The sequence below is a fragment of the Cupriavidus sp. 05N40 genome, assembly GCF_056397305.1.
Genome location: NZ_JBFTND010000016.1, coordinates 1 through 56,941 on the forward strand (window position 1 = coordinate 1; position 56,941 = coordinate 56,941).

A 56,941-nucleotide genomic window follows, 5' to 3' on the forward strand; every position below is an offset into this window, starting at 1 on the left:
GTACAATATGCCGCATGCCGCCAGCGCTGAACAGCAGGGCGTCACCGGCATCGACAAGCCCCGCGCCGGCAACCTGCAGGCGCTCACGTGGCTCTTGCCGATTCTCCCCGCCCGACCCTTTCCATGCCAGCTTATTCCAGCGCTTCCAGCAATCCGGGCGCCCCGCTCTCCGAGTTCGACCTCATCCGCCGCTATTTCACCCGCCCCGCGCGCAAGGCGGTGCTCGGCGTCGGCGACGACTGCGCGCTCATCGAGGCACGCGCGGGCCACCACCTGGCGATCAGCACCGATATGCTGGTAAGCGGGCGTCACTTTTTTCCTGACGTAGCGCCCCGTGCGCTGGGCCACAAGGCGCTGGCGGTCAACCTGTCTGACCTGGCTGCGATGGGGGCCGAGCCGCGCGCCTTTACGCTGGCGCTGGCGTTGCCGGAAGCGCAGCCGGAATGGCTGGCCGAACTGGCCGCGGGCATGCTGGCGCTGGCCGACGCCCACGGTTGCGAGCTGATCGGCGGCGACACCACGCGCGGGCCGCTTACGCTGAGCCTGACGGTGTTCGGCGATGTGCCTGCCGGCATGGCGCTGCGACGTGATGCCGCACGCCCCGGCGACGATATCTGGATTTCCGGCACGCTCGGCGATGCGCGCCTCGCGCTTGGCGACTGCCGCGGCGAATGGCTGCTGCCGGAGCCGGACTTCACGCAGGTCCGCCCGCGCATGGACATGCCGACGCCGCGCATCGCACTGGGCATGGCGCTACGTGGCGTGGCGCATGCCGCACTCGACATATCCGACGGCCTGCTCGGCGATCTCGGCCACATCCTGGCGAGTTCGCAAGCCGGCGCCCTGCTCGACGTCGACGCGCTGCCGCGCTCGGCGGTGCTGGCCGACCAGCCGGAAGCGCTCCAGCGCGAATGCACGCTGGCCGGCGGCGACGACTACGAACTCTGCTTCACCGCGCCCGCGGGCGCCCGCGAGAAGATCGCCGCCATCGGCGCGCGGCTCGGGCTGCAGGTAACGCGCGCCGGCACCATCACGCCGGAGCCGGGCCTGCGCCTGGTCGACCGGGAGGGCAATCCCTGCGCATACAGCGGCAACAGCTTCGACCACTTCGCATCCCCCTGACAAGCGGCATGCGGCCGTGTCATGATGTTGCCATGCGGGGCGCCAGACCCCGCCCGGGCCAAGGCGCCCGGGACAATCCCATCCAAACCAGACGAGCCAACCCTTGATGTCCGCCTACCCGCCCGGGCCCGCCGCGCACGATCCCGCCCTGACCCTCGAAGCCGGCCAAGCCGCCAAGGTCTTGCGCCCCACCGCGCGCTTCATGTTGTCGCACCCGGCCCACCTGATCGCACTGGGCTTCGGCTCCGGGCTTTCGCCCGCCGGCCCCGGCACGGTCGGYACGCTCTACGCGTGGCTGTCCTACCTGGTGATCTCGATGTGGGTGCAGCCGGAAACCTGGCTGTGGATCATCGGCGGCGGCTTCCTGCTCGGGCTGTGGGCCTGCGCCCGCACCGCGCGCGACATGGGCGTGCACGATCATGGCAGCATGGTGTGGGACGAAATCGTGGCGTTCTGGCTGGTGCTGCTCTTCGTCATGCCGACCGGCTTCTGGGGCCAGCTCGCCGCTTTCCTGTGGTTCCGCCTGTTCGATATCGTCAAGCCGGCCCCGATCGGCCACCTGGACCGCACGCTCAAGGGTCCGGGCCTGCGCGGGGGCTTTGGCGTGATGTTCGACGACGTGATGGCCGCGTTCTACACGCTGCTGGTGTTCGCCCTGTGGCGTTCGCTCTGAGCGGGCCCGCCTCACACTGGTTTACGCCGGCCTACACGCCTCCCCTGCAACCATTTCTACCGAATCCGCCATCATGTCCGTCAGCCGCTTGCTCGATCAACTCGCCGTCCAGGCCGGCATCTCCCTGAACGAGAAATCGCTGCTGCTCGCCACGGCGGAATCCTGCACCGGCGGCCTGGTGGCCGCGGCGATCACCGATGTGTCGGGCTCTTCGGGCTGGTTCGAGCGCGGCTTCGTCACCTACTCGAACGAAGCCAAGACCACCATGCTGGGCGTGCCAGCCAAGCTGATCCGCGACCACGGCGCGGTCAGCGAGGAGGTTGCCCGCGCCATGGCCGAAGGCGCGCTGCTCAACAGCCGCGCCCAGGTGGCGCTGTCGATCACCGGCGTGGCCGGCCCCAACGGCGGCACGCCGGACAAGCCGGTCGGCATGGTCTGCTTCGGCTGGAGCAACCGCATTACCACCAAGGTGGAGACGCAGCGCCTGCGCGGCGACCGCCAGCAGATCCGGCGCCAGGCGGCCGAGCACGCCATTCGCGGCCTGCTCGAACTGGTCCGCAACGAAGCCTGAAGCGCCGCGCCGGCCCTCAGGCCGAACGGAAGCGGTTGATGGTCTCGCGCGTCTGCAGCGCGACATTGCGCGCGGCCGCGGCGAAGTCTTTCTCGCGGCTGGCGTAGAGGATGGCGCGCGACGAGTTGATCATCATGCCGACGCCGGCGCCCGTGCGCCCGGCACGGACGGTGGCCTCGATGTCGCCGCCCTGGGCGCCGATGCCCGGAATCAGCAGCGGCATGTCGCCCACGATCTCGCGTACCTTGGCGATCTCCGCCGGGAAGGTCGCTCCCACCACCAGCGCCATCTGCCCGTTGGTATTCCAGCGCGTGGCGGCCGCCTCGGCCACCACCTGGTAGACCGGCTTGCCGTCCACCGGCAGGAACTGCACGTCCGAGCCACCCGGGTTGGAAGTGCGACACAGCACGATCACGCCGCGGTCGCCGTAGGCCAGGTAAGGCTCCAGTGAATCCAGGCCCATGTACGGGTTCACCGTGACGGCGTCGGCCCGGTAGCGCTCGAAGGCTTCGATGGCGTACTGCTGCGCGGTCGAGCCGATATCGCCGCGCTTGGCGTCCAGGATCACGGGGATGCCCGGATGGGCATCGTGGATATAGGCCACCAGCTGTTCGAGTTGGTCTTCGGCGCGCTGCGCGGCGAAGTACGCGATCTGCGGCTTGAAGGCGCACACCAGGTCCGCGGTGGCGTCGACGATCTCGCGGCAAAAGGAGAAGATCGCGCCGCCGGTGCCCGTCATGGACAGGGGCAGCTTGGCGGGATCGGGATCGAGCCCGACGCACAGGAGGGAATCGTTGCGCTGCCAGGCTGAGGCCAGCTGCTCGGTGAAGGTCATGGGATGCTCGCTATTCTGGGTGTGCCGCGGCGGCTGGCTGGCGGCCCCGGAGGCCGGGCCGGCGCAGCGCGGCAACGATCGATGCCTGCGATTTTACCCGCTGCGTGCTATCTTCTGCCGTTCTTCCCGGATACAAAGAGCGGCATCGCACACAGCCGCCTGCCCGCCATGTCTCTCGACCGCCGCAGCATCATCCTGCTCGTCGTCCTCACCATCGCCTGGGGCGTCAACTGGCCCGTCATGAAAATCGGCGTGGCGCATTTCCCCGCCATGGGTTTTCGCCTGCTGTGCATGGCCGGCGGCGTGCTGGCGCTGGGCGTGGCGCTGCGCGTGCGCGGCGAGACGCTGCGGGTGCCGGCGGGCCAGTGGCCCACCATCTTCAAGCTCGCCCTGTTCAACATGGTGATCTGGCACCTGCTGGCGATCTGCGCGGTCAAGATGCTGTCATCCGGGCGCGCCGCCATCCTCGGCTACACCATGCCGATCTGGGCCGTGGTATGGGGCCTGGTGCTGTACCGCGAGCGCATCGGCCGCGCGGCCTGGGTGGGCATCGCCTGCGCGCTGGCCGGCACAGTATTGCTGCTGTCCGGCGAGATCGCCGCCCTGACCGGCAGCCCGGCCGGTACGCTGCTGATGCTTTGCGCCGCGGCCGGCTGGGGCCTGGGCACGCAACTGATGAAGCGCAGCCGGATCGAGATGTCGGTGGGCGTGCTGACCTTCTGGATGCTGGTGGTGACGCTGCCCTTCCTGCTGCTGGGCACGCTGCTGCTCGAGCAAGGCTGGCGCCTTCCCAACGCCGTGGAATGGGGCGCCATCGCCTACAACGCGGTGGTGGTGTTCGCCTACTGCCACCTGGTGTGGTTCGTGCTCGCGCGCAGCCTGCCGCCGGTGGTGTCGAGCCTGTCGGTGATGTTCATCCCGGTGGTCGGCGTGTTCTCGGGCATGTGGATGCTGGGCGAACAGCCGCACTGGCAGGACTATGCGGCCATCGTGCTGATGTTCGCCGCGCTGGCCTCCGTGCTGCTCGTGCCGTTGCTGCATCGCCGGCTCGTGCGCGCGCGCGCCGGATGATCCGGGGCGCTGGCGCGGACCCGTCGCACAACGTGCGGCGGCGGCGGCATTCACCCAGATTTCACTTAACAAGCCCCCCTCGTTGGGCTACACTCGCGGCCATCATAATCCCGGAGAAACTACGTGGGCAGTAGCATCGGGTGTTCGAGTTGCCGCAACCAGACTGCGACTGCACCGAATGCCATGTCACTGCGGGCTGCGTAACGACGACCGCCGGAGCCGGCCCACGCCGCTTCCACCGCCTCGTCGGACTTGCCCGCAGAAAATACTGCGGGTGAGCGTTTTTCCGTGTCCCAGCCGGCGCACCGCCTGTGCGCGCCGCCTCGTCCCGGACCTTCCCTCTCCCGGCTTGCCAGCCATGAACGGCAAACGCCATCGCCTTGCGCGCGCCTTTGCGACGCGCAGCGCGATCACGCTTGCCAGCGGCATTCCGCCTTCGTCGCCTCGCCGCGAAGGACTGGTTCGCCTCCGGGCCCGGCAAGCCACGCCTGCGCGTTTCTTCGCCAAACGCAACAAGGAAGCCCTGGGATGATCAACCTGTTCGTCCTGCAGAAAGGCCGGCTCGCACAGGAGCAGGTCGATGACCGCAATGAACTGCTGCAGCACAAGCCGATCTGGATCGACGTCATCAGCCCTGATGACGAGGAACTCGCCTGGATCAAGGAAGCGTACGGCGTAGCCCTGCCCGAACTCGAAGACCTGGGCGACCTGGAAGCCTCGGCCCGCTACTTCGAAGGCGAGGACGAGAACATCCATATCCGCACCGACTTCCTGCTCGACGAGGAAGACATCTCGCGCAACGTGCGCGTGGCCTTCGTGCTCACGCGCGACGTGCTGTTCTCCATCCACGACGAAGACCTGCCGGTGTTCCGGCTGGTGCGCCTGCGCGCGCGCATGCGTCCGGGCTCGGTGCGCAACGCCAAGGACGTGCTGATGGATCTGTACGCCACCGACGCGGAATATTCGGCCGACTCCATCGAGGAAGTCTACGAGCGGCTCGAGGAAGCCAGCAAGCGCGTGCTGGCCGAGAACGTGACCGACGCCGCCGCGGCCGACGTGCTGGAAACCATCGCCCGCGAGGAAGACCTGAACGGCCGCATCCGCCGCAACGTCATGGACACGCGCCGCGCGGTCTCCTTCCTGATGCGCAGCCAGCTGCTGTCGGCCGAGCAGCAGGACGAAGCGCGCCAGATCCTGCGCGATATCGACTCGATCGAGAACCACACCGCGTTCCTGTTCGACAAGATCAACTTCCTGATGGATGCCACGGTCGGTTTCATCAACATCAACCAGAACAAGATCATCAAGCTGTTCTCGGTGGTGTCGGTCGCGCTGATGCCGCCCACGCTGATCGCCAGCATCTACGGCATGAACTTCAAGCTGATGCCGGAGCTGGACTGGGTCGCCGGCTATCCGTGGGCGATCGCGCTGATGGCGGTGTCGGCGGCGGTGCCGCTGATCTACTTCCGCCGCAAGGGCTGGCTCAGCTGAACGGCGCAATCGAACAGATCCTGGCGTCGTTGCGCGGCCTTGCCGTGCCGGTTTGCACTGTGTGCGGCCGCGCGCCTGGCCAGGACCGCTTCGCTTCATTCCGATCACGCCTCTGAAAGACCGCGCCCGGCGTGAAGGGACGCTCAGTCCGGCAGCGTGGCCGCGCCCATGCGGCGCGCGATGATGTTGGCCTTGACCTTGAAGTTGACCCGCACATTGGCGCAGTACTGCTTCTTGTCGAAGCACTTCGGCGCCGGCAGCGCGGCGGCCAGGCGCGCCGCCTGGCCCACGTTGAGCTTCGCCGCGCTGGTCYTGAAGTAGTGCTGGGCGGCGGCCTCGGCGCCGAATACGCCCTCGCCCCACTCCACCGAGTTCAGGTAGATCTCGAAGATGCGCTGCTTGTCCAGCCAGAATTCCAGCATCCAGGTAATGGCCAGCTCCTGCCCCTTGCGCAGGTAGTGCTGCTCGGACGAGAGAAAGAGATTCTTGGCCAGCTGCTGGGTGATGGTGGACCCGCCCCGCACGATATGCCCGCGCTTCTTGTTGCGCTCCCAGGCATCGAGCATGGCGTCGAGTTCGTAGCCGGGATGGTTGACGAAGTCGGCGTCCTCGCTGGCGATCACCGCGCGCTTGAGGTTGCGCGAGATCTCGTCGTAGCCGACCCAGCGCCGGTCCACCTGGCAGCTCCAGAAGTTGAAGCCGCACAGGCGCCAGCGTTCGGCCCGCATGAACGAGGTGGCAGACGGATCGACGTACTGCCAGGCCGCGATCTGCAGGAAGAAATAGACCTGCATGGCCAGCACGCCGGCCACCAGGATACCGATCAGGTAGGCCAGCCAGCGCAGTGGATTGAAGCCACCGCTGCGCGGCGCGGCGCTGGAGCGGGCGGTGCGCCTGAGCTCTGCCATGGTGGTTGCGGGCGGCAGCCTGCTGCGCTCAGCGTGCCGCTTCGGCCTGCAGCTCCGCGCGCAGCTTCGCCAGCACGGGCGCAGTGGCGGGTCGCACGCCGCGCCAGTTGTAGAAGGCCTCGGCGGCCTGCTCGACCAGCATGCCCAGCCCGTCGCTGGTGCGCGCGCCGCTTTGCGCGGCGAACTTCAGGAATACGGTGGGCTCGGCGCCGTACATCATGTCGTAGGCCAGCACATCCTTGCCCAGCAGTTCCGCCGGCACCGGCGGCAATTCGCCCTGCAGGCTGCTGCTGGTGGCGTTGATGACCACGTCGCAGGCGTCGTCGCCCGTCAGCGCGGCCAGCGCGTCGAAGCCGCCGCCCCACAGTTCCACGCCGTATTCGTCGGCCTGCTGCGCCACGTCTTCGAGGATAAAGCTGGCGCGCTCCGGCGTGCGGTTGGCCACCACGATCCGGTCCGGCCGGCACATCACCAGCGGCAGCATGGCGCCCATGGCCGCGCCGCCGGCGCCCAGAAGCAGGATGCGGCGGCCTTCGAGCAGCGTGTCGAGATTGATCTCGATGTCACGCGTGAGGCCGACGCCGTCGGTGTTGTCGCCGTGGATCAGGCCATCCTCGATCCACATGGTGTTGACCGCGCCGGCGCTCTCCGCGCGCGGCGTGAGACGGTCGGCCAGGTCGTAGGCCTCGAGCTTGAACGGCACCGTCACGTTCAGGCCGTGGCCGCCGCCGGCGAAGAACGCGCGCACGGTGTCGGCAAAGCCGTCCAGCGGCGCCAGCAGGCGCTCGTAGGAGATGGCCTCGCCGGTCTGCTGCGCGAACGCGGCGTGGATGGCCGGCGAACGGCTGTGCGCGATGGGATTGCCAACCACCACATAGCGGTCGGTATCAGCGGGGATCTGCGTGTTTTCTGTAGACATCATCTTGCGTCATCTGGCCTGTAGGCGGATGTCCAGGCCGTTGCGCGAAAACTTGAAGGTAGAGATCACTTCGAGAATATCTTGCCGCGCCTGCATCTGCGGGGTGAAGGAGCCGAACGGCGCGGCCGCGCGCACGATGGCCACGGCCTGGCGGTCCAATGCCGGGTCGCCCGAGCTCTTGGCCACGTCGATCGATTCGATGTTGTAGCCATCGCGGTTGTAGCCGAGCCTGCCCTGGCGGTTGACGTTGATCACCAGGATCAGCTGGCCGTACAGCGGCTTGCCGTTGCGCTGGGGAAAATCGGTGGTGCCGCGCGCCTCGATCCTCTGGCGCAGGCGGTCGTAGTACTGCGCGTATTCCACCTCCTGCGCGCTGGTGGCGGTGAGCTGGTAACGCTTGGGCCGCTTGGCGTATTGTTCGAGGTTGCGCCCGATCTCGGCCTCGAGCTTGGCCATCTCGTCGAGCGAGGTACGCTCGTCCTGGCCGCGCAGCGGCGTCTCGGTGCGCTGCTGGCCGGGCTTGAGCGGCTGGCTGTGGACCGCGGGCGCGGCCTCGCGCGCCTGCGTCAGCAGGCGCTGCTGCTCCTGCTCGAGCTGGTCCACGCGGCGCTGCATCTGGCGCACCAGGTCACCGTCCTTGGTGTTGGTCTGGGCCGGCAGCGGCGTGGTGGCGCGCTGCTGGTCCTGCTCGCCGCCGCCGTCGAGATTGGCCTGGGCCAGCACGGTCGGGTTCTGCGGGCGCTGTGCGGATTTGGAGTTGACCAGCACCACGTCGAGCGCGGCATCGGTGCGCTTGATCTCGAAGGCCTCGGGAGCCACCACGCGCACGGTCAGCAGCAGGACATGGGCCAGCACCGAAACGGCCAGCGCCTTGCTCATCGTGCTGCTGGCGTTCCACCACTGGCGGGGAGAAAAGACGGCTTTCACGATGGCTGGCGTGGTTGGAATGGGGCGTCGGGAAGGCGGAACCGGGCCGGGGCAGGGGTCCTCTCGGACCAGCCCCGGTTCAGACTGCGATTGTAAGGGAGCGCCCCGTTTTTTCCGAGGGACTCAGCCGGCCTCGCCGGTGCCGGTGTCGCGCGCGCCCGACGAAGCGCCGTCGGCGGCGCTTGCCAGGTCTTCCGGACCATCCGGACCATCCGGGCCGGCCTGATCGGCAGACCGGGCGGCGGCGTCGCCGGCGCCCTCGGCCGCCGCTTCCGCGGCCTCCTCGGCAGCGGCTTCGGCGGCTGCCTCAGCGGACACCTCGGCAGCCTCGTCATCGCCTTCCAGCTCCTCCGAGGGCAGTTCGCCTTCGCCGGCGAACACCTCCAGCACGCGGCACGATACCTCGAGTGAGATCTCGTCGGTGGCGCCGATCTCCAGCAGCACCTGGGTGCCGCGCGAAGCCTGGACCAGCTCCGGCACCCGCGTAACCAGCGGGATCTCGGTAAAGCGCACCGCGCCTTCCTTGAGCACCGAGGCCATCAGGCGCTCGCGCTTTTCCTGGCCCAGCCAGCGCAGGCACCAGTAGCGTTCCATGGTGGACTGGTGGTCGGCATAGGCCGCATAAGTGCCTTCGAAGTCGGCCACGGCCGCCAGCAGGTCAGCGTCCTTGGGCTTGAACGGCGCCACCAGCTTGGCCGTGACGCCGTGCTGGGCCACCGCCAGGATCTGCCACTGGTTGACCAGGTCGACATAGCGGCGCAGCGGCGAGGTGCTCCAGGCATATTGCGCCACGCCCAGGCCTTCGTGCGGGGCCGGATACGTCTGCATGCGCGTGCGGTGCATGCCCCAGGCCTTCTGCGTGCGGTAGATGCCCGGCACGCCGTGGTCGGCAAGCAGCTTGCCCCAGGTGCTGTTGGCCAGGATCATCAGCTCGGCCACGATCTTGTCCAGCGGCGAGCCGCGCCGGCGCTGCTCGATGCGCACACGCTCGCCGCCGTCGGGCAGATCGTCGAGGTAGAAGTTGTAGTCCGCGCGATTGTGCGATTCCGGGCGCAGGCCGCTGGCCAGGCGCGCCTTCTGGCGCTCGTCGTGCAGCCAGCCGGAGAAATGCCAGAGCTGGGCCAGCTCGGCGCGGAACGCGTAGTCGCCGGTGCCGTCGGTCAGCGCGGCCTCGGTCACCACGTCTTCCAGCAGGTTGTGGCGCAGGTTGGCCGCGATCATGACCATCTCGGCGCGGGTCTGGCTGCCGAGGATCATCTGCAGGGCCGGGTCGTAGTCCACGTAAAGCGACAACGCCGGGCATTCGCGCCCTTCCTGCAGCGTGTAGCGCTCCACCACCGCGTCGGGCAGCATGGTGATCTTGTCGCCGGGGAAGTAGACCGTGGACAGGCGCTGGCGCGCCACCGCGTCAAGCGGCTCGCCACGGCGGATACCCAGGCCCGGCGCGGCGATGTGGATGCCGACGCGGATCTTGCCGCCGTCCAGCGGCGTGACCGACAGCGCATCGTCGATCTCGGTGGTGGTGACGTCGTCGATCGAGAACGCCTGCACGTCGGCGCGCGGCAGCTCGCCGGCGGGTTCCGGCACGACCACGTCGGGGAAGCCGGTGCCCTTGGGGAAGCATTCCGAGAGGAACTTGGCCTCGTGCAGCGCGCGCGGGCTGGCGATGCCGCCCACCGCCACCATCAGCCGCATCGGCGACATGCCGAGCGCCGTGCAGGCAGCGTCCATCGCCTTGTACTCGAGGCTGTTCTTGTCGGGCTTGAACAGCAGTTGCAGCGCTTTGCCGCGGAAGGCGTCGGGCAGGGTCAGGGCCTTGAGCTGGGTTTCGTACTCGGCCTGGACCAGGGCCTGCTGCTTCTTGCGCTCGAGCGCGGCCAGGGCCGCCTTGAGCTGGTCTTCCGGCGCGCGCTGGTAGCGCCCCCGTCCCTTGCGGCGGAAATAGACCGGATTGCCGTGCAGTGCCTGCGCCAGTGCGGCCTGCTGCACCACGCCGGCACCCGCGCCGAAATACTCGGCGGCCAGGTCGGCAAAGCCGAATTCTTCGTCCGACGCGCATTCCCAGAGGAAATCCAGGTCGATCTCGCCGACCAGCTCGGCGGTCTGGCGCACCAGCTCGATCGCCGAGGGCTGCGCAAACTGCAACAGCACATCGCGCGACTTCACCTTGGTGCGCTTGCCCGCGGGCAACTCCACCTGGTAAGCCTCGCCCTGCTGGGTCAGCACGGTGCCGGCGCGAATCTCGCCGCCTTCTTCGAACAGCAACTGCATGGATCGGTACTTTCAGAAATGCCGGGAGCCGCCCTGGCGAACCAGCGCGCCCTGGCGCTAAGTGACGCCTCTCGGGAACGGCCCGGGGAGAGAAATGATGCGAGGCCGCCTTCAGGCGAGGCGGCGACCGGACCTCAGATGATACCGCACCGCGCCGTGCACAAGCCCGGCGCGGGACAAAGCAACGCCCGGACCTTACAGCGACATGCCGCCGCTGGCCTCGATCGCCACACCGTTGACGTAGCTGGCGTCGTCGCTGGCCAGGAACGTGTAGATGCTGGCGATCTCGGCCGGCTCGGCCAGGCGGCGCAGCCAGCACGACGACTTCATGCCCTCCAGCACCTTCTCCGGCACCGTCTGCAGGATCTCGGTGGACACGAAGCCCGGGCACACCGCGTTCACGCGCACGCCCTTGGGACCCAGCTCGCGCGCCCAGGTCTTGGTAAAGCCGATCACGCCGAACTTGCTGGCGGCATAGTTGGTCTGGCCGAAGTTGCCATAGAGACCGACCACGCTGGATGCATTGAGAATCACACCGCGCCCTTGCTCGGTCATGATGTCCGCCACCGCCTGCGCGCAATTGAATACGCCCTTGAGGTTGACGTCGATGACCGAGTCGAACTGGGCTTCGCTCATCTTGGTCAGGCGCGCATCCTTGGTGATGCCCGCGTTGTTGACCAGGATGTCGATGCGGCCATGCCTGGCCAGCGTGGCGGCGACCGCGGCATCCACCTCGTCACGGCGCGTCACGTCCACCTTGCATGCCATCGCGYCGGCACCGGAAGCGGCCAGTGTCGCGGCCGCGGCGCGCACGCGCTCTTCCTGCACGTCGCACAGCACCACGATCGCGCCTTCGGCGGCGAAACGCTGCGCGGTGGCAAAGCCGATGCCGGCAGCCGCGCCGGTAATGATGGCAACTCGTCCCTGCAATTTCATGATGTCGGTCTCTTCTTCTTGTTTGCGTTCTTGTTTGCGTTTTTGTTGATGCTCTTGTTGATGTTCTTTTTGGCGTTCTTGCTGGCGTTCTTGCTACGATGACTGTTTCACCGCTTGCCGGCAAGCTCCGGCGCGCGGCGCGCCAGCAGGTCCGGCAGGAAGACCATGCGCCCGCAGGCGCGCGAAGGCGAACGGCTCGCGCCGCACGCGCGGGTCGACGAACAGCGCCCCGCCCAGCGGGCGTTCGCCCAGGCCGCGCAGGAAGGGCCAGTCGCGCCGGGCATGCTCGGCTTTCACCACGGTGTGGGCAAAGATGGCGGGCGTGCCGTCGCACAGCAGCAGCACCTCGCGCGCCAGCGCGCGGCGCTGCGCCGGCAGGCCCAGGGCCTGCCATTCATCGGGCAGGGCCAGCTCCATGTGCTGCGCCAGGCGGCGCACGCGGAAACGGTCCGAGGCGGCCACCAGCCTGGCCGTCAGYGAGCCCTCAGCGCATACCCAGCGCCGCAGATTGGCGTCGATGGCGGGATCTTCGGGCAAATGGGCATGCCACGCGCAGCGGCGCACTTGCGCCGCGTTCATGCTGCGCTCATGCCAGCGGCTCCGGTTCGATCAGGCCGGCCGGTCCATAGCCGCAGAAAGCCAGCACTTCATCGACGTAGTCGGCGWATTCGCTGATGCCATGGTCGCTGCCCTCGATCACGCGTGTGCGCGCGCCGGGAAAGGCGGCCAGCATCTCGCGGTAATCCAGCACTTCGTCGCCGGTGGCAGCCAGCAGGAAATAGCGTTCGGGCCGGGTGACCGGCTCCACCCGYAGCGCCAGCAGTTCGTCCAGGTGATGGCGCTCCACCCGCACCGAGCCGCCGCCGTGCCACAGCGGCTGGTCGCCCAGGTAATGCTCCAGGTCGGTCCACGGATGCGTGGCGGGATTGAGCAGCACCGCGCGGCAGCCGTGGCGCTCGGCCAGCCAGCGCGCGTAGAAGCCGCCGAGCGAGGAACCGATGATGGTGAGGGGCTGGGCGCCGCCCGCCTGCGAAGCCGCGATAGCGGCCTCGGCCTGGGCGATGGCCGCGGCCGGCGACACGTTCAGGACCGGACAGGCGTAGTAGCGCCCCACGCCCCATGCGCGCATGCGCTCCTGGACCATACGCGCCTTGAACGATTGCGGCGAGGAACGGAAACCGTGCAGGTACAGCAACATGCCGTGCCCCGCTCAGGCCGCTGCGCCGGCGGCGAAGGCGTCCAGCAGCTTCTGGTGCACGCCGCCGAAGCCGCCGTTGCTCATTACCAGCACGTGGTCGCCCGGGCGCGCGACGGCGCGCACCGCCTGCACCAGCGCAGGCAGGTCGCTGAAGGCAGCGGCGCGTTCGCCAAGCGGTGCCAGCGAATCGGCCAGGTCCCAGCCGAGCGCGTCCTTGCCGCTGGCCGCGCCGTAGCCGAACACCAGGTCGGCCGCCTCCAGGCTGGCGGGCAACTGGGCCTTCATCACGCCCAGCTTCATGGTGTTGGAACGCGGTTCGAGCACCGCCAGGATGCGCGCGTCGCCGACGCGCTTGCGCAGGCCCTCCAGCGTGGTCTGGATGGCGGTCGGGTGATGGGCGAAGTCGTCATAGACCRTGATGCCGCCGACCACGCCGCGCACTTCCATGCGGCGCTTCACATTGGCGAAGCGCGACAGCGAGTCAATGGCCTGCGCGGGGGGCACGCCCACGTGGCGCGCCGCGGCGATCGCGGCCAGCGCGTTCATGCGGTTGTGGATGCCCTGCAGCGCCCATTCGACCCGGCCCTGCAAGGCATCGCCGAACCACACGTCGAAGCGGTCCTGGCTCTGGGGCCCCAAGGCGGCTTCGGCCGGTTCGCCCGCGCGCCAGTCGCCCAGGCCGAACTGTTCTGTCTCGCTCCAGCAGCCGCGCTCGAGCACGCGCGCCAGGCTTTCCTCCAGGCCATTCACGATAAGCCGGCCCTGCTCGGGCACGGTGCGCACGAGATGATGGAACTGGGTCTCGATCGCTGCAAGATCCGGGAAGATGTCAGCGTGATCGTATTCGAGATTGTTCAGGATGGCCGTGCGCGGACGGTAGTGGACGAACTTGCTGCGCTTGTCGAAGAACGCCGTGTCATATTCATCGGCCTCGATCACGAAGAAGTCCGATTCCGTCACCCGGGCCGACACGCCGAAATTCTGCGGCACCCCGCCGACCAGGAAACCGGGCTGGTAGCCCGCGTCTTCCAGTATCCAGGCCAGCATCGAAGTGGTGGTGGTCTTGCCGTGCGTGCCCGCCACCGCCAGCGTCCACTTGCCACGCAGCACATGCTCGCCGAGCCACTGCGGGCCCGAGACATAGGGCAGGTTGCAGTTGAGGATGGCCTCCATCAACGGATTGCCGCGCGACACCACGTTGCCGATCACGAACAGGTCCGGCGCCAGCGACAGCTGCCCCGGATCGAACCCCTCGATCAGGTCGATGCCCTGCGCCTCGAGCTGGGTGCTCATCGGGGGATAGACATTGGCGTCGCAACCGGTCACGCGATGGCCAGCCTGCCTGGCCAGCACGGCCAGGCCGCCCATGAACGTGCCACAGATGCCGAGGATGTGAATATGCATGGGAATTTGGGTCTCGGGGCGGGCCTGGGCGGCCTGGCCCCTGTTGCTACGGGATGGAGACGAATTGTACCTGAGGGGTATGGCGGGCCACCCCCGCGCCTGGCCGCCGGGGCGACGGTCTTTGACTTTTGTCAGCCTGGACAGAACCCTTGCAGAGGCAAAAACTCTAAAAGTCCAGGCCACTCCCTCCGGTATGATCCCCCCATGTCCCGCCGCCCCAGCCTCGACCCCATCCGCCTGCGCGAGGAGATCGCCCAGGCCGCCGCCCGCATGATCGCGGAAGACGGCGCCGACTACGCCTCAGCCAAGCGCAAGGCTGCCCGCCAGTTGCTGGGTGACGTGCGCGTGGCGGGCGAGTGGCTGCCGGACAACGAGATGGTGGAGGCGGAAGTGCGCGCGTACCAGGCCTTGTTCCATGGCGAGAGCCAGCCGCGCATCCTGGCCTTGCTGCGGCGCCTGGCGCTGCTGGCCATGCGCGACCTGGCCGCCTTCCGGCCCTATCTGGCCGGCGCGGTGCTCAACGGCACCGCCACCGAGCACTCGGACGTGTACCTGCAGTGCTTTTGCGACAGCCCCAAGGACCTAACCCTGCACCTGCTGAACGCGGGTGTCGATTTCGATACCAGCGAAACGCGTCACTTTGCCGGCCGCGGCGAGGTCGAGACGCTCAGCTTCCTGTGGAAAGGCCAGTGGCCGGCGCAGCGCGAAGCGCGCGTGCTGGCCGGCGAGATCCGTGCGGAACTGGGCCAGCCGGTCGGCATTCATATCGCCCTGTATGATGCGGACGACGAACGCGGCGCGGTAAGGGCCGATGCCGGTGGCCGCGTGGCCCGAGCCGACCTGGCCGCGGTGCAGGCGCTGGCAGCCAGCGTGCCGGACATGCCGGACACGCCCGCCGCCGCCTGACGCCCTGGCCGGGCCGCCAGGCTGGTCCCGCTATCGTCACAGCCATCGTCCAGTCATATAGATAGAGAGAGGGCCGTCGCCTCGCTTCCGGCCCACACGACTTCACCGACCTCCGACGCCACCCGCCACCCATTGCCATGACCTCTTCCAGCCAACCCGTTCGCCGCAGCCGCCTCTGGATCTGGCTCGTCGCCGTCGCCGCGGCAGTGGCCGGTGCCCTTGCCAGCCACTACGTGTTCTCGCCCAAGCCTGCGTCCGATGCCGCGGTGGAGACGTTCCTGCGCACCGAACTACCCGACCCACAGGGGGGCAAGCTCAGCCTGGCCGATTTCCGCGGCAAGACGGTGGTGGTGAATTTCTGGGCACCCTGGTGCGGGCCCTGCGTGGAGGAAATGCCGGACCTGACCGCGCTCTATAAGGAGGTGTCGGGCCCCAAGGTGGAATTTGTCGGCATCGGCATCGATTCTGCCAGCAATATCCAGCAGTTCATCAAGAAAGTGCCGGTTGCGTACCCGCTCGCGGTCGCCGGCTTTGCTGGCACGGAGCTGTCGCGAAACTTCGGCAACGCGGCCGGCGGCCTGCCCTATACGGTCGTGATCGCGCCGGACGGCACTGTCACCTACCGAAAAATGGGTAGGGTTTCCACCGATGAGCTRCGCGCCGCCCTGCCGCGCGGATAGTGGCAAGATCCTTGATTTGCGGTGAATTTAAACTAACCTTCATCAATCGTCCCGCAATTTGAGTGAAATTCGCCCATCGCAGTGAAAAGTACCGGCTGYGTCGCCAGAATGCTCAGGGAGCGCGCCGCATGCGGGCTTTCCTATGTCTGCGCTGCTAGACAAATCACTCTAAGCTACGGTAATCTCCGCGCAATTTCGTTGAAATGGTCGAGCCGCCGTGATCGATACGCCTCCAGAACGCCGCTCCGCCCGCTACCGCAAGGTGCTGGTCCTGCACGGGCCCAACCTGAATCTGCTGGGTACGCGCGAGCCGGAAACCTATGGGCATACGAAGCTCGTCGACATCGACCTGGCCCTGGCGCAACGTGCACGGGAAACCGGCCTCGCCCTGGCAACGTTCCAGTCCAACCATGAGGGCGCGCTGGTGGATCGCATCCACGCGGCACGCGACGAGGGAGTCGACTTCATCATCATCAACCCGGCCGCCTATACGCATACCAGCGTAGCCTTGCGCGACGCGCTGGCCGGGGTGGCGATTCCGTTCGTGGAAGTCCATTTGTCGAACGTGCATCGCCGCGAGAACTTCCGTCATCACTCCTTCTTCTCCGATATCGCGGTGGGAGTGATCTGCGGACTTGGCTGGCAAGGCTACCTGCTGGCGCTGGACTATGTCCTCGGGCAGGAGCCTGAACAGGCGCCGCCCAAGGCCTGAGCCCGCCGGCTGATTTCGATTTCGTAGACGATGACCGCGCCCTGGCGCTGCCCGGCCCCGCTGACCGCGGTGCACGCAAGCAGGTTGCCGGACGCATGAAAGCATGAAATTTACCCGGATGCGGCCGCCACAGCGGCGCGCGCCGGACAACCCGATTCAGGAGGATAGAAGATGGACCTGCGCAAGCTGAAGACGCTGATCGACCTGGTGGCCGAGTCCGGCATCTCCGAGCTGGAAGTCACCGAAGGCGAAGGCAAGGTGCGCATCGTCAAGGCACCGCCCCAGGTGATCGCCGCGCCGATGGCCATGCAGCCGATGCAGGCACTGCCGCCCGCGGCCGCCGCGCCCGCCGCAGTCGCCAGCGCCGAGCCCGCTTCGCCACAACTGCCGTCCGGCCATGTCGTGACCTCGCCGATGGTCGGCACCTTCTACCGGGCGCCGTCGCCGGGCGCCGCCGCCTTCGTCAACGTGGGCGACACCGTCAAGGAAGGCCAGACGGTCTGCATCATCGAAGCGATGAAACTGCTCAACGAAATCGAATCGGACAAGGCCGGCGTGATCAAGGAAATCCTGGTCGAGAACGGCCAGGCGGTCGAATACGGCCAGCCGCTCTTCATCATCGGCTGATACTGATCGGCATGCCGCGCCGCCCGCAGCCTGCGCCGGAGATTCCGGAACGGCCGCGCCGGCGCAGGCGAACCGGACGCATCTCGTCCCGGTGCCAGTTCCCCCGCCCCCATACCGGCCGCGCCGCCGGGGGCGCCACGATCCGCAGCGGTGGGACTGCCCTTCTCCTCGCAGAGAGTGACTATGTTTGAAAAAATTCTGATCGCGAACCGCGGTGAAATCGCCCTTCGCATCCAGCGCGCCTGCCGCGAACTCGGCATCAAGACCGTCGTGGTGTATTCGGAAGCCGACAAGGAAGCCAAATACGTCAAGCTGGCCGACGAAGCCGTGTGCATCGGCCCGGCGCCTTCGCCGTTGTCCTACCTCAACATGCCGGCCATCATCTCGGCCGCCGAGGTGACTGACTCGCAAGCCATCCATCCGGGCTACGGCTTCCTGTCGGAAAACGCCGACTTCGCCGAGCGCGTGGAAAAATCCGGCTTCGTCTTCATCGGCCCGAGCTCCGAGAACATCCGCCTGATGGGCGACAAGGTCTCGGCCAAGCAAGCCATGATCAAGTCCGGCGTGCCCTGCGTGCCGGGCTCCGAAGGCGCGCTGCCGGAAGACCCGAAGGAAATCCTGGCGACTGCCCGCAGCGTCGGCTATCCGGTCATCATCAAGGCGGCTGGCGGTGGCGGCGGACGCGGCATGCGCGTGGTGCACACCGAGGCGGCCCTGGTCAACGCGGTCAACATGACGCGCGAGGAAGCCGGCCGTGCCTTCGGCAACCCGGAGGTCTACATGGAGAAATTCCTGGAGAACCCCCGCCACGTCGAGATCCAGATCCTGGCCGACCAGCACCGCCAGGCGATCTGGCTGGGCGAGCGCGACTGCTCCATGCAGCGCCGCCACCAGAAGGTCATCGAGGAGGCGCCGGCACCCCACATCCCGCGCCGCCTGATCGAGCGCATCGGCGACCGCTGCGCCGAGGCCTGCAAGAAAATCGGCTACCGCGGCGCCGGCACCTTCGAGTTCCTGTACGAGAACGGCGAGTTCTACTTCATCGAGATGAACACGCGCGTGCAGGTCGAGCACCCGGTCACGGAGATGATCACCGGCATCGACATCGTGCAGGAGCAGATCCGCATCGCCTTCGGCGAGAAGCTGCGCTGGCGCCAGAAGGACGTGCAACTGCGCGGCCACGCCATCGAATGCCGCATCAACGCCGAGGATCCGTTCAAGTTCACTCCGTCGCCGGGCCGCATCACCGCCTGGCACATGCCGGGCGGCCCCGGCGTGCGGGTGGACTCGCACGCGTATGATGGCTACTTCGTGCCGCCCAACTATGATTCGATGATCGGCAAGATCATCACCTACGGCGCCACCCGCGAGCAGGCCATCGCCCGCATGCGGATCGCGCTGTCGGAAATGGTGGTGGACGGCATCCAGACCAACGTACCGCTGCACCGCGAGCTGATGCTCGATGCCAACTTCGTCGAAGGCGGCACCAGCATCCACTATCTCGAGCACCGCCTGGCCCAGAAGAACGTGGCCAAGGGCGGCAAGATCTGAAGCCCGGCGCAGCCAAGCAACAACGGATCGACAAGGATCGCCTGTGGCATTTCAGGAATGTGTGATCGAAATCGCACAAGACCAGGCCGAAGCCTGGTCTGACGCGCTGTTCGACCTCGGCGCGCTGTCGGTCTCGGTGGAAGACGCCGATGCCGACACGCCCGACGAGCAGCCGCTGTTCGGCGAGCCCGGGCTGGAACCCACCCGCCTGGCATGGAACCGCTCGCGCGTGGTGGCGCTGTTCGACGACGTCACCGATCCCGCGCTGGTGGTGGCCGCCGCCGCCAACGCGCTAGGCGCCGGTGAGGTGCCCCCCTACGAGTTGCGCCCGGTCGAGGACCAGGACTGGGTGCGCCTGACGCAATCCCAGTTCACGCCCATCCGCATCGGCGAGCGCATCTGGGTGGTGCCATCCTGGCATGAAGCGCCGGAACCCGACGCAGTGGTGCTGGAGCTCGATCCGGGCCTGGCCTTCGGCACCGGCAGCCATCCCACCACGCGACTGTGCATGCAGTGGCTGGAACAGAACATCAAGTCCGGCGAGTCGGTGCTCGACTACGGCTGCGGCTCCGGCATCCTCGCCATCGTGGCGAAGAAGCTGGGCGCGGGCGACACGCTCGGCATCGATATCGACCCCAACGCGGTGGAAGCCTCGCGCCACAACGCGCAGCGCAACCGCGTGGAAGCCGCCTTCGCGCTGCCGGAGAGCGTCTCCGACGCCAGCTATGACCTGGTGGTGGCCAATATCCTGTCCAATCCGCTCAAGCTGATGGCCGCCATGCTGAGCGCGCGGGTCCGCCCGGGCGGACGCCTGGTGCTGTCCGGCGTGCTGGAGCGCCAGGCCGACGAAGTCGCCGCCGCCTATGCGCCCTGGCTCGCCATGTCGGTCTGGCGCAGCGAGGAGGGCTGGGTGTGCCTGCACGGCACCCGCGGCGAAGGCCCCGGCGTCAAGCACTGAGCGCCGCCGATGGCCGCAGCCAAGCTCGTCACGCGTTGTCCGGCTTGCCGCACCGCTTTCCGGCTGGTAGCAGACCAGCTGCGCCTGCGCCAGGGGCTGGTGCGCTGCGGCCAGTGCGACACTGTCTTCGATGCGCGCGAACACCTGATCGAGCTGCCGGCGCCTGAGGCGGTCCCCAGTCCCGAGCCAAGTCCCGAGCCAAGCCCCGTCGCCATCGCTCCGCAGGAACCCGCGCAGGAAGCCAGCCAGGAAGCAGTGGCGCCGGCATCTCCCCCTGCGCACGCCGGCGCGCGCCGCCGGGCCCCGCGCACACCGCACGAAAAGACGTTCGAGGATGCCCGCGACGGCGCCCACGACAGCACCCATGAGGATGGCCATCAGGACGGCCATCAGGACGATCACCAGGGCGCCCATGAAAGCCCGCACGAGGCCGCGCATGCGCATGCGCGTGCGCCGCGCGCCCCGCGCAAGCGGGCGCATGCTCCGGCGCATCCCGAAGCAGAGGCGAAAGCGGGCGACGCGCACGGCGAGCTTCCCGCCGCGCCCGCCCCCGCCTCGCCCTTCGTCCCGCCCTTCGACCCAGGCTATGACGTGCCGGCGCTCGATGCGCCCACCATCATGCTGTACCAGACACAGGCCGAAGCCGACCAGGCCGCGGAAGCCGCCGGGATGGCCAGGCGGCAGGCCGCAAGCGAAGCCAGCGCGGCCAGCGCCGAAGACGATGCGCCCTCCGCAGTCTTCGTTCCTGGCGTGATCGAGGACGAACCGGGCCAGCCTCTCGAACAGGCTGCCTACGACGATCACGCCATGCCCGCGGAGATCGCCGGGCAGGCCGAAGTGGCAGAAAGCGCTGAAAATGCCGAAAGCCTCGAGCGCGCCGGCACCGACAGCATGCCCGCGACCCCTGGCGAGGCTGACGCGGTCAAGGACGTCGCCGATACCGTCAATGCGGCCGGTGCCGCCGGTACAGCAGGTACCGCCGAGACCACTGAAACCACCGATACCACCGAGACCACCGAGACCGCCAGCAGCCAGTCCACCGCGGAGCCGCACGTCGACGAAGCCGCTGCCGAGGCAATCCTCGCCCAGGAGGCAGCGACGCCCTGGCCCGCACTGGATCCCCGCACGCTGTCGGACGATCTGCCTCCCGCGGCATCCGGAGCATGGGCAATGGCCCAGGCACCGGATGCCGCTGTCGCCCCCGGATCCCTGGCGTCGGCCGAAGACATCGCAAGCGAGGCGCAGGCTGCCGCGCACAGCGTTCTGGAAGCCACCCCCGAAGTCGGCCCCGAGGTCGCGCCCGAGGTCAGCCCTGACGTCGCCGCGCAATTGCCGCAGCTGCCGCCCCTGGAAGCCAGCATCGACGATGCCACGCACACCGCGGACATCACGGACAGCGCCGACACGCAGAGGCCCGCCGAGCCGGCTCTCGCACGGCAGGACGACGCCGGGCCAGCGCCTGCCAGGCAAGCCTCGCCCGCCGCGCACGAAGCACCTGCGCCCGTCCCGAGCGCGAGCGGCTACCTGCGCGCGGAGGCGCAGGACGACTTTCCCGAGATTCCCGCCGCCATCGCCCGTGAGCAGGCCGTGCGCCAGTGGACGCGCCAGGATGTACCCGACGTGCCGGTGTTCGCGCCCGACTTCCTGCGCCATGCGCGCGAGCGCGATCCCGGCCCCGCCAGGCGCAAGCGCACGCTGCAGAAGCTGGCGATCGGCGTGCTGGTGGCGGCAGCGCTGGCGCAGATCGCCTTCCTTGCCCGCAGCCAGTTGTCGGGGCAGTTCCCCGCGCTGCGTCCCGCCTTCGAGGCGCTGTGCGCGCCGCTCGGCTGCGAGGTGGCGCCATGGCGCGACATCGACGCCCTGCGCATCGAAAGCTCGCAGCTGCAGAAGCAGGACGAGGAATCCGACGTCTTCCTGCTCGCCGTCACCATGCGCAACCAGAGCCGCGCCACCGTGGCGCTGCCCGCCATCGAGCTGGTGATGACCGACCTGCAGGACCAGCTCCTGCTGCGCAAGGTCCTGCAACCGGCCGACTACCTCGAACCCGGGCAGAAGGCCTTCGCCACGCAAGGCTTGCGCGCGGGCACGGAGCTGCCGGTTCGGGTACGATTCCGAACGCAGCAGGCGGCCGCCAACTACCGCGTGCTGATCTTCTACCCCTGAATTCCGCCGGGGCCGCCGCCAGTGCCGGGCGCCCCGATTTGCCTCCCCGGCTCGCATCCCCGACATGCGGCCCCCTTCTGCTACAGGAGCACATATGAGCAACGTCACCCTCGGCGGCAACGCCATCGAAATCGGCGGCAAGTTTCCGCAAGCCGGCGACAAGGCCCCCGCATTCTCACTGGTCGGCAAGGACCTGAAGGACGTCGCGCTGGCCGATTTCGCCGGCAAGCGCAAGGTGCTCAACATCGTCCCCAGCCTGGACACCCCGGTGTGCCAGGCATCGGCGCGCAAGTTCAACGAGGCCGCCAGCAGCCTGGCCAACACGGTGGTGCTGACCATCTCGGCCGACCTGCCCTTCGCCATGGGCCGCTTCTGCACGGCCGAAGGCCTGGCCAATGTGGTGACGCTGTCGCTGATGCGCGGCGCCGGCTTCAAGGACAGCTATGGCGTCGACATCAAGACCGGCCCGCTGGCCGGCGCCACCGCGCGCGCGGTGGTGGTGCTGGACGAGAACGACACCGTCAAGTACAGCGAGCTGGTGTCCGAAATCAAGAACGAACCGAACTACGACGCCGCCCTGGCCGCGCTGAAGTAAGCGCCCCGCCAGCAGGCCCCGGCCACCCTGTATCATGGGTGGCCTTTTTTTCGGCGGCCGCCAGCGATCGTGACGGCGTACGCCATCACGCATTTTTGCCAGCATTTGGAGAGAGCATGTCCAGCCTGATCTGTGGCTCCGTCGCCTACGACACCATCATGACGTTCGAGGGACGCTTCCGCGAACACATCCTGCCCGACCAGATCCATATGCTGAACGTGTCGTTCCTGGTCCCGGCCATGCGCCGCGAGTACGGCGGCTGCGCAGGCAACATCGCCTACACGCTCAAGCTGCTGGGCGGCGATCCGGTGGTCATGGCCACCGTCGGCACCGATGCCGAGCCCTATCTGCAATACCTGCGCGCGCTCGGCATCAGCACCGAGCACATCCGCACCCTGCCCGACACCTTCACCGCGCAGGCGATGATCACCACCGACCTGGACAACAACCAGATCACGGCCTTCCACCCGGGCGCAATGAGCCAGTCGCAGCTCTCGCACGTGCAGGACGCGCTCAAGGGCGGCACCCCGCCGGGCCTGGGCATCGTCGCCCCCGACAGTCGCGAGGGGATGCTGCACCACGCGCGCCAGTTCGCCGATGCCGGCGTGCCGTTCATCTTCGACCTGGGTCAGGCCATGCCCCTGTTCAACGGCGACGACCTGCGCCAGTTCGTTGAACTCGCCAGCTACGTGACGGTCAATGACTACGAAGCCCAGGTTCTGCTGTCGCGCACCGGCTGGACCAGCGAGCAGGTTGCCGCGCAGGTCCGCGCCTACATCGTCACCCACGGCGAGAAGGGCGCCACCGTGCACGCCAACGGTCAGCAGTACAATATTCCGGCCGTGCAAGCGGATCGCGTCGTCGATCCGACCGGCTGCGGCGATGCCTTCCGCGGCGGACTGCTGTACGGCATCGAGCGGGGCTTCGACTGGGAGACCACCGGCCGCCTCGCCAGCCTGATGGGCTCCATCAAGATCGCGCACCAGGGTCCGCAGAACCACAAGCTGTCGCGCGACGAAATCGGCCAGCGCTTCGAGGCGGCTTTCGGCTATCGGTACGAGTAACACTTTTCCGGGATCGATCCTATGCACACCCTGATTCGCACCAGCGCCCTCGCGCTTGCCGTCGCCGCCACGCTGGTGGCCGGCTGCGCATCGCAATCGAACTCCGCCAGCATCTACACGCCTGGGCAGGCGCAGCGCGAGCAGACCCTGCGCTATGGCGTGGTCGAGAGCATACGTGAAGTGCTGATTCAGGGTGACCAGACCGGCGCCGGCACCATCGCGGGCGGCGCGATCGGCGGCATCGCCGCCGGCAGCACCATCGGCGGCGGCGGCGGCTCGGTCGCCGCCGGCGTACTGGGTGCCGTGCTTGGCGGCATCGCGGGCAGCATGGCCGAGAACAAGATCAGCCAGCGCCGTGGCCTGGAGATCACCGTCAGGCTGGACAACGGCGAGATGCGTGCGATCGTGCAGGATGCGGACGAAGGCTTCCATCCGGGCGAGCGGGTGCGCCTGCTGTCCTCGGGCGGTACCACCCGCGTGACCCACTAAGCGGGCTCCCCGGAACGTTTCCGGCGCCGTTGCGCGGCCTTGGCCGCGGTGGCCCCAGGATTGTCGTACCGGCCTTGCGAAGGCGCCGCTCCCGGCACGGAACGGCGCCTTTTTCTTTGCCCGCGCCGTCTCCCGCAGCGATGCTGCGCGACCATGAAAAAACCCGCCGGGCTTGCACCATCGGCGGGTTGGCAAGACTAGCGTCTTGCGGACCGGATACGCAGTATCCGGTCAGTGCGGCACGCCATGCGTGCCTTGGCGATTCCCAGCGAGAGCCGTCGACAACGGCACGCTTACGGACGGGTACCCGTCGGGAACGGCCATGCCGCGGCCGGGTTCAGCGCGGTCTTGGCAGCCGCAGCAGGTGCAACGGCAGGGGCCGCGGCAGGCTTGCCGGCAGGCGCAGCCTTCTTGGCAGCACCCTTCTTGGCCGGGGCCGTCTTGGCAGCAGCCTTCTTGGCCGGTGCAGCCTTCTTGGCCGGCGCGGCCTTCTTGGCAGCAGCAGCCTTCTTGGCCGGCGCAGCCTTCTTAGCAGCAACCTTCTTGGCCGGTGCGGCCTTCTTCGCTACGACCTTCTTGGCGGCAGCTTTCTTGGCCGGTGCGGCCTTCTTCGCTACGACCTTCTTGGCGGCGGCTTTCTTGGCCGGTGCGGCCTTCTTCGCCGGCGCTGCCTTCTTCGCTACGACCTTCTTGGCAGCAGCCTTCTTCGCCGGTGCAGCCTTCTTAGCAGCCGGCGCAGCCTTCTTCGCCACGACCTTCTTGGCGGCGACCTTCTTCACTGCGGCCTTCTTGGCCGGGGCTGCTGCCTTCTTGGCGGCAGGCTTGGCGGCCTTCTTGGCCGCCGGTTTCTTCTTTGCAGTCGTTGCCATGGATAACTCCTTCACTAGAGAGTGAATATCGAATGACCTAAGTTGGCGACCCGACCGACCCGAGGCGCGATACAGCGCTGCGACCCCAATCGAGCGAGCGATTCATCGGCGCGCGGCTACACGGCGTCCGCACGCTAATGAATTCGGTGGCAGGGGCACCGCGGCGCGCGGTGCGAAAGTGGCCAAGCGGAGCCCGCAGCCGGGCTTCTGACGCTTGCCGCGCCCTGGAATATTCGATCTGCCCGCGCCATCCGTCGGATCGGCGYGCAGCATGAATTGAAGAGTTATCGGCCGGCACTGCCGCGATGCGGGCTAAGCCACGCGCACCGCGGTCGGCATTCGTTTGGGGGTAGTTCGCCCATCCCGTTACTGGGCCAAAGGAGACTGCACGCGTTTTTGAAAACCAGTACGGCTTGGTCTGCGTCAAAGTTCTAGTGCTCCTGAGCTACCTGTTCCATTGCATCGAATCTGGTGGCGCTCATCGTTCTGCATCGCGTCCAACATCATCGTTCGATCAGCATCGATCTTGCCAACCACCATCACAACTACAACCACAGCCATGCAATGAAGTGAGACTCTTGTCAAGGCGAATCATAATTCGTTTGTTGGGCGATGTTAAGAAAAAAGTGCAAAAAAACTTGCGCACGCGCATGACAACTTCTTCATCGTCAGCGTTGCGCTTCGCCTTCCTCGACTTCGCACCTGCGCGACGCACTCTCGACGCGTTCCATCGCACATGAAAATCGCCTGGCACGAACTCGGCGCCGCGAAAAAAAACAGCGCCGCGCGAGCGCGCAGTCATCGTCGACGCGACTCGGAATTTTCCGTGCGCGCATCGTCGCGCTTGCGGGCAACACGCAGCGGCAACACCTTCGCCGTCTCTCGTCGCGATCACCGGAACCCGCATGAATAAAGGCTTTCCGGGAAGTCGGAAATTTCCTGGGAAAGCGCGACGCGTAACGTCGCGCGTTGGCGCGCGCGTGTTCCGCAGCATCGCCGGCGGACGCGTCGCGCATCGTCGCGACGTTGCGCGCGCCGTCTCGCCACGACGCTTCGGCGCTGCGCGCGCGCTGCTTGCTTCGACGCGCACCGCGCGTGCCCGCGAGCAGCGCGAACAGTGATGCGTCGACGCAACGGTCGGCGCATCGTCACCGCGATGCGAGCAGCACGAAGCGTGCGTCGCGCATCGTCGTACGCCATCGTCGCGAACACCGCGAAGAACGAATGCCCTCTCGAGACGGGCGCGGCGATGCACCGGTGCTGCCGCACGATCGCTCATCGCTTCCTCTGCTTGCCGGCCTTCGTCCGACTCGCGCCGACGCGCCACGCCGCGTTCGTTCCCGCGATGTCGTTGCGCTGCGCGCGAGCGCGCAAGTACCGCGCACTGATCGAAGTCCCGCGCTTCGACACGCGAGCCATGCCGGGCAGGAGTTCAACCGCAGCGGCGCGCACCAGGCGGCCCGGGCAGATGCGTGACGGCGCAACGCCCTGCCCTCACTTGAAACGAACGCCTAGAGGATTGCTTCGGGGGCGGTGAAGGGGTCGGTTTTGCTGCACGACAAAATATCCCCTCTTCCAGCAACGGCGCCGGTTTGCGGCCGGCTCCCAGGGTTGCTTTGGTGCGTACGCAAATGCGCCCCTCGGATTGCGGCTGACGCGCTTCGCCAGTAGATTGGCGTGAGCGCGCCACGCTGGCGCGTCCACCAACTTGAACAGAGGAGAACCCGATGCACTTTACTGCCCCCCGCCGCGCCGCACGCGGCGCCGTCATGGCGGCGCGCATTGCCGTGCTTGCCGGCGCGTTGCTGGGTAGCGCCGCGGCGCTGGCCCAGGCCTCGCCAGCCGGCTCGTGGAAGACCATCGACGATGCCACTGGCAAGCCGCGCGGCCTGGTGGAGATCACCGAGAGCAACGGCGTCTACACCGGCAAGCTGGTCAAGAGCTTCGTCGACATGGAGGGCAAGTCCAAGGTGTGCGACAAGTGCACCGACGCACGGCACGACCAGCCCATCATCGGCCTGACCATCATCACCGGCGTGCGCAAGACCGCCGACAACGAATGGGGCGGCGGCGAGATCCTCGACCCTGAGAATGGCAAGGTCTACAAGACCAAGCTGTCGCTGGCGAACGACGGCAACAAGCTCAACGTGCGCGGCTTCATCGGCATCAGCCTGCTTGGCCGCACCCAGACCTGGGAGCGCGAGCGCTAGTCTCGCCCGCGGTGGAGCCGGCGCCCGCGGCGGCGCCGGCTCCGCATCCTTCCGCCTCTTCCTTCCGTCTCTTCCTTCCGCGTCCTCCCGCCGCACGCCCTGGTCTCACCCCCACAGCATCTCCACAGCGTCCCCGCAGCGTCCCCGCAGCGTCCCCGCCTGCCATGCGCTGCCCGCATGGCGACATGCGCAGAATTCGTTTCCGGCACGGCCGCGCTGCTCCTAACATCGGCTCTACCTGCCGTGCGCCGATGTATCTCCCGACCGCGCCGGGCGGCGCTGCCACGCCGGCCCGGCATCCCGCGGTCCGCACAGCGCAGTCCGACAACCAGGAGGAAGTGATGCACGCAAGCGCCCGCCCAGAAGCGCCACCGATCGTCAGCGGCCAGCAACGCCGCCGCGCCATCGTCGCCACCGTGATCGGCAACGGTCTCGAGTGGTTCGATTTCACCGTCTACAGCTTCTTCGCCGTCATCATCGCGAAGCTCTTCTTCCCCACCGGCAACGACCTCTCGTCACTGCTGCTGGCGGTCGCCACCTTCGGCGTGGGCTTCTTCATGCGGCCGGTCGGCGGCATCATCCTCGGCGTCTACGCCGACCGCGTGGGCCGCAAGGCCGCGCTGTCGCTGACCATCCTGCTGATGGCGCTGGGCACCACACTGATCGGCCTGGCGCCCACCTACGAGCACATCGGCATCTTCGCGCCGCTGCTGATCGTGGTGGCGCGGCTGCTGCAGGGCTTCTCCGCCGGCGGTGAGATGGGCGGCGCCACCGCCTTCCTGACCGAGTACGCACCCGCCGAGCGGCGCGCCTACTACTCGAGCTGGATCCAGGCCAGCATCGGCGTCGCCGTATTGCTGGGCGCGGCAGTGGGCACCTTTGTGACCTCCGCGCTGAGCACCGAAGCGCTCAACAGCTGGGGCTGGCGCCTGCCCTTCCTGCTCGGCATCGTGATCGGGCCGGTCGGCTACTACATCCGCCATCATCTCGACGAGACCCCGACGTTCCGCGACAGCGACGACAAGTCCGACTCGCCGCTGGCAGAAGTGCTGCGCGACTACCCGCGCCAGACCGCGGCCAGCTTCTCGATGGTGATCCTGTGGACGGTCTGCACCTACGTGCTGCTGTTCTACATGCCGACGTACTCGGTCAAAGTGCTCCATGTGCCGCAGTCGACCGGCTTCGTCGCGGGCATGGTCGGCGGCCTCGCCATCATGGTGTGCTCGCCGCTGGTCGGCCTGCTGGCCGATCGCATCGGGCGGCGCGTGCTGCTGTCCGGCTCGGCCCTGCTGATCCTGCTGCTGGCCTACCCGATGTTCGTCTATATCAACCAGGCGCCGGGGCTGGCTTCGCTGCTGGTGTTCCAGCTCGTGTTCGGCGTGCTGATCGCCGCCTACACCGGTCCGATCCTCGCTGCGTTCTCCGAGCTGTTCCCCGCCAAGGTGCTGTCCACCGGCCTTTCGGTCGCCTACAACCTGGCGGTCACCATCTTCGGCGGCTTCGCGTCGTTCATCATCACCTGGCTGATCGCCAGCACCGGCAGCACCATGGCGCCGGCGTTCTACGTGATGTTCGCCGCCGCCATCAGCCTCGCCGGCACGCGCTTCGTGCGCGAGCCTGCCTACCTGCGCACGGCGCAGGCCAGCCGCGCCACCCAACCCGCATAGATCGAGCGTCATCGCATGAAACAGATTCTCCTCAGGGGCGGCAACGTCCTCGACCCCGCCCACGGCACGCTCCTGCAACGCCACGACGTGCTGATCGAAGGCGAGCGCATCGCCCAGGTGTCGGCCACGCCGGTCCACGCGCCCGGCGCGCAGGTGATCGACCTGGCCGGCAAGACCGTGATGCCCGGCCTGATCGACTGCCATGTGCACGTGCTGGCGTCGCTCGCCAACCTTGGCCTGAACGCGGTGCAGCCCAATGTGCTGGTGGCGTTCCGCGCCATGCCGATCATGAAGGCCATGCTCGAGCGCGGCTTCACCACCGTACGCGATGCCGGCGGCGCCGACTGGGGCCTGTCGCAAGCCATCGAGACCGGCCTGGTGCCCGGCCCGCGCATCTTCCCTTCGGGCAGGGCGCTCTCGCAGACCGGCGGGCATGGCGACTTCCGCCCGCGCGCCGACGTGCTCGAGCCATGTTCCTGCGCTTTCCGCGCCGGCGCCATCGCCCGTGTGGCCGATGGCGTGGATGCCGTGCGCCTGGCGGTGCGCGAGGAGATCCAGAAGGGCGCCACGCAGATCAAGATCATGGCGTCGGGCGGCGTGGCCTCGCCCACCGACCCGATCGGCAACACGCAATACAGCGAGGACGAGATCCGCGCCATCGTGGCCGAGGCCGAGGCCGCCCAGACCTACGTGATGGCGCACGCCTACACCGGCCGCGCCATCGCTCGCGCGGTGCGCTGCGGAGTCCGCACCATCGAGCACGGCAACCTGGTCGACCGCGAGGCCGCGCGCGTGATGCGCGAGCATGGCGCCTTCGTGGTGCCCACCCTTGTCACCTACGAGTCGCTTGCGCGCGACGGCGCGCGGCTCGGCCTGCCGGCCGAATCGGTCGCCAAGATCGAGACCGTGCGCCAGGCCGGGCGCGACTCGCTGGCCATCTACGCGGAGGCCGGCGTGCCGATGGGCTTCGGCTCCGACCTGCTGGGGGAAATGCACCGCGACCAGTCCGACGAGTTCCGCATCCGCGCCGAACTGCTCGGCAACCTCGAGGCGATCCGCAGCGCAACCTCTGTCGCCGCCGCGATCCTGCAGCGCGAGGGCGAGCTCGGCACCGTGCGTGCCGGCGCGCTGGCCGACCTGATCGCCGTGGACGGCAACCCGCTCGCCGACATCGGTCTGCTGTGCGGCCAGGGCGAGCATCTCGCGCTGGTGATGCAGGCCGGCCGGCTGCACCGCCAGCCCGCCTGACCGGTGTCCCGCCTGCGCCCGCGCAACGCGGGCGGCTGGCATCGCGGACTATCATGGCGGCTGGACCGTCTCGCCTGCCGCCATGCGCATCTCTCCGCTCCCTCCCCTGCCCTGCCTGGTCGCCTTCGAGTCCGCCATGCGGCATGGCAGCTTCACCCGTGCCGCCAGCGAACTGCATCTCACGCAAAGCGCGATCAGCCGGCAGGTCGCGCAGCTCGAGCGCTTCCTCGGCAAGAAGCTCTTCGTGCGCGAGCCGCGCGCGCTGCGCCTGACGGTCAGCGGCCAGGCCTATGCCGAGGAGGTGCAGCGCCTGCTGGCGGCATGCGCCGCGGCCACCGAGGACGTGATGAAGCGCAAGGGCCACGGCGAGCTGACGGTTGCATGCTCGTCCGGCGTGGCCGTGCTGTGGCTGACGCCGCGGCTGCCGAGATTCCGCGCCGCTCATCCGGACATCCACCTGCGCCTGCTGGTCAACGACAGCCTGGCCTCGCTCTCGCCCGCGGAGTTCGATGTCGGCATGTATTTCCTGCGCGAGGGCCCGCCGCCGGGTCTCGCTTCGCGCCGCCTGTATGACGAGGAGGTATTTCCCGTCTGCGCGCCGGGCTATCTTGGCGGCCGCCGGCTCGCGCCGGCCGACCTGCCCGGCGAGACCTTGCTGATGCTGGAGGATGGCCAGCGACAGTGGATGTCGTGGCAGGTCTGGCTGGCCCAAAACGGCGTGGCCGACGCGCGCGCGACGCACACGCTGGTGGCCAACCAGTATCCGATCCTGCTGCAGCTGGCGATGGAAGGCCAGGGGATCGCGCTGGGATGGYGCCACATGATCGACCGCTGCGTGGCGCAGGGGCTGCTGGTGCGCGCCTGCGACGCCAGCGCGAGCCTGGGCGGTGGCTACTATGCGGTGTGGCCCCAGGACCGCGCCGAGGGTGCGGCGGCGCGCGCCTTCCGCCACTGGCTGGCGCAACAGAGTTCGGAAGGCCAGTAGGGTCTGTCCTTGCGGCGGGTTCAGCAAATTGACAGCTTTGCTGTTTATCATCGCTCGCAAGCCGCAGTGCCGGCTCCGGACCAGGAGCACGGCGCGCGGCAACCAGAACTATCGATGCCGAAAGTGGCAATAGTGCCAATGGAGACAACCATGCGTATTTCCCCCACCAGCCGCGCGCTGGCGCTCGCCCTGCCCACCCTTTGCGCCCTGTTCGCCGCCGGCGCGCCCGCGCACGCCGCCGACGCCTGGCCCACCCACGTGATCAAGTTCGTGGTGCCGTTCACCGCCGGTGGCGCCAACGACCTGGTGGCGCGCGCCGCGGCCGATGCGGTCGGCAAGCGGCTCGGGCAGGCCGTGGTAATCGAGAACCGCCCCGGCGCCGGCGGCGTGGTGGGCGCGGACTATGTGGCCAAGGCCAAGCCGGACGGCTACACCTTCCTGGTTGGCGCCGTGGGCACCGTCACCAACGGCCTGATCCGCAGCAAGATGCCTTACGCGCAAGACGACCTGATCCCCGTGTCGCTGGTCGCGGTGAGCCCGTCGGTGATCGTCGCTTCGCCCTCGCTGCCGGTGAACAACCTGAAGGAACTGGTCGAGTACTCCAAGAAACAGGGCGCCGCGGGCGCCAACTTCGCCACTGCGGGCAGCGGCAGCACGCCGCACTTCGTCGAGGAGATGCTCAAGGAAAAAGGCGCGGTGCTGACGGTGGTACCGTACAAGAGCGGCTCGGAAAGCATCACCGCCGTGATCGGCGGGCAGGTGGCTGCCACCTCGGAAGCCAGCGTGGTGGTGCTGCCCAACATCAAGGCGGGCAAGCTCAAGGCGCTCGGCGCAACCTGGGACAAGCGCATGAGCGCGGCACCCAATATCCCGACCACCGCCGAGCAGGGCATGCCGGAAGTGCGCATCGGCCACTGGGCGGGCATCTTCGCACCCAAGGGCACCGACCCCGCCATCCTGAAGAAGCTGAACGCCGAGATGAGCATCGCCATGCAGACGCAGGAAACGCGCGACCGCCTGATTCCCAACGGCATCGAGCCCGCCGGCGGCTCCCAGGAGAGCTTYGTCGCCTTCATCAAGTCGGAGCGCGAACGCCTGGGCCGCATCGCCAAGGCCGCCAATATGACGGCAGATTAAGAAATATTTTCGGCCGCCCGGCTGGGCGGCGGCAATTGTCTGTATCAGGCCTGTTACACACAGGCCTTTTTTTATTTCCGGTTTGCGTCTTATGCGGCTCTTTGCGAAATAAATGTGAGGCCTTGTAACTATCTGTAATTGCTTTGTTTTGTACTTAGTACATTCAGCGTGTGCTTGTAATGTCTGTGATAAAAAAGCCAAGCTGAATTGCAACGCAAATCATTCGCATTTATATTCCGCCTCGCCCAACCAATTTGCCCCCGCCGTTGGCCGAACCGAAAGCATGCAACGTCTCTCCCGCAGCCGCCGGATCGCTCCCACGGCCGTACCCGGAATCGAGAAACGACATGAATCGCCGCACTCCGATCGCGACCGCACTGCTCGCGCTCTTCGCCACTCCCGTTGTGACCCTGGCCCAGACGGCCGCGACCGAGCCGGCCACGGCGCAGAGCCCCGCGACGCTGAAAGAGGTGGTGGTGCAAGGCGACCGGTCCACCGGCGACTACAACACGGGCAAGACGTCGCTGAGCAAGCTCCCCGCGGAACTGCGCGACGTCCCGCAGTCGGTGACGGTGGTCAACAAGGCACTGATCGACGCACAGGGCGCCACCTCGCTGGCGGATGCGCTGCGTAACGTCCCGGGCATCACCATCGGCGGCGCCGAGGGCGGGCAGATTGGCAACAACATCAACCTCAACGGTTTCTCCGCGCGCACCGACATCTACCTGGACGGCTTCCGCGACCGCGGCCAGTACTATCGCGACGTGTATGCGCTGGATTCCGTGGAAGTGCTGATGGGCCCGTCGTCGATGCTGTTCGGACGTGGATCGACCGGCGGCGTGATCAACCAGGTCACCAAGAAGCCGTCGCTGAAGGCGGCCACCGAAGTGACGGGCTCGGTCACCACCAATGGCCTGGTGCGCGCCACCGCCGACGTCAACACGCCGACCGGCGACACCTCCGCGTTCCGCATCTCCGCCATGGCGCAGGATGGCCCGCCGAGCACGCGCGACGCGATGACCGTGATGGACTTCGGCATTGCGCCGTCGTGGAAGTACGGCATCGGCACCTCCACCGAGATCACCCTGTCCGCGCTGCTGCAGCACAACGAGGACATGCCCGACTACGGCCTGCCGGCCATCAACGGTCATCCGGTGAATGTGGACCGCAAGACCTTCTACGGCTTCAACAACGATCACACGCGCCAGAACATCGCAACGCTGTCCGCCGGCATCGATCACAAGTTCTCGCCGAACCTGCGCCTGCGCAACCAGACCCAGTTCAACTATGTAGAGACCGATGCGCGCGAAACCGCGCCGAACGCGGTCGGCACGCTGGGCGGCGCCACCGGCTTCATCCCGCTGACCACCACCAACCTGCCGCTGTCCGCGCTGTACGTGCGCCAGCAAAGCCATGACCGCAGCATCCGCGACTACTCGGTGTTCAACCAGACCGAGCTGACCGCGAAGTTCGAAACCGGCTCCATCAAGCACACGCTGCTGACCGGCGTGGAGCTCGGGCACGACGGCTACAACAACCAGAACTTCTATCGCAACGGCACCTGCAATGGCGTGCCGTTGAACCCGCCGGCAACGGCCACGGCGGCGGCCGGCACTTCCGGCTATGTGGCCTGCGAGCCGGTGGTGAACCCGACGTATATGGATTCGCCCAGCAACGTGCCGAAGTCGACCGGCAACCTGCAGGGCGCCTCGGCCAACACCGTCGCCGTCTACGCCAACGACTCGATCGAGTTCACCAAGCAGTGGAAACTGGTGGCCGGCCTGCGCTATGACCGCTACATGGCCAGCATCACCAACTCGGTCAACTCGACCAACACGCTTGGCAACACCGCGCTGGCCAATGCGGACCAGACCGTCAACTTCACCAGCGTGCGCCTGGGCGGCATCTGGCAGCCGACCGAGGCACAGTCCTACTATGTGTCGTATGGCACCTCGTTCAATCCTTCGCTGGAGCAACTGGTCGGCACCGTCGGCCAGCAGAACCTGGACCCGGAAAAGAACAAGTCGTATGAAGCGGGCGGCAAGTGGGACCTGGCCGGCGGCGATCTGTCGCTGAGCTCGGCGATCTTCCGCATCACCAAGGACAACGCGCGCAGCCAGATCGACGCCACCACCTACGCGCTGACCGGCAAGATCCAGGTGGACGGCTTCCGCTTTGGCGCCACGGGTCGCATCACGCCGAAGTGGCAGGTCTTCGCGGGCTACACCTACCTCAATGCGGTGATCGAGAACGGCATCGCCGCCGGCACGCAGGGCAAGATCCCGGGCAATACGCCCAAGCACACCGCCACGGCCTGGACCAGCTATGCCGTCCTGCCGAACTGGGAAGTCGGCGGCGGCGCCTTCTATATGTCGCAGCGCTATGCCAACAATACCGACACCGTGCAGGTCGGCGGCTACGTGCGCTGGGACGGCATGATCGCCTACCACCAGCCCAAGTACGATGTGCGCCTGAACCTGTTCAACATCTTCGACAAGAAGTACTACGATGCGCTGATCCAGTCGGACGGTGGCCGTTCGGTGCCGGGTACGGGCCGCACCGCCATGCTGTCCTTCGTCTATCGCATGTAAGTTGGGCCAGTAAAGCCGAGGCAAGCAGCCAAGGCAATAAGCTGAGGTAAAGTGGCGTGACGCCAAGTCACGCCACCCGGCGCCGCATCCCCTGCCGGCGCCGGCGCAACACCCTGCCGAGATCGCCATGCTTGTCTGCATTCCCAAGGTCCTCAACGCCGAGCAGCTCGCCATGCTGCGCCAGCAGCTCGATTCGGCCGGCGAGGCCTGGGTCGATGGCCGCGTCACCGCCGGCTATTCCGGCGCCCCCGTCAAGTTCAACCAGCAGATCGACGAGCGTTCGGACGTGGCGCTGCAATGTCAGCAGCTGATCCTCGCCATGCTGGAGCGCAATCCGCTGTTCATCAGCGCGGCGCTGCCCAATATCGTCTACCCGCCGATGTTCAACCGCTACGGCGAGGGCATGACCTTCGGCGCCCACGTGGACGGCAGCGTGCGCATCCATCCGCACAACGGCCGCAAGCTGCGCACCGACATTTCCGCCACGCTGTTCCTCAGCGATCCCGCCAGCTATGACGGGGGCGAGCTGCAGGTGGAAGACACCTACGGCATCCACAGCGTCAAGCTCGAAGCGGGCGACATGGTGGTCTACCCGGCCACCAGCCTGCACCAGGTCACCCCCATCACGCGCGGCACGCGCGTGGCCAGCTTCTTCTGGATCCAGAGCCTGATCCGCGACGATGGCCAGCGTGCGCTGCTGTTCGACATGGACAATGCCATCCAGAAACTGAACCAGACCGGCGCCGACGAAGGCGCGCGGCGCTCGCTGGTCGGCTGCTACCACAACCTGCTGCGCCAGTGGTCGGAGACCTGAGAGGCACGGATGGATCCGCCGCACGGCGCGCGACCGGCCCTGCGATGCCCGCTACGATTTCCGCGCCCCTTGCTCCGGCACCGTCGATACGAAAAGGCCTCGCTTGCTGCGAGGCCTTTTCGCTTTCTTACATGCGATAGCGCAAGGTCGCCATCACGCTGCGCGGCGCGCCCGGCATGTTCAGGTTGGGGCTGGTGCCGTGGGCCGAGACGATATAGCCCTGGTTGAAGATGTTGTAGAGATTGAGCTGGGCTTCGAACGGGCCGCGGCGGTACCACGCCATCATGTCGGCGGTCACGTAGCCGGGCAGCGTGACGGTGTTGCCCGGATTGGCGAAGCGCGCCCCGACCAGGTTGAGGCCGCCGCCGACGCCGAAGCCGTTGCCGAGCGCCTTGGTCAGCCACACATTGCCGCTGTGCATCGGCGTAAGCGTGGCGCGCTTGCCTTGCACCTGCTGGCCGGCGTCGACCGCGACCGACTGCGTCACGCGCGCATCGAGGTAGGCATAGCCGGCCAGCACGCGCCAGCCTTGCGACAGGTCCGCCGAGGTGGACAGCTCCACGCCGTCGGTGCGCTGCTCGCCGATCGGCACCAGTTGCAGCGTGAGCGGGTTGGTGGCCTTGATGCCGGTCCGCTCGAGGCGGAACACCGACACCGTGGTGCTGGCGCGGCCATCGAGCCAGTCGTACTTGGCGCCCACTTCGGTATTGCGCGTGCTTTCCGGCGCGATGTCGGCATTGTTGGCCGCCAGCGCGAAGGCCTCGCCCGAAGGCTGGAACGAACGGCTCCACGACACATAGTAGGACTGTGCCTTGCTCGGCTGCCACACCAGGCCGGCGCGCGGGCTCCAGGCATTGTCGGTGCGCGACAGGCCCGGCTGGCCGGGACGGTGGTCGACCGTCTCCTGCTGGAAGCGGTCATGGCGCAGGCCGACCAGCGCCTTCCAGTGTTCCGTCAGGGACACCATGTCCTGCGCATAGAAGGCGAGCGTCTTGAACGTGCCCAGGCTGTTGGCGGTCAGCGCGCCGCCCTGCAGCGGCAGCGTGGGCAGCACCGGGTTGAACAGCGCTACGGTCGCCACCGTGCCGGACGAATAGCTGACAAGGTCCTTGTTCTGCTGACCGACTTCCACGCCGTACAGCAGTTCGTGCTTCATGCCGAACAGCGAAGCCTTCTGCGTCAGGTCGGTCTGATTGAACCAGCCGCGCTCGGCGCGCGCCACGTTCGAGCGCGTGAGCGTGACGGTCTGGCGCGCTTCGTTGACCACGCCCGGCAGCGTGTTGTTGCGGTCCAGCGTGTAGTGGTAGTAGCGCGTGGCGTTGCGCAGCGACCACTGCTCGTTGAAGCGGTGGTCCAGCGTGGCGGTGCCCGAATAGATGCGCGACTGGCTGTAGTCCACATCGCGCGCATTGGCCGCGCCGTAGTAAGTGGAGGCCGGCACGTTGACCGGGCGGCCCCGGTAGGCCGGGATGCCGAAGTCGGTCACGCGGCGGTCCTGCAGGTAGTCGGCCTGCAGCAGCAGGGTTGTCTCGGGCGCCAGGCGCAGATCCAGTGACGGCGCCACGGCGAAGCGGTCGATGAACTGCTGGTCGCGGTAGCTGTTGCCCCGCTCCGCCGCGCCGGTGATGCGCCATGCGGCAGCGTCGTTGATCACGCGGCCTACGTCGGCCTCGGCGCGGCGATTCTGCCAGGAGCCGTAGCTAAGCGCGAAATCGGTGACGTCGAAGCCGGGCTTCTTGGTGACGCGGTTGATCAGGCCACCCGACGAGCCGCGTCCGTAGAGCACGGCCGCGGGTCCCTTGATGACTTCGATCCGGTCTACGTTGGAGAGATCGCGGAAGTACAGCGCATCGTCGCGGATGCCGTCGACGAACTGGTCGGCGATGGCCGAGAAGCCACGGATGCTGACCTGGTCGCGCTGGCCGTCGCCGGTGGAGAAGCTCACGCCTGGCACGTTCTTCAGGGCATCCTGGATCGACGTGGCGTGCTGGTCGCGCATGACCTCGGCGGTCACCACGTTGACGGTCTGCGGGATATCGCGCAGCGGCGCATCGATCTTGGTGGCGCTGCGGGTGGAAGGCGGGTTGTAGCCCACGCCCGGATCGCTGGCGGCCGCAGCCTTGACTGTCACCTCCGGCAGGCTGGCGGCGCCGGCTTCCTGTGCCAGGGCCGTGCCGGTCACGGCGGTTTGCGAAACGAAGGCGCCCAATACGGCGGCGTGGATCGGGCGTAGATTAAGTCGCATGTGTAATGAATTGTAATAGTTTTACTACAAATGCGACGCATTATCATTTTCATTTACAACAGATGTCAATGGGAACGAAGCGCAGTATGGTGATCTTTTATTAAAGCGGCTGATGAAGCTCTTTTTTGATCACGCCCTGCAACAGAGGGGCTCCGGCGCCGCGGGCTCAGGCAAATTGTTCCGCCAGCGCGGCCCGCACCTGGCCCACCAGCGGTGCTTCGCCCACCCGCGCGGGCAGCAGGAAGAACTCCGCCGTCGGCAACGCAGGCAGCCTGAGACGGGCGATCGTGGCGGCATCGATGCGCGCCACGCCGGGCCCGATGGCGGACTCGTTCAGGCAGGAAATACCGAGGCCTGCGGCCAGCGCCAGCTGCAGGCCGGCCACGCCGGAGGCGGAATGCGCGATGACGTAGTCGAGCCGGCGCCGCAACAAGGTCTGCACCACGTACTGATGCAGGGAGCAGGTATCGGGCAGCAGCACCAGCGGCAGCGGCGCGCCGGCGCCCTCGGCCCCTTCGGCCTCTCCCGGCGCAGCCACCCAGGCCAGGGTTTCACGACGCAGCACGGTGCCGCGCGCGCCCCGTTCGCCTTTGCCCGTCTTGTCGGCCGCGCGCGCGCCGGGAAAGCGCATCGACAGGCCGATGTCGAAGGCGTCGGTCTCGGCGCCGGCTTCGATCATGCCGCTCTTCATCACGGTCACGTGCAGGCGCAGGTAGGGATAGCGCTCGCGCAGCCGGCGCAGCATGCCGGCGATCTCGCCGGGGCGGAAGTAGTCCGTCACGGCCAGCCGCAGTTCACCGTCGAGCGTATGCCCGCGCAGATCCTGCAGCGCCAGCTCGGACAGCGCAAGGATGCGCCGTGCGTGTTCCAGCAAGCGCAGCCCGGCAGGCGTGGGCGCGGCACCTTGCTTGCCGCGCACCAGCAGCGGCACGCCGGCGCGCTCCTCCAGCTTGCGCAGTTGCTCGCTGACGGACGACTGCGAAAGAAACAACCGTGGCGCCGCGGCCGACAGGCTGCCGGCCTCCGCCACCGTCACGAAGGTACGTAGCTGATCGAGTTCGAGGACGCGCATGGCTATCTCCGGCATGTTTCGTATATTCCGATGGATAGTATCGCAAATTCCCGTTTTTTCGATTGAACAGGAAGCCCTAGACTGGCATCACCAGGCGGCTGAATCCCCAGCCGCCGACCCGGACCAACAGGAGCCAGCCATGCCCCACATCAATCTGCAGATTTCCGGCAAACCCGACGCCGCCCTCACCCGCCGCACCGCCGCCGCCGTGGCGGAGATCACGCAGCGCGTGCTCGGCAAGAAACCGGAGGTGATCGTCGTGGCCGTGCAGTACGTGGACCACGACGCCTGGATCGTCGGCGGCGCGCCGCTGTCGGAGCAAAAGCGCAACGCCTTCCACCTCGATATCAGCGTGACCGACGAGACCAATACCAAGGCCGAGAAAGCGCAGTTCCTGCGCGAAGTGTTCGACACCATGGCCGAGCTGATCGGCAACGTGCACCCGGTGTCGTATATCCATGTGGTGGACGCGCGCGCCGCCACCTATGGCTACGGCGGGCTGACCCAGGAATACCGCTATCACCACGGATGAGCCGGCAAGCCCCGAACAGCACGCAAACGGCCTACTACGCGACCGGCCTGGTCTGAGCACGGCGGCAGGCCGCCGCCCCCGCCCCGCTGTCCTTGTGCATCGCGCCGTCCTTGCCTAGTGTTGGGTGGGTAGGCGCGCGGCGGCGCGTGCCTTGCACGGCACGCGCGCCATCCCCCCCTCCCCCGACGGATACCAGCATGAAAACCGTGAATCTTCCCGGCGGCGAAGCCGTTCCCGCGCTGGGCATGGGCACCTGGAACATGGGCGAGAATCCGGCCGCGCGCGCGGAAGAGCTCGCCACGCTGCGCCTCGGCCTCGAACTTGGCCTGCGCCTGATCGACACCGCCGAGATGTACGGCGAGGGCCGCTCGGAAGAACTGGTGGGCGAAGCCATTGCGGGGCGCCGCGACGAGGTCTTCCTGGTCAGCAAGGTCTACCCGCACAACGCCGGGCGCAAGGGGGCGGTGGCGGCCTGCGAGCACAGCCTGCGCCGGCTCGGCACCGACCGCCTCGATCTCTACCTGCTGCACTGGCGCGGCGGCGTGCCGCTGGCGGAAACCGTGGCCGCCTTCCTGGCTCTGCAGCAGGCCGGCAAGATCCGTCATTTCGGCGTCAGCAACCTTGACCTCGGCGACATGGAAGCGCTGTGGCGCGTGCCTGGCGGCGACCGGGTAGCAGTCAACCAGCTGCTCTACAACCTCGCGCGCCGCGGCATCGAGTGGGACCTGCTGCCGTGGTTGCGACGCCACCATGTGCCGCTCATGGCCTACTCGCCGATCGAGCAGGCGGCGCTGCTGCGCAACCCGCGCCTGGCGCGCTTTGCCGAGCAGCACGGCATGAGCCCGGCCCAGGCCGCGCTGGCCTGGCTGCTGGCGCGCGACGATGTCGTCGCCATTCCGAAGACCAGCCACCGCGACCGCCTGCGCGAGAACCACGGCGCGCTCGCCTGCCGGCTCGCGCCGGAGCAGCTGGCGGCGCTGGATGCCGCCTTCCCGCCGCCGCGCGGCCCGCGCCCGCTGGATATGCTCTGACCCCGCGCGCGGGCCGCGCACCACGCTTTGCAGTCACAGGAGCCTCGCCATGCCCACCGACTACGACGCCATCATCATTGGCACCGGCCAGGCTGGCCCGCCGCTGGCCGAGCGCCTGACCGCGGCCGGCCGCAAAGTCGCCGTGATCGAGCGCCTGGCCTTTGGCGGCACCTGCGTCAACAATGGCTGCATCCCCACCAAGACCATGGTGGCGAGCGCCTACGCGGCCCATCTGGCGCGGCGCGGCGCCGATTTCGGCGTGATCACCGGCGGACCGGTGACGGTCGACATGGCGCGCGTCAAGGCGCGCAAGGACGGCGTGGTCGGCAACTCCAGCCGGGGCGTGGAAGCGTGGGTGCGCAGGCTGGAAGGGGGCACCGTCTATCTTGGACATGCCCGTTTCGAGAGCCCGGACACCGTGCGCGTGGGCGATGCCGTGCTGCGGGCCGCCCAGATCTTCATCAATGTCGGCGGGCGCGCGGCCACCCCGCCCATGCCGGGGCTGGACCAGGTGGACTACCTGACCAATACCGGCATGATGCGCGTGGACCAGTTGCCGCGCCACCTGCTGGTGGTGGGCGGCAGCTACATCGGGCTGGAGTTCGGCCAGATGTTCCGCCGCTTCGGCAGCGAAGTCACCATCGTGCAGCGCGGCCCGCGCCTGATCGAGCGCGAAGACCCCGAAGTGTCCGAGGCGGTGCGCGACATCCTGGCGGCCGAGGGCATCGGCCTGCGCCTGGATGCCGAATGCATCGCGCTGGAGCAGCGCGGCGGCGAAGTGGTGGTGAAGATGGACTGCGTGCACGGCGCGCCCGAGATCGCCGGCTCGCACGTGCTGCTGGCGGTGGGCCGCCGGCCGAACACCGACGATCTCGGCCTGGACCGCGCCGGCGTCGCCACCGATGCGCACGGGTATATCCAGGTCGATACGCAGCTGCGCACCAATGTGCCCGGGATCTGGGCGCTGGGCGACTGCAACGGGCGCGGTGCCTTCACCCATACCGCCTATAACGACTTCGAGATCGTCGCCGCGAACCTGCTGGACACGGCGTCAGGCGAGCCGCCGCGCACCGTGGACGACCGCATCCCTGCCTATGCGCTCTTCACCGATCCGCCGCTGGGCCGCGTCGGCATGACCGAGCACGAGGCAAGACAGTCCGGGCGCCGGGTGCTGGTGGGCACGCGCCCCATGACCCGGGTGGGGCGCGCCGTGGAAAAAGGCGAGACGCTGGGCTTCATGAAGATCCTGGTCGATGCCGACAGCCGCGAGATCCTGGGCGCGATGGTGCTGGGCGTGGGCGGCGACGAAGTCATCCACTGCATTCTCGACACCATGTATGCGCGCGCGCCCTACGCGGTGCTCCAGCGCGCCATGCACATCCATCCCACCGTAGCGGAGCTGGTGCCGACCATGTTGGGCGAGCTGCGCCCGCTGGCGCCGGTGGCATAGCGCCCGCGCGTCGCCGGCCATGTCGACCACGCCGCTGGCCCAGGGCCCCTGCGACGACAGCGCGATCCGGGCCCGGCCTGGCGGCGCCGGCTGCGCGCGCGCCGACGAGCCATGGGTGCTGGCCGCGACCATCCTGGCGTCGAGCATGGCGTTCATCGACAGCACCGTGGTCAACGTGGCCCTGCCGGCATTGCAGAAGGATCTCGGTGCCAGCCTGAGCGGCATGCAATGGGCGGTGGAGGCCTATGCGCTGCTGCTGGCGGCGCTGCTGCTGGTGGGTGGCGCGGCGGGAGACCGCTTCGGCCGGCGCCGCGTGTTCGCGCTGGGCGTGGCGGTTTTCGCCGCCAGTTCGGCCTGGTGCGGGCTGGCCGGCAATATCGGCCACCTGGTCGCGGCCCGTGCGGCGCAGGGCGTGGGTGCCGCGCTGCTGGTGCCGGGCAGCCTGGCGCTGCTGTCCGCGTCATTCGACCAGAGCCGGCGCGGCAAGGCCATCGGCACCTGGTCCGGCGCCACCGCCATGACCGCCGCGCTCGGCCCGGTGGCGGGCGGCTGGCTGATCGAGCATCTGTCGTGGCGTGCCGCCTTCCTGGTCAACCTGCCGCTGGCCGCGGCGGTGCTGGTGATCGCGTTCTGGCGCGTGCCGGAAAGCCGCGCGCCCGGGCAGGCGGGGTCGCTCGACTGGGCGGGCAGCCTGCTGGTGGCGCTGGGGCTGGGTGGTGTGGTCTACGCCCTGATCGCTTCCCCGGGGCAGGGCTGGGGCCATGCGCAAGTATGGTTGCCCGGCGCCGCCGGCATGCTCGCGCTGGGCCTGTTCGCGTGGGTGCAGACGCGGGTCGCCAATCCGATCATGCCGCCCGCGCTGTTCCGCTCGCGCGCCTTTCTCGGGGCCAATCTGCTGACCCTGCTGCTCTACGCCGCGCTCGGCGGCGGCCTGTTCTTCTTTCCGCTCAACCTGATCCAGGTGCAGGGTTATTCATCGACCGCCGCGGGGGCCGCGCTGCTGCCCTTCATCCTGCTGATGTTCCTGCTCTCGGGCTGGGCGGGTGGACTGGTGGACCGGCACGGTGCGCGCGSCCCGCTGATCGTGGGGCCGCTGGTCGCGGCGGCGGGCTTTGCCCTGTTCGCACTGCCAGGCTCAGGCGGCGGCAGCTATTGGACGACGTTCTTCCCCGCCGTGCTGGTGCTCGGCGCGGGCATGACGATCAGCGTGGCGCCGTTGACGACCACGGTCATGAATGCGGTACCGCCTGGCTCGGCCGGCACGGCATCCGGCATCAACAATGCCGCCGCGCGGGTGGCGACGCTGCTGGCGATCGCGGTGCTGGGGATCGTGATGGCGAATGTGTTCGATCGCAGGCTGGAGCGCGCGCTGGCGGGGTCCGGCGCGGTGGTGCCGGCGCAGGTCGTGCAGGCGGTGCAGGCGCAGCGCGGCCGCCTTGCCGCCATCGAGATCCCCGCGACGGCGGAGCCACGGGCGGCGCAGGCCGTCCGTCATGCGGTAAGCAATGCCTTCGTGGCGGGCTTTCGCCGGGTGATGCTGCTGTCCGCGCTGCTGGCGGCCGGTGGCGCGGCGTGCGCGTGGCTGCTGTTGCGGCCGGCGCAAGAGGATGCGGCTGAAGATGCGGCTGGCGCGCCGCCGGCCAAGCCCTGAGGCGGCGGCGCGGCCATGCGCATCAGCGGCGGGGCGCCGGCGCTGTGCGCTCCCCCAGGTAGACCAGCAACAGTTCGTCTGCAGTCATGCGCCGCAGCCGCGCTTCGCGCCCGATGGCGCGCTCCAGTTCGGAAAGCTGGAAGGCTTCCACGCTCATGCCGGCTGCGCGCGCATGACGCTCGGTGATGGCCTTGAGCAGCGAAACCACTTCGGGATTTTCGTCAAGGAAGCGCTCGTGGGCGAGCTGCAGGCGTTCGGGGGAGAGGGTCATCGGGATGGACTGCCATGGGTGTTGAGGGGACGCGTCCGCGCATTACACCACAGCAGGCCGCGGCGGCCCGCGCCGGCCGGTCAGCTTGCGGGCTAGTGCGGCTTGGCGTTGTAGCGTTCCACCTCTACATAGCGAACCAGGTAGCTGCGGGTCTTGGCCTCGGTATCCCGCGAAACGCGGTCGGCGGCCTGGCGCGCGCCGTCGCGCCCGTGCGCGGACACCATCTGCGCATCCAGGTATTCGCGGAACGCGCTGCGCATGGCATCCAGCTTCGGCTGGCACGCCTTCAGCGCGGCGCCGGCGAGATCCTGCGGCGAGGCGCTGCCGGACAAGCCGGCGTCGGTCTGGCCCTTGGCGCAGGCGGTGTAGTCGGCACGCAGCGACTGCCACTGCGCATTGGCTTCGCCTGCGGCTTGCGGGTCGGGAGCGGGCGAATGCGAGGCACAGGCAGCGGCCAGCAGGGTGACGGGGATCAGGACGAAACTGGACTTCAGGGACGTCAGGGACTTCACGGATTTGAGGAATTTCACGGATTTCATCTTTGATGGACACGCCTGGCGCGCCCGGGTTCCWGGCCCGCCGCCGGGCCACGGACATGTCGCCGCGTCGGGCACGAATCTGTAGGACAGGTTCGTCGCGAAATGCAGCTTCGTCCTACACCGCTTCGGTCTGCAGGCTTGTATATTTCTCCAGAAACGGAGGATTCCAGTGGCACTTTAGGGAAAACCGAGAGGAATTCCTGCCCTGCGATTTCACGTTTCTACAAGTGCCGATTACGCCTATCCTTGGATAAAGCGAGTTTGCAGGCGAGAGGGGACGGAAGGCTCCGGTACCGGTGCTCTGTTAGCGGTGCATTGTGACGTAAAACAATCAGGAGAGTGAGTATGGAACGCAGATCGTTTCTGACGGCGGGCGCAGGCCTGGTGCTGGCTTCTTCAGGCTTGCTGGGTGCCTGCACCACCACGCCGGGCGCCCCCACGGACAAGGCGGCCAAGCGCCGCGAGATCGACGGCGGCGTGGACGGCGCGCTCAGCAAGCTGTACGCCACGGCGAGCAGCTCGCGGCAGCTGGCCAACCGCGCGCGCGGCATCCTGGTCTTTCCCAACACCATCTCGGCCGGCTTCGTGGTGGGCGGCGAATACGGCGACGGCTCGCTGCGCGCGGGCGGCGCCACGCATGGCTACTACCGCATCATCTCGGGTTCGGTGGGCTGGCAGATCGGCGCGCAGTCCAAGGCCATCATCCTGATGTTCATGACTCAGGACTCGCTCGACAAGTTCGTCAACAGCAGCGGCTGGACCGTTGGCGGCGATGCCACAGTGGCGCTGGCCACGATCGGCGCCAACGGCACCATCGACACCAACACGGCCCAGCAGCCGATCATCGGCTTCGTGGTGACCAACGCCGGCCTGATGGCAGGCCTGTCGCTGGAAGGCTCGAAGATCAGCAAGCTCGACATCTGAGGCTCCGGCACGCGGCAGGGGCCGGGTTGCGGCAGGCAGCCCGGCCCCTGCCGCATTCCGCCGGCCCGCCCGGCGCCGCTCCGTTGCCCGTGCAGCCCTTCTATCCGCCGCTTTCACGCATTGTTACCGCATCGGCCACGCTAACCGGCTAGAATCGGTCCCTTTGGCCGAATTCCCATGTGGTTCAAGAATCTCCAGCTGCACCGTCTGTCCGCACCGTGGTCCCTCGCCGCCGACGAAGTCGAGGCCTGCCTGGCGCGCCATGCCTTCTTCCCGGGCACCAGCCTGGAAATGCAGACCCAGGGCTGGGCCTCGCCGCGTGAAAACGGCGCCCTGGTCCACCAGGTCGGCAAGCAGATGCTGCTGACCATGCGCACCGAGAAGAAGCTGCTGCCGTCCACCGTGGTCAACCAGGTCACCAAGGCGCGCGCCCTCGAACTCGAGGAACAGCAAGGCTTCAAGCCCGGCCGCAAGCAAATGCGCGAGCTCAAGGAGCAGGTCACCGAGGAACTGCTGCCGCGCGCCTTCAGCATCCGCCGCGATACCCGGGTGTGGATCGACCCGGTCAACGGCTGGCTGGCCATCGATGCCGCCGCCCCGGCCAAGGCCGACGAAGTGCGGGGCCTGCTGTTCAAGGCGATCGACCCGCTGCCGCTGGAAAACCTCCATGTGAACCAGTCGCCGGTCGCCGCCATGACCGACTGGCTGGCCAATGACACGGCGCCGGCCGGCTTCACYGTGGACCAGGAAATCGAGCTGCAATCGAGCGCCGAGAGCAAGGCCACGGTGCGCTACGTGCGCCATCCGCTCGATGCCGAGGACCTGCGCCGCCACATTGCCGCGGGCAAGCGCTGCACGCGCCTCGCCATGACCTGGAACGACCGCGTGTCCTTCGTGCTGACCGAGTCGCTGACCATCAAGCGAGTGGCCCCGCTCGRCGTGATCAAGGAACAGGCCGACGCCAGCGCGCGCGACGAGGACGAACGCTTCGACGGCGACTTCACCATGATGGCGGGCGAGCTGGCCAGCCTGCTGGCCGACCTGACCGAAGCGCTGGGCGGCGAACGCAAGACGGCCGACACCGCCGGCGCGCAAGCCGCCGAACGCAAGGCCGCCTGAGCCCCCTGCCCGGCTGGTCCGGGCGCCAGGTCATGCGGCAGGCGGCGCCCCCGGATGGCCCAGCAACGCACTGGCCGCCCGCGCCTCCCGGCGCACTGCCGTGCCGACCGGCCCGTCCATCGCGGCATCGAAGCCGCCCGTGGCGCCCAGCGCCGTGATCACCGCGCACACGCGGCCGGTGTAGTCGTACAGCGGCGCGGCCACCGCGCTGATGCCCTTCAGGTTGGTATCGCGCACCACCGCGCAGCCGGCGGCCTGCACTTCGCGCCGCAGCTGCCCGATGGGATCCCCGGCGTCGAGCTGCGCGCGCAGCTCGGCCGGCGCCACCGCCAGTTCCGCCTCCGCCATCGCCAGCACCGGCGGCTCGTCCAGCATGCCCAGGAAGGTGCGGCCGGTGGCCGACCACAGCAGCGGCATGACCGAACCCACCCGCACGTTCACCGTCACCGGCAGGCCCGGCTCCTCGAAGCGCACGATGGTCGGCCCCTTGTTGCCCATCACCGCGACGAAGCACGTCACCCCCAGCGCCTCGCGCAGGCGGACCAGGGAAGGCTCGGCCACCCGCACCGGATCGACCTGCCGCATGGCCGCCAGCCCGATCAGCATGGCTTCCATGCCGAGGGAATACTGCTGCGTGCTGGCCTCCTGCGCCACCAGCCCTTCCTCGACCAGGCTGGCCAGGTAGCGGTGCACCTTGGCCGGGCTCTCGCCGACATGCGCGGCCAGCGCGGTCAGCGTGGCGCGCCCGCCGAGCCGGGCCAGGCCCTTGAGCACGGCCATGCCGGTCTGCGCGGACTGCACGCGCTGGCGGCGCTCGCGCGCCTGCGGGCCGGCGGGAGCGCCCGCTTCGATGGGATCGGGTGATGTCGTCATGGGCGGAGATTCTAGTGCGGAGAATGCCGTGCGGCGAGGCCGGCGTAGCCATATGGCCGTCAACTGGCCGTCATCTGGCCCCTTGTGCCGATCCTCACGTTAACCCGCATCACCAAATTACGCAATGCGTATATCATTTACGCAAAACACAACCCGGACGCCAAGCACGCCGGGACGAATCCAGACCGGAAAAACAAGAGAACCGGAAACAGGAGACAAGATGATCATCGTCCGCCGCAAATTCATGGCCCTCGGCCTGGGCCTGGCCGCCCTTCCCTGGCTGCCGGGCGCCGCCTTTGCCGACCCCGCCTTCCCGACCAAGCCGGTGCGCTGGATCGTGCCGTACGCCGCCGGCGGCGGCTCGGACTTCCTGGCGCGCTCGATCGGCCAGGCGCTTTCGGCCCGGCTGGGCCAGCCGGTGGTGGTCGACAACAAGCCGGGCGGCAACACCGCGATCGCCGCGGCAGAGACCGCGCGCGCACCGGCCGATGGCTATACGGTGCTGTCGGCGGACAACGGCACGCTGGTCTTCAACCCGGCGCTGTACAAGACGCTTTCCTACAACCCGGTCAAGGATCTGGCGCCGGTCACGCTGCTGGGCAAGTTCCCGATGATCCTCGTGGTCGGTCCCGGCATGCCGGTCAACACCGTGCAGGAGTTCATCGCCAAGGCCAAGTCCAGGAGCGGCGGCATCGACTACGCCTCCGCCGGCGCCGGCAGCCCGCACCACCTCGCGATGGAACTGCTCAAGGTGGAGGCCGGACTGAACATGGTCCACGCGCCCTACCGCGGCGCGGCGCCGGCACTGGCCGACGTGGCCGGCGGACAGGTCCCGGCCATGATGGTCGACCTGGCCGCGGGCGCGGGCTTCATCAAGGGCGGCAAGGTCAAGGCGCTGGCAGTGGCAAACCCGACCCGCCTGCCGCAACTGCCGGACGTGCCGACCTTCGCCGAAGCCGGCTACAAGAATGTGGAAGCGGCGGCGCTGGTAGGCATGGTGGTGCCCGCCGGCACGCCGCCCGAAGTGATCGCCACGCTGAACAAGCAAGTGGTTGCCGCCATCAGGGAGCCGGCCGTCAACAAGCGGCTGGTGGACTTCGGCGTGGAGCCGGTTGGCAATACGCCGGCCCAATATGCCGACCTGTTGCGCAGCGAGACCACGCGCTGGCACAAGCTGATCCGCGACCTGAAGATCACGCTGGACTGAGCAAGCGGCGCAACGCCTGAACCTTTGAGCAACGAACACCGGAGCAGCACAGATGGCCAACGACACCCACAATCCGCGCGCATCGGGATGCCCCGTTGACCACAGCCTGCTGACGGCGCAGCGCACGCCGAGCGGCTGCCCGGTCAGCGCGCGCGCCGCGGAATTCGACCCGTTCGGGGACGGCTACCAGCAGGACCCGCCCGAGTACGTGCGCTGGGCGCGCGAGCAGGAGCCGGTTTTCTACAGCCCGAAGCTCGGCTACTGGGTGGTGACCCGCTACGACGACATCAAGGCCATCTTCCGCGACAACCTCACCTTCAGCCCGTCGATCGCGCTGGAGAAGATCACGCCCACCGGGCCCGAGGCCAACGCGGTGCTCGCGTCGTACGGCTACGCGATGAACCGCACGCTGGTCAACGAGGACGAGCCTGCCCACATGCCGCGCCGCCGGGTGCTGATGGAACCCTTCACACCGGAGGAGCTCAGGCACCACGAGCCCATGGTGCGCCGCCTGGCGCGCGAATACGTCGACCGCTTCATCGATGACGGCCGCGCCGACCTGGTCGATCAGATGCTGTGGGAAGTGCCGCTGACGGTGGCGCTGCACTTCCTCGGCGTGCCCGAGGAAGACATGGACCTGCTGCGCAAGTATTCCATCGCGCATACGGTCAACACCTGGGGCCGGCCGAAGCCGGAGGAGCAGGTGGAGGTCGCGCACGCGGTGGGCAACTTCTGGCAGCTCGCCGGCAAGATACTCGACAAGATGCGGCAGGATCCGTCCGGCCCGGGCTGGATGCGCTACGGCATCCGCAAGCAGCAGGAGCATCCGGAGGTCGTCACCGACTCCTACCTGCACTCGATGATGATGGCCGGCATCGTCGCCGCGCACGAGACCACGGCCAATGCGACCGCCAATGCGATCAAGCTGCTGCTGCAGCATCCGCGCGCCTGGCAGGAGATCTGCGAAGACCCCGGCCTGATCCCCAACGCGGTGGAAGAATGCCTGCGCCACAACGGCTCGGTCGCGGCGTGGCGGCGCCTGGCCACGCGCGACGTGCAGGTCGGCGGCGTGGACATCCCGGCCGGCTCGAAACTGTTGATCGTGACCTCGTCGGCCAACCATGACGAAGGGCACTTCACCGACGCCGATCTCTTCGATATCCGCCGCGAGAACGCCAGCGACCAGCTTACCTTCGGCTACGGCTCGCACCAGTGCATGGGCAAGAACCTGGCACGCATGGAGATGCAGGTCTTCCTGCAGGAGCTCACGCGGCGCCTGCCCCATATGCGCCTGGCCGAGCAGCGCTTCAGCTACGTGCCCAACACCTCGTTCCGCGGCCCCGAGCATGTGTGGGTGGAATGGGATCCCGCGCGGAACCCCGAGCGCGCCGATCGCGCCCTGCTCGATGCGCAGGCGCAGGTGCGCATCGGCGAACCGTCCGCGCACGCGGCCAGCCGGCCAGTGGTGGTGCAGGCCGTGAGCCGCGCGGCCAACGGCATCGTCCGGCTGCGGCTGGTCTCGCCCGACGGCCGGCCGATGCCGCGCTGGACACCGGGCTCGCACATCGACGTGGAATGCGGCGGCACCGGGCTGTCGCGCCAGTACTCGCTATGCGGCGACCCGGCCGACAGCAGCGCGCTGGAAATCGCCGTGCTGCGCGAGGCGCAGGGCCGCGGCGGCTCGGCCTGGGTGCACGACAATGTGAAACCAGGCGACCGCCTCAAGATCCGCGGTCCGCGCAATCACTTCCGGCTCGACGAGAGCGCGCGCAAGCTGATCTTCATCGCCGGGGGCATCGGCATCACGCCGGTGAGCGCGATGGCGCGGCGCGCAAGGCAGCTGGGGATCGACTACGCCCTGCACTACAGCGGCCGTTCGCGCGCGTCGATGGCGCTGCTCGACGAACTCGCGGCGCTGCACGCGGACCGCCTGCACGTGCACGCAAGCGACGAGGGCCGCCGCGCCGATCTCCAGGCACTGCTCGGCCAGCCCGACCCGCACACGCAGATCTACGCCTGCGGCCCGGCGCCCATGCTTCGCGCGCTGCAGGAATGCTGCGCCAGCTGGCCCGGCGACGCGCTGCGCATCGAGCATTTCGAATCCGCCCTGGGCACGCTCGACCCCGCCAGGGAGCAGGCCTTCGAGGTGGAGCTGAAGGACTCCGGCATCGTGGTCACGGTAGCGGCGGACCAGACCGTGCTGGCGGCGTTGCGCGCCGCCAATATCGACATGCAGAGCGATTGCGAGGAAGGCCTGTGCGGCTCCTGCGAGGTGCGTGTGCTGGCCGGCGAGATCGACCACCGTGACGTGGTGCTGACGCGCGCCGAGCGCGAGGCCAACGGCAGGATGATGACCTGCTGCTCGCGCGCTGCCTGCAAGCGGCTGGTGCTGGAGCTATAGCCAGGGCCGGCGCGCCGGCGCGTGCCGGGCTGTCAGCCTGTCAGGCGCCCTGCTGCGCCACCAGCCTCGCATCGATCTCGCGGGCGCGCGCCACCGCCGGCCGCGAGGTGGTGCGCTCGATATACGCCTTCACCGCCGGCGTCGCCTCGACCAGCTTGAAGTGGGTGATCCAGGCCAGCGCGGTGCCCCACAGCACGTCGGCCGCGCTGAAGGTGTCGCCCAGCAGGTAAGGACCCTTTTCGAGCTGCCCCAGCAGGGTGCCGATGACGGTGTCGTAGTCGCCGTAAGGGCACATCGCGCGCGGGGTCTCGCGCTGCTGCGAGCGGTCCACGATCGCCGGCTCGAAGCTCGATCCGTAGAAGGCCAGCCAGCGCAGGTACGGCCCACGCAACGGATCGGTCAGCGCGGGGGCGAGCCTGGCCTGCGGGAACAGGTCGGCCAGGAAAATGAAGATGGCGGCCTGCTCGGTCACCAGCGCGTCCCCGTAGCGAATCGCCGGCACCTTGCCCATCGGGTTGATGGCCAGGTAGGCCGGCTCGCGCTGCTCGCCCGTCTTCATATTGAGCGGGTGCAGGCGATATGGCACGCCCAGTTCCTCGAGCAGGATCAGCGCGCCGGTGGAACGCGTGTTGGGGGAGTGGTACAGGGTGATTTCGGGCTGCGACATGGATTGTGGCTCCTGAAAACGGGGGACGATGGGAAGAACTGCGCCAAATAACGAAACTGCAAAACAGCAAGACGGCGAAACGGAATATGAGTCTACAGGCTCGCGCCGTTCACTTTCCTCGCACGCCGATCGGCGCGCGGGAAAAACCGCACCGCACCGCACCGCGCCACGCCGTTGCGCCGCCGCTCAGCCAGCCCCGCCGATATGCGCGGCGAGGTAGTCGATCAGCACACGCACCTTGGGCGGCAGGAAGCGATTGGGCGGATAGAGCAGCCACACCGGCCCGACATAGGCGCGCGCCTGCAACTCCCAGTCGGCCAGCACGCGCACCAGCGTGCCGTCGCGCAGCGCGCCGGCGGCGGTGAACTCGGGCAGCGAGGCGATGCCCAGGTCCTGCTGCGCCGCTTCCAGGCGCGCGCCAGCGTGATTGGCAATGTAGCGCCCCCGCACCGCCACCGTATGGGTCTCCGCCTCGCGCCGCAGGCGCCAGCGGTTGTCGTCGGCGGTCTCCCCCAGGTACAGGCAGTCGTGCAAGGCCAGTTCGCGCGGATGCACGGGCGTGCCGCGCGCGCCCAGGTAAGCCGGCGACGCGCACAAGACCCAGCGCACCGCGCCGAGACGGCGCCCGGCCAGACCGGGCGGCGGCCGCTCGGTCAGCCGGATCACCAGGTCGAGGTCGTGCTCGAGTGGATCGACCTCGTGGTCGGTGAACATCAACTGCAGGTCGATCTCGCCGTAGGCGCGCAGGAAGCCCGCCACCAGCGGATGGATCACCGTCTTGGCGAACGCGGTCGGCGCGCTCACGCTGACCCTGCCCTGGGGCCGGCCGGACAACTGGCCCGCCGCGTCGACCGCACCCGCTGCCGCGCCCACCATGTCGCGGCAGTAGCGGTACACCTGCGCACCGGATTCCGTCACGCGCACCCGGCGCGTGGAGCGCTCGAGCAAGCGCGTGGCCAGCGCCTCCTCCAGCCGCTTGATCTGGCGGCTCACCGTCGACGGCGTGCTGCCGAGCTGGCGCGCGGCGAGCGAGAAATTACCCGCGTCCACCACGCGCGCGAACACGGCCATGTCGGGCAGCAAGGCGAGGAAATCGGTCGGGTTCATAGGGATGGCTCCGGAGGCGACGGCCAGGCGAGTCAGCCGGCATTGATGCACCCACGACATAAAAGATGTGCATGCAACCATGATTATCATCGCCGCCGCAAAGCCAGACAATGCTTCTCCCGGCCTTTGCGCGCCCTTGCGACCTCCGAACCCATCATGCCTACCCCAAAGCGCCTGTTGATACTGTCCGACCTCATGCTGCTCGCGGTCGCTGTCGTCTGGGGCAGCAGCTACGGCGTCGTCAAGGGCGCCCTGCTCTTCTATCCGGTGCTGGGACTGCTGGCGCTGCGCTTCGGCATCACCTTCGTGATCCTCTCGCCCGCGCTGGGCGCCCTGCGCCGCGTTGACGCCGCGACGCTGCGCGGCGTGCTCGGCAGCGGCGTGCTGCTGCTCGGCATCTTCCTGTGCGAGACCTTCGGCGTGCTGCTCACGCACGCGGCCAACGCGGCCTTCCTCATCAGCTTGTGCGTGGTGCTGACGCCGCTGGCCGAATGGCTGCTGCTCAAGCGCCGGCCCGCGCGCATCGAATGGGCCGCGGTGGCGCTCTCGCTGGCGGGCGCATGGCTGCTGGCCGGCGACGGCGCCGTTGCCTTCAACCCCGGCGATGCGCTGATCCTGGCCGCCGCGGCGCTGCGCGCGGTGATCGTCTGCGTAACCAAGCGCGTGCTGCGCGCCACGCCGCTGCCGGCGCTGACGGTGACCGCGGTACAGGCCGGCGTGGTGGCGGGCGGCAGCGCCTTGGCCGCACTGGTGCTGATGCCGGCGCATTGGCAGCCGCTGCCCTCGCTGGCCGGCCATGCCCCGTTCTGGGCCAGCGTGCTCTACCTGGTGCTCGCCTGCACGCTGTTCGCCTTCTTCGCGCAGAACTACGCCATCAAGCGCAGCAACCCCACGCGCGTGGCCTTGCTGATGGGCAGCGAACCCGCGTTCGGCGCCGTGTTCGCCACCATCTGGCTGGGAGAGCGGATCACGGCCACGGCCTGGATCGGCGGCGGTCTCATCGTGGCGGCCTCGCTGCTGGCGACGGTGCGCTGGGGCAAGGCAGCAGCCGAAGGCACGCCGCCCTCCGCGCCCGCAGGGCTGCCCCGGCAATCGCAGGCGTGAGCTTGTGCCGGCTCCCGGATGCGTTTCACGGCTTCGCAGCCCTCATGCCAGAATGACTGCCGGCGACGGCGGCGCGATGCGCACTGCATGCGCCACGCACCAGGAGACTCCAGCATGACGATGACCGAGCAATACGCCGCGCGCGAGCCCGCGCGAACCGATATCGACGCCATCAAGGGCGCGGCGCTGATCGAATTCGGCGCGCCCTGGTGCGGCTACTGCCTGCGCGCCCAGCCGCACCTGGCCCGCGCGCTGGCCAGCCACCCCGGCGTGCAGCACTTCAAGGTCGAGGACGGCAGCGGCAGGCCCCTGGGCCGCTCGTTCCGCGTCAAGCTGTGGCCGACGCTGGTGTTCATGCGTGACGGCGCGGAAGTGGCGCGGCTGGTACGCCCGGACAGCGCGGAGGCCATCGAGAAGGCGCTGCGGCAGATCGGCGCCTGAGCCGGCGGGCCGCATGGGGAGCCGCGCCGCGGCACCAGGACTGCCGCCTTTGCGCCTTGTCAGTCGTCGCGCAGACCGGCGAAGCGACAAAAAAACAGGGGGTGGCAATCCGTTGATTGCCACCCCCCATCTGCGTCAGCCTGGCGTCCGGACCCGAGACCGGCTATCCAGTGCGCCCTCGTGCCGCTCGGCGTATCGCTACGCTACCGCCGGCAGCCGGCCGACAACAACTCAATCCCACGACAGCGCGCCGCCAGTCTGGTACTCGATGACGCGCGTCTCGAAGAAGTTGCGTTCCTTCTTCAGGTCGATCATCTCGCTCATCCACGGGAACGGGTTTTCCTCGTTCGGGAACAGCTGCTCCAGGCCGATCTGCTGGCAGCGGCGGTTGCAGATGAAGCGCAGGTAGCCCTTGAACATCGGCGCGTTCAGACCCAGCACGCCGCGCGGCATGGTGTCCTCGGCGTAGCGGTATTCCAGGTCCACGGCCTTCTTGRACAGCTCGGTGATCTCGGCCTTGAACTCGTTGGTCCACAGGTGCGGGTTCTCGAGCTTGATCTGGTTGATCAGGTCGATGCCGAAATTGCAGTGCAGGGACTCGTCGCGCAGGATGTACTGGTACTGCTCGGCGGCACCGGTCATCTTGTTCTGGCGGCCCATSGCCAGGATCTGCGTRAAGCCCACGTAGAAGAACAGGCCTTCCATGATGCAGGCGAACACGATCAGCGACTTGAGCAGCTTCTGGTCGTTCTCGGGCGTGCCGGTCTTGAAGGCCGGATCGGTCAGCGTGTCGATGAACGGGATCAGGAACTCGTCCTTGTCGCGGATCGACTTCACCTCGTGGTACGCGTTGAAGATCTCGGCTTCATTGAGGCCGAGGGACTCCACGATGTACTGGTAGGCGTGCGTGTGGATCGCTTCCTCGAAGGCCTGGCGCAGCAGGTACTGGCGGCATTCCGGCGCGGTGATCTGGCGGTAGGTGCCCAGCACGATGTTGTTGGCGGCCAGCGAGTCGGCGGTGACGAAGAAGCCGAGGTTGCGCTTGATCACGCGGCGCTCGTCTTCGGTCAGGCCGTTCGGGTCCTTCCACAGSGCGATGTCGCGSGACATGTTGATTTCCTGCGGCATCCAGTGGTTGGCGCAGCCGGCCAGGTACTTTTCCCAGGCCCATTTGTACTTGAACGGCACCAGCTGGTTGACGTCGGTCGAGCCGTTGATCACGCGCTTGTCGGCAGCGTTGACGCGGCGGTCGCTTTGCACGGCGGCGGCGTTCGGGTGGTTGCCAAGGATGCCCGAGCCGGCCGGCTGGGTGGCGGCAGGCGGCAGCACGCCTTGCTGGTCGGCGGCGAKGCCGGCCGGCAGGGCGGGTTGGGGAGCAGGCTGCGGTGCGGCCTGCGGGGTGGCTTGAACGTCGTCGTCCCAGCTCAGCATGATGTGGTTCTCCGTGGAATTCTTCAGTGGGCCGCACCCGCGGCCCACTCTGGGCTAACGGGGGCGGCTTTCAGCTTATTGGCAGGCTTCGCACTCGTCGAAACCGGCGTCGCCCGGGCGCATCGTGCAGACCGCGCCTTCGGCTTCCGGCATGGCCGGGGCGGCGGCGGCGGCCTGGTCGATGCCGGCGGCGCTGATACCGCTGTCGCTACCCGACGACACGGCGTTGAGCGAGCCGCGCGACACGGTGGATTTCTCCACGTGGGTGGCTGCCATGGTGCGCAGGTAGTACGTGGTCTTCAGGCCGCGCAGCCAGGCCAGCTTGTAGGTGTCGTCCAGCTTCTTGCCCGAGGCGCCGGCCATGTAGATGTTCAGCGACTGGGCCTGGTCGATCCACTTCTGGCGGCGGCTGGCGGCTTCCACCAGCCAGCTCGGCTCGACTTCGAAGGCGGTGGCGTAGATGTCGCGCAGGTCTTGCGGRATGCGGTCGATGCGGGCCAGCTTGCCGTCGAAATACTTCAGGTCGGCGACCATCACTTCGTCCCACAGGCCGCGTGCCTTCAGGTCGCGCACCAGGTAGTCGTTGACCACCGTGAACTCGCCCGACAGGTTGGACTTGACGTACAGGTTCTGGAAGGTCGGTTCGATGCAGGCCGACACGCCGATGATGTTCGAGATCGTTGCCGTGGGCGCGATCGCGATGCAGTTCGAGTTGCGCATGCCGTGCTGCTTGATGCGCGCGCGCAGGCTGTCCCAGTCCATGGTCGAGGAATGATCCACTTCCAGGTAGCCGCCGCGTTCCTCGGCCAGCAGCTTGAGCGAGTCCTGCGGCAGGATGCCGCGATCCCACAGCGAGCCTTCGTACGTGCTATAGCGGCCGCGTTCCTCGGCCAGCTCGCTGGAGGCGCGGTAGGCGTAGTAGCACACCGCTTCCATCGAGGTGTCGGCGAACTGCACGGCGGCGTCGCTGGCGTACGGCAGGCGCAGCAGGTGCAGGCAGTCCTGGAAGCCCATGATGCCCATGCCGACCGGGCGGTGGCGCAGGTTGGAGTTCTTCGCCTTGTCGACCGCGTAGTAGTTGATGTCGATCACGTTGTCGAGCATGCGCATGGCGGTGCGGATGGTCTTCTCGAGCTTGGCGTGGTCGAGCACCTGGGTGCCGTCGGCCAGTTGCTTCAGGTGGGCGACCAGGTTCACCGAACCCAGGTTGCATACCGCGATCTCGCTCTCGTTGGTGTTGAGCGTGATTTCCGTGCACAGGTTGGAGCTGTGCACCACGCCCAC

Annotated in this window: 53 protein-coding genes and 1 pseudogene (1 of these 54 cut by a window edge); 35 read left to right on the top strand and 19 right to left on the bottom strand. The window is 67.9% G+C overall.

Annotated features, from left to right (window positions below; translation table 11 throughout):
• The first annotated feature begins 123 nt into the window (after positions 1-123).
• The 3 genes from thiL to AC1DO7_RS06020 all read left to right on the top strand — a co-directional run bounded on the left by thiL (position 124) and on the right by AC1DO7_RS06020 (position 2,366).
• On the top strand, positions 124-1,122 hold the full coding sequence (thiL, locus tag AC1DO7_RS06010; RefSeq protein WP_441617702.1) for a thiamine-phosphate kinase: 999 nt from the start codon (positions 124-126) through the stop codon (positions 1,120-1,122).
• Positions 1,123-1,228: 106 nt separating this feature from the next.
• Entirely contained in the window at positions 1,229-1,795 is a 567-nt protein-coding gene (locus AC1DO7_RS06015) for a phosphatidylglycerophosphatase A family protein (RefSeq protein WP_441617704.1), read from the top strand.
• Between the two features lie 73 nt (positions 1,796-1,868).
• Positions 1,869-2,366, top strand: a complete 498-nt coding sequence (locus tag AC1DO7_RS06020; RefSeq protein ID WP_441617706.1) for a CinA family protein — start codon at positions 1,869-1,871, stop codon at positions 2,364-2,366.
• Between the two features lie 16 nt (positions 2,367-2,382).
• On the opposite strand, the gene pyrF is transcribed toward AC1DO7_RS06020, so the two are convergent.
• Positions 2,383-3,201, bottom strand: coding sequence for an orotidine-5'-phosphate decarboxylase (pyrF, locus tag AC1DO7_RS06025; protein ID WP_441617708.1), 819 nt, complete (start codon positions 3,199-3,201; stop codon positions 2,383-2,385).
• Positions 3,202-3,369: 168 nt separating this feature from the next.
• On the opposite strand from pyrF, the gene AC1DO7_RS06030 reads away from it, so the two are divergent.
• The 3 genes from AC1DO7_RS06030 to corA all read left to right on the top strand — a co-directional run bounded on the left by AC1DO7_RS06030 (position 3,370) and on the right by corA (position 5,763).
• Positions 3,370-4,272: a DMT family transporter gene (locus tag AC1DO7_RS06030; protein WP_441617917.1), complete on the top strand. Its 903-nt coding sequence runs from the start codon at positions 3,370-3,372 to the stop codon at positions 4,270-4,272.
• A gap of 358 nt (positions 4,273-4,630) precedes the next feature.
• Positions 4,631-4,804, top strand: coding sequence for a hypothetical protein (locus AC1DO7_RS06035; RefSeq protein WP_441617710.1), 174 nt, complete (start codon positions 4,631-4,633; stop codon positions 4,802-4,804).
• Positions 4,801-5,763 carry a magnesium/cobalt transporter CorA gene (corA, locus tag AC1DO7_RS06040; RefSeq protein WP_441617712.1) on the top strand — a complete coding sequence of 321 codons (963 nt, stop codon included), beginning with the start codon at positions 4,801-4,803 and terminating at the stop codon, positions 5,761-5,763. Before AC1DO7_RS06035 ends, corA begins: the two co-directional genes overlap by 4 nt.
• A gap of 143 nt (positions 5,764-5,906) precedes the next feature.
• On the opposite strand, the gene mtgA is transcribed toward corA, so the two are convergent.
• From mtgA to mpl, 8 genes and pseudogenes are all read right to left on the bottom strand, one after another.
• Positions 5,907-6,608, bottom strand: coding sequence for a monofunctional biosynthetic peptidoglycan transglycosylase (mtgA, locus tag AC1DO7_RS06045; protein ID WP_477115902.1), 702 nt, complete (start codon positions 6,606-6,608; stop codon positions 5,907-5,909).
• A gap of 91 nt (positions 6,609-6,699) precedes the next feature.
• Positions 6,700-7,593 carry a shikimate dehydrogenase gene (aroE, locus tag AC1DO7_RS06050; RefSeq protein ID WP_441617714.1) on the bottom strand — a complete coding sequence of 298 codons (894 nt, stop codon included), beginning with the start codon at positions 7,591-7,593 and terminating at the stop codon, positions 6,700-6,702.
• A gap of 6 nt (positions 7,594-7,599) precedes the next feature.
• The gene (locus tag AC1DO7_RS06055) at positions 7,600-8,469 is read right to left on the bottom strand and encodes an energy transducer TonB (protein ID WP_441617921.1); all 870 of its coding nucleotides are present in this window, start codon (positions 8,467-8,469) and stop codon (positions 7,600-7,602) included.
• A 171-nt stretch (positions 8,470-8,640) separates the two neighbouring features.
• A complete protein-coding gene (locus AC1DO7_RS06060; RefSeq protein WP_441617716.1) occupies positions 8,641-10,788 on the bottom strand; it encodes an RNB domain-containing ribonuclease in 2,148 nt (715 codons plus the stop codon).
• Positions 10,789-10,983: 195 nt separating this feature from the next.
• Positions 10,984-11,724 carry a 3-oxoacyl-ACP reductase FabG gene (fabG, locus tag AC1DO7_RS06065; RefSeq protein WP_477115882.1) on the bottom strand — a complete coding sequence of 247 codons (741 nt, stop codon included), beginning with the start codon at positions 11,722-11,724 and terminating at the stop codon, positions 10,984-10,986.
• A gap of 88 nt (positions 11,725-11,812) precedes the next feature.
• Positions 11,813-12,303: pseudogene (locus AC1DO7_RS06070) on the bottom strand (chorismate--pyruvate lyase family protein); the annotation flags it as partial.
• 7 nt (positions 12,304-12,310) lie between these two features.
• Positions 12,311-12,922, bottom strand: coding sequence for a YqiA/YcfP family alpha/beta fold hydrolase (locus AC1DO7_RS06075; protein WP_477115883.1), 612 nt, complete (start codon positions 12,920-12,922; stop codon positions 12,311-12,313).
• A gap of 12 nt (positions 12,923-12,934) precedes the next feature.
• Positions 12,935-14,326, bottom strand: coding sequence for a UDP-N-acetylmuramate:L-alanyl-gamma-D-glutamyl-meso-diaminopimelate ligase (gene mpl / locus AC1DO7_RS06080; RefSeq protein ID WP_477115884.1), 1,392 nt, complete (start codon positions 14,324-14,326; stop codon positions 12,935-12,937).
• A 204-nt stretch (positions 14,327-14,530) separates the two neighbouring features.
• Here mpl and AC1DO7_RS06085 point away from each other — a divergent pair, with 204 nt between their 5' ends.
• The 10 genes from AC1DO7_RS06085 (at position 14,531) to AC1DO7_RS06130 (ending at position 24,071) form a co-directional block, all read left to right on the top strand.
• On the top strand, positions 14,531-15,232 hold the full coding sequence (locus AC1DO7_RS06085) for a UDP-N-acetylmuramate--alanine ligase (protein WP_441617725.1): 702 nt from the start codon (positions 14,531-14,533) through the stop codon (positions 15,230-15,232).
• 137 nt (positions 15,233-15,369) lie between these two features.
• Positions 15,370-15,912: a TlpA family protein disulfide reductase gene (locus tag AC1DO7_RS06090; RefSeq protein ID WP_441617727.1), complete on the top strand. Its 543-nt coding sequence runs from the start codon at positions 15,370-15,372 to the stop codon at positions 15,910-15,912.
• A 217-nt stretch (positions 15,913-16,129) separates the two neighbouring features.
• Positions 16,130-16,624: a type II 3-dehydroquinate dehydratase gene (aroQ, locus tag AC1DO7_RS06095; RefSeq protein WP_441617729.1), complete on the top strand. Its 495-nt coding sequence runs from the start codon at positions 16,130-16,132 to the stop codon at positions 16,622-16,624.
• Positions 16,625-16,795: 171 nt separating this feature from the next.
• Positions 16,796-17,251 carry an acetyl-CoA carboxylase biotin carboxyl carrier protein gene (gene accB, locus AC1DO7_RS06100; RefSeq protein WP_441617731.1) on the top strand — a complete coding sequence of 152 codons (456 nt, stop codon included), beginning with the start codon at positions 16,796-16,798 and terminating at the stop codon, positions 17,249-17,251.
• Between the two features lie 183 nt (positions 17,252-17,434).
• Entirely contained in the window at positions 17,435-18,802 is a 1,368-nt protein-coding gene (gene accC, locus AC1DO7_RS06105; protein ID WP_441617733.1) for an acetyl-CoA carboxylase biotin carboxylase subunit, read from the top strand.
• Positions 18,803-18,845: 43 nt separating this feature from the next.
• Positions 18,846-19,760, top strand: coding sequence for a 50S ribosomal protein L11 methyltransferase (prmA, locus tag AC1DO7_RS06110; RefSeq protein ID WP_441617735.1), 915 nt, complete (start codon positions 18,846-18,848; stop codon positions 19,758-19,760).
• Positions 19,761-19,769: 9 nt separating this feature from the next.
• Positions 19,770-21,923, top strand: a complete 2,154-nt coding sequence (locus AC1DO7_RS06115; RefSeq protein WP_441617737.1) for a DUF3426 domain-containing protein — start codon at positions 19,770-19,772, stop codon at positions 21,921-21,923.
• Between the two features lie 94 nt (positions 21,924-22,017).
• Positions 22,018-22,518 (top strand): thiol peroxidase, encoded by a 501-nt coding sequence (gene tpx / locus AC1DO7_RS06120; protein WP_441617738.1) that lies wholly within the window; start codon positions 22,018-22,020, stop codon positions 22,516-22,518.
• Between the two features lie 116 nt (positions 22,519-22,634).
• The gene (locus AC1DO7_RS06125; RefSeq protein WP_441617740.1) at positions 22,635-23,582 is read left to right on the top strand and encodes a carbohydrate kinase family protein; all 948 of its coding nucleotides are present in this window, start codon (positions 22,635-22,637) and stop codon (positions 23,580-23,582) included.
• 21 nt (positions 23,583-23,603) lie between these two features.
• The gene (locus AC1DO7_RS06130) at positions 23,604-24,071 is read left to right on the top strand and encodes an outer membrane lipoprotein (protein WP_441617742.1); all 468 of its coding nucleotides are present in this window, start codon (positions 23,604-23,606) and stop codon (positions 24,069-24,071) included.
• Positions 24,072-24,364: 293 nt separating this feature from the next.
• Here the strand turns inward: AC1DO7_RS06130 and AC1DO7_RS06135 are convergent, their stop codons facing one another.
• Positions 24,365-24,940 carry a histone H1-like DNA-binding protein gene (locus AC1DO7_RS06135; protein ID WP_477115885.1) on the bottom strand — a complete coding sequence of 192 codons (576 nt, stop codon included), beginning with the start codon at positions 24,938-24,940 and terminating at the stop codon, positions 24,365-24,367.
• A gap of 736 nt (positions 24,941-25,676) precedes the next feature.
• On the opposite strand from AC1DO7_RS06135, the gene AC1DO7_RS06140 reads away from it, so the two are divergent.
• The 9 genes from AC1DO7_RS06140 to AC1DO7_RS06180 all read left to right on the top strand — a co-directional run bounded on the left by AC1DO7_RS06140 (position 25,677) and on the right by AC1DO7_RS06180 (position 35,592).
• The gene (locus AC1DO7_RS06140; protein ID WP_441617746.1) at positions 25,677-25,853 is read left to right on the top strand and encodes a hypothetical protein; all 177 of its coding nucleotides are present in this window, start codon (positions 25,677-25,679) and stop codon (positions 25,851-25,853) included.
• A gap of 67 nt (positions 25,854-25,920) precedes the next feature.
• Positions 25,921-26,061: a hypothetical protein gene (locus tag AC1DO7_RS06145; protein ID WP_441617748.1), complete on the top strand. Its 141-nt coding sequence runs from the start codon at positions 25,921-25,923 to the stop codon at positions 26,059-26,061.
• Positions 26,062-26,667: 606 nt separating this feature from the next.
• Positions 26,668-27,150, top strand: a complete 483-nt coding sequence (locus tag AC1DO7_RS06150; RefSeq protein WP_441617750.1) for a DUF2147 domain-containing protein — start codon at positions 26,668-26,670, stop codon at positions 27,148-27,150.
• Between the two features lie 341 nt (positions 27,151-27,491).
• Entirely contained in the window at positions 27,492-28,817 is a 1,326-nt protein-coding gene (locus AC1DO7_RS06155) for an MFS transporter (protein WP_441617923.1), read from the top strand.
• A 15-nt stretch (positions 28,818-28,832) separates the two neighbouring features.
• Positions 28,833-30,065, top strand: a complete 1,233-nt coding sequence (locus AC1DO7_RS06160) for a metal-dependent hydrolase family protein (RefSeq protein WP_441617752.1) — start codon at positions 28,833-28,835, stop codon at positions 30,063-30,065.
• A gap of 82 nt (positions 30,066-30,147) precedes the next feature.
• The gene (locus tag AC1DO7_RS06165; protein ID WP_477115886.1) at positions 30,148-31,050 is read left to right on the top strand and encodes a LysR substrate-binding domain-containing protein; all 903 of its coding nucleotides are present in this window, start codon (positions 30,148-30,150) and stop codon (positions 31,048-31,050) included.
• A gap of 150 nt (positions 31,051-31,200) precedes the next feature.
• Positions 31,201-32,187: a Bug family tripartite tricarboxylate transporter substrate binding protein gene (locus AC1DO7_RS06170; RefSeq protein WP_441617756.1), complete on the top strand. Its 987-nt coding sequence runs from the start codon at positions 31,201-31,203 to the stop codon at positions 32,185-32,187.
• Between the two features lie 347 nt (positions 32,188-32,534).
• Positions 32,535-34,778: a TonB-dependent receptor gene (locus tag AC1DO7_RS06175; protein ID WP_441617758.1), complete on the top strand. Its 2,244-nt coding sequence runs from the start codon at positions 32,535-32,537 to the stop codon at positions 34,776-34,778.
• 127 nt (positions 34,779-34,905) lie between these two features.
• The gene (locus AC1DO7_RS06180; protein WP_441617760.1) at positions 34,906-35,592 is read left to right on the top strand and encodes a Fe2+-dependent dioxygenase; all 687 of its coding nucleotides are present in this window, start codon (positions 34,906-34,908) and stop codon (positions 35,590-35,592) included.
• A 127-nt stretch (positions 35,593-35,719) separates the two neighbouring features.
• Here the strand turns inward: AC1DO7_RS06180 and AC1DO7_RS06185 are convergent, their stop codons facing one another.
• Entirely contained in the window at positions 35,720-37,837 is a 2,118-nt protein-coding gene (locus AC1DO7_RS06185; protein WP_441617762.1) for a TonB-dependent receptor, read from the bottom strand.
• A 166-nt stretch (positions 37,838-38,003) separates the two neighbouring features.
• Positions 38,004-38,909 carry a LysR family transcriptional regulator gene (locus AC1DO7_RS06190; protein WP_441617764.1) on the bottom strand — a complete coding sequence of 302 codons (906 nt, stop codon included), beginning with the start codon at positions 38,907-38,909 and terminating at the stop codon, positions 38,004-38,006.
• A 139-nt stretch (positions 38,910-39,048) separates the two neighbouring features.
• Here AC1DO7_RS06190 and AC1DO7_RS06195 point away from each other — a divergent pair, with 139 nt between their 5' ends.
• The 4 genes from AC1DO7_RS06195 (at position 39,049) to AC1DO7_RS06210 (ending at position 43,573) form a co-directional block, all read left to right on the top strand.
• Positions 39,049-39,441, top strand: coding sequence for a tautomerase family protein (locus AC1DO7_RS06195; RefSeq protein ID WP_441617766.1), 393 nt, complete (start codon positions 39,049-39,051; stop codon positions 39,439-39,441).
• Between the two features lie 197 nt (positions 39,442-39,638).
• The gene (locus AC1DO7_RS06200; RefSeq protein WP_441617768.1) at positions 39,639-40,472 is read left to right on the top strand and encodes an aldo/keto reductase; all 834 of its coding nucleotides are present in this window, start codon (positions 39,639-39,641) and stop codon (positions 40,470-40,472) included.
• Positions 40,473-40,521: 49 nt separating this feature from the next.
• Positions 40,522-41,922, top strand: a complete 1,401-nt coding sequence (locus AC1DO7_RS06205) for an FAD-containing oxidoreductase (protein WP_441617770.1) — start codon at positions 40,522-40,524, stop codon at positions 41,920-41,922.
• A gap of 19 nt (positions 41,923-41,941) precedes the next feature.
• Entirely contained in the window at positions 41,942-43,573 is a 1,632-nt protein-coding gene (locus tag AC1DO7_RS06210; RefSeq protein ID WP_477115887.1) for a DHA2 family efflux MFS transporter permease subunit, read from the top strand.
• Between the two features lie 22 nt (positions 43,574-43,595).
• On the opposite strand, the gene AC1DO7_RS06215 is transcribed toward AC1DO7_RS06210, so the two are convergent.
• Positions 43,596-43,844 carry a DUF6388 family protein gene (locus AC1DO7_RS06215; protein WP_441617774.1) on the bottom strand — a complete coding sequence of 83 codons (249 nt, stop codon included), beginning with the start codon at positions 43,842-43,844 and terminating at the stop codon, positions 43,596-43,598.
• A gap of 92 nt (positions 43,845-43,936) precedes the next feature.
• Entirely contained in the window at positions 43,937-44,374 is a 438-nt protein-coding gene (locus AC1DO7_RS06220) for a hypothetical protein (protein WP_441617776.1), read from the bottom strand.
• A gap of 354 nt (positions 44,375-44,728) precedes the next feature.
• Between AC1DO7_RS06220 and AC1DO7_RS06225 the strand changes: the two genes are divergently transcribed.
• Together AC1DO7_RS06225 and AC1DO7_RS06230 are read left to right on the top strand one after the other, a co-directional pair.
• The gene (locus AC1DO7_RS06225; RefSeq protein WP_441617778.1) at positions 44,729-45,307 is read left to right on the top strand and encodes a BPSL1445 family SYLF domain-containing lipoprotein; all 579 of its coding nucleotides are present in this window, start codon (positions 44,729-44,731) and stop codon (positions 45,305-45,307) included.
• Between the two features lie 177 nt (positions 45,308-45,484).
• Positions 45,485-46,426, top strand: a complete 942-nt coding sequence (locus AC1DO7_RS06230; RefSeq protein ID WP_477115888.1) for a recombination-associated protein RdgC — start codon at positions 45,485-45,487, stop codon at positions 46,424-46,426.
• A 30-nt stretch (positions 46,427-46,456) separates the two neighbouring features.
• Here the strand turns inward: AC1DO7_RS06230 and AC1DO7_RS06235 are convergent, their stop codons facing one another.
• On the bottom strand, positions 46,457-47,299 hold the full coding sequence (locus AC1DO7_RS06235; RefSeq protein ID WP_441617782.1) for an IclR family transcriptional regulator: 843 nt from the start codon (positions 47,297-47,299) through the stop codon (positions 46,457-46,459).
• 220 nt (positions 47,300-47,519) lie between these two features.
• Here AC1DO7_RS06235 and AC1DO7_RS06240 point away from each other — a divergent pair, with 220 nt between their 5' ends.
• Positions 47,520-48,506, top strand: coding sequence for a Bug family tripartite tricarboxylate transporter substrate binding protein (locus AC1DO7_RS06240; RefSeq protein ID WP_441617784.1), 987 nt, complete (start codon positions 47,520-47,522; stop codon positions 48,504-48,506).
• Between the two features lie 52 nt (positions 48,507-48,558).
• Positions 48,559-50,907: a cytochrome P450/oxidoreductase gene (locus AC1DO7_RS06245; RefSeq protein ID WP_441617786.1), complete on the top strand. Its 2,349-nt coding sequence runs from the start codon at positions 48,559-48,561 to the stop codon at positions 50,905-50,907.
• A gap of 40 nt (positions 50,908-50,947) precedes the next feature.
• Here AC1DO7_RS06245 and AC1DO7_RS06250 read toward each other — a convergent pair whose 3' ends face one another.
• The gene (locus tag AC1DO7_RS06250) at positions 50,948-51,574 is read right to left on the bottom strand and encodes a glutathione S-transferase family protein (RefSeq protein WP_441617788.1); all 627 of its coding nucleotides are present in this window, start codon (positions 51,572-51,574) and stop codon (positions 50,948-50,950) included.
• 186 nt (positions 51,575-51,760) lie between these two features.
• Entirely contained in the window at positions 51,761-52,681 is a 921-nt protein-coding gene (locus AC1DO7_RS06255) for a LysR family transcriptional regulator (RefSeq protein ID WP_441617790.1), read from the bottom strand.
• Between the two features lie 156 nt (positions 52,682-52,837).
• Here AC1DO7_RS06255 and AC1DO7_RS06260 point away from each other — a divergent pair, with 156 nt between their 5' ends.
• Entirely contained in the window at positions 52,838-53,785 is a 948-nt protein-coding gene (locus AC1DO7_RS06260) for a DMT family transporter (protein WP_441617792.1), read from the top strand.
• Between the two features lie 114 nt (positions 53,786-53,899).
• Positions 53,900-54,226 carry a thioredoxin family protein gene (locus AC1DO7_RS06265; protein WP_441617794.1) on the top strand — a complete coding sequence of 109 codons (327 nt, stop codon included), beginning with the start codon at positions 53,900-53,902 and terminating at the stop codon, positions 54,224-54,226.
• 231 nt (positions 54,227-54,457) lie between these two features.
• Here the strand turns inward: AC1DO7_RS06265 and AC1DO7_RS06270 are convergent, their stop codons facing one another.
• Together AC1DO7_RS06270 and AC1DO7_RS06275 are read right to left on the bottom strand one after the other, a co-directional pair.
• Positions 54,458-55,657: a ribonucleotide-diphosphate reductase subunit beta gene (locus AC1DO7_RS06270; RefSeq protein ID WP_477115889.1), complete on the bottom strand. Its 1,200-nt coding sequence runs from the start codon at positions 55,655-55,657 to the stop codon at positions 54,458-54,460.
• Between the two features lie 75 nt (positions 55,658-55,732).
• Positions 55,733-56,941, bottom strand: partial view of a ribonucleoside-diphosphate reductase subunit alpha gene (locus AC1DO7_RS06275; protein ID WP_477115890.1) — the 3' portion only. It continues 1,734 nt past the right edge of the window; 1,209 of the gene's 2,943 nt are visible here — the last part of the coding sequence; its start codon lies beyond the right edge, outside the window — the gene reads right to left on this strand; it ends in the stop codon at positions 55,733-55,735.

Coding starts and splice junctions, on each gene's coding strand:
- thiL (WP_441617702.1), top strand. CDS start 124: ATGCCAGCTTATTCCAGCGCTTCCAGCAATCCGGGCGCCCCGCTCTCC.
- AC1DO7_RS06020 (WP_441617706.1), top strand. CDS start 1,869: ATGTCCGTCAGCCGCTTGCTCGATCAACTCGCCGTCCAGGCCGGCATC.
- pyrF (WP_441617708.1), bottom strand. CDS start 3,201: ATGACCTTCACCGAGCAGCTGGCCTCAGCCTGGCAGCGCAACGATTCC.
- AC1DO7_RS06030 (WP_441617917.1), top strand. CDS start 3,370: ATGTCTCTCGACCGCCGCAGCATCATCCTGCTCGTCGTCCTCACCATC.
- AC1DO7_RS06035 (WP_441617710.1), top strand. CDS start 4,631: ATGAACGGCAAACGCCATCGCCTTGCGCGCGCCTTTGCGACGCGCAGC.
- corA (WP_441617712.1), top strand. CDS start 4,801: ATGATCAACCTGTTCGTCCTGCAGAAAGGCCGGCTCGCACAGGAGCAG.
- aroE (WP_441617714.1), bottom strand. CDS start 7,593: ATGATGTCTACAGAAAACACGCAGATCCCCGCTGATACCGACCGCTAT.
- AC1DO7_RS06055 (WP_441617921.1), bottom strand. CDS start 8,469: ATGAGCAAGGCGCTGGCCGTTTCGGTGCTGGCCCATGTCCTGCTGCTG.
- AC1DO7_RS06060 (WP_441617716.1), bottom strand. CDS start 10,788: ATGCAGTTGCTGTTCGAAGAAGGCGGCGAGATTCGCGCCGGCACCGTG.
- AC1DO7_RS06085 (WP_441617725.1), top strand. CDS start 14,531: ATGTCCCGCCGCCCCAGCCTCGACCCCATCCGCCTGCGCGAGGAGATC.
- accB (WP_441617731.1), top strand. CDS start 16,796: ATGGACCTGCGCAAGCTGAAGACGCTGATCGACCTGGTGGCCGAGTCC.
- accC (WP_441617733.1), top strand. CDS start 17,435: ATGTTTGAAAAAATTCTGATCGCGAACCGCGGTGAAATCGCCCTTCGC.
- AC1DO7_RS06115 (WP_441617737.1), top strand. CDS start 19,770: ATGGCCGCAGCCAAGCTCGTCACGCGTTGTCCGGCTTGCCGCACCGCT.
- tpx (WP_441617738.1), top strand. CDS start 22,018: ATGAGCAACGTCACCCTCGGCGGCAACGCCATCGAAATCGGCGGCAAG.
- AC1DO7_RS06125 (WP_441617740.1), top strand. CDS start 22,635: ATGTCCAGCCTGATCTGTGGCTCCGTCGCCTACGACACCATCATGACG.
- AC1DO7_RS06130 (WP_441617742.1), top strand. CDS start 23,604: ATGCACACCCTGATTCGCACCAGCGCCCTCGCGCTTGCCGTCGCCGCC.
- AC1DO7_RS06135 (WP_477115885.1), bottom strand. CDS start 24,940: ATGGCAACGACTGCAAAGAAGAAACCGGCGGCCAAGAAGGCCGCCAAG.
- AC1DO7_RS06140 (WP_441617746.1), top strand. CDS start 25,677: ATGAAAATCGCCTGGCACGAACTCGGCGCCGCGAAAAAAAACAGCGCC.
- AC1DO7_RS06150 (WP_441617750.1), top strand. CDS start 26,668: ATGCACTTTACTGCCCCCCGCCGCGCCGCACGCGGCGCCGTCATGGCG.
- AC1DO7_RS06155 (WP_441617923.1), top strand. CDS start 27,492: ATGCACGCAAGCGCCCGCCCAGAAGCGCCACCGATCGTCAGCGGCCAG.
- AC1DO7_RS06160 (WP_441617752.1), top strand. CDS start 28,833: ATGAAACAGATTCTCCTCAGGGGCGGCAACGTCCTCGACCCCGCCCAC.
- AC1DO7_RS06175 (WP_441617758.1), top strand. CDS start 32,535: ATGAATCGCCGCACTCCGATCGCGACCGCACTGCTCGCGCTCTTCGCC.
- AC1DO7_RS06180 (WP_441617760.1), top strand. CDS start 34,906: ATGCTTGTCTGCATTCCCAAGGTCCTCAACGCCGAGCAGCTCGCCATG.
- AC1DO7_RS06185 (WP_441617762.1), bottom strand. CDS start 37,837: ATGCGACTTAATCTACGCCCGATCCACGCCGCCGTATTGGGCGCCTTC.
- AC1DO7_RS06190 (WP_441617764.1), bottom strand. CDS start 38,909: ATGCGCGTCCTCGAACTCGATCAGCTACGTACCTTCGTGACGGTGGCG.
- AC1DO7_RS06195 (WP_441617766.1), top strand. CDS start 39,049: ATGCCCCACATCAATCTGCAGATTTCCGGCAAACCCGACGCCGCCCTC.
- AC1DO7_RS06200 (WP_441617768.1), top strand. CDS start 39,639: ATGAAAACCGTGAATCTTCCCGGCGGCGAAGCCGTTCCCGCGCTGGGC.
- AC1DO7_RS06205 (WP_441617770.1), top strand. CDS start 40,522: ATGCCCACCGACTACGACGCCATCATCATTGGCACCGGCCAGGCTGGC.
- AC1DO7_RS06215 (WP_441617774.1), bottom strand. CDS start 43,844: ATGACCCTCTCCCCCGAACGCCTGCAGCTCGCCCACGAGCGCTTCCTT.
- AC1DO7_RS06225 (WP_441617778.1), top strand. CDS start 44,729: ATGGAACGCAGATCGTTTCTGACGGCGGGCGCAGGCCTGGTGCTGGCT.
- AC1DO7_RS06235 (WP_441617782.1), bottom strand. CDS start 47,299: ATGACGACATCACCCGATCCCATCGAAGCGGGCGCTCCCGCCGGCCCG.
- AC1DO7_RS06240 (WP_441617784.1), top strand. CDS start 47,520: ATGATCATCGTCCGCCGCAAATTCATGGCCCTCGGCCTGGGCCTGGCC.
- AC1DO7_RS06245 (WP_441617786.1), top strand. CDS start 48,559: ATGGCCAACGACACCCACAATCCGCGCGCATCGGGATGCCCCGTTGAC.
- AC1DO7_RS06250 (WP_441617788.1), bottom strand. CDS start 51,574: ATGTCGCAGCCCGAAATCACCCTGTACCACTCCCCCAACACGCGTTCC.
- AC1DO7_RS06255 (WP_441617790.1), bottom strand. CDS start 52,681: ATGAACCCGACCGATTTCCTCGCCTTGCTGCCCGACATGGCCGTGTTC.
- AC1DO7_RS06260 (WP_441617792.1), top strand. CDS start 52,838: ATGCCTACCCCAAAGCGCCTGTTGATACTGTCCGACCTCATGCTGCTC.
- AC1DO7_RS06265 (WP_441617794.1), top strand. CDS start 53,900: ATGACGATGACCGAGCAATACGCCGCGCGCGAGCCCGCGCGAACCGAT.